A 55,838-nucleotide genomic window follows, 5' to 3' on the forward strand; every position below is an offset into this window, starting at 1 on the left:
TTCGTGATTCGAGAAGACCCTGCCGAGACGGTGGCAGCGCCGGCGCAGAGCAGCAAGGAGGGCGCACGATGAGCGACCCAGAGCAGGCACCTCAGGTCGAGGTCGGCGCCGAGTTCGGCCCACGCACCGTGCACCTCACGCGCGACAGCCTGGTGCGCTATGCCGGGGCGTCCGGCGACTTCAACCCGATTCACTACCGCGACGACGCGGCCGAGGCGGCTGGCATGCCCAGCGTGCTCGCGCACGGCATGCTCACCATGGGGCTTGCGATTCAGCCGGTCGTCGACTGGGTCGCCACGGGCGATCCCGGCCGCGTCTTCGACTACCAGGCGCGGTTCACCCGCCCGGTGCTCGTCGACGTCGAGACGGGCGCCGACGTGCAGGTGAGCGCCATGATCACGGCGATCGAGACGATCGACCAGGGCGTGCACGCCGGTGAGCGTGCCGCGAAGGTCACGATCACCGCGACCTTCGACGGCCGCACTGTGCTCGGCAAGGCGCTGGCTCAGGTGCTGCTGTGACGTTCCGCTTCGCCGACGAGACCACGATGGGCGTCGGCGGCGGGGCCGAGCGCGTCTTCGACATCACCACGCCGGCCGAGGCGCTTGAAGCACTCGGCGAGGTCGACGGCGTGCATGACGAATTCGTGGTGCTCGGCGGAGGGTCGAACCTGGTCGTCGCGGACGAGGGCTTCGAGGGAGCTGTGCTGCGCATGCGCAACGAGGGCACCGACGTTCGCGTGCACGCCGAGGGTGTGCTCGACCTGCACGTGGCCGCCGGCGAGGTCTGGGACGACCTCGTGGCCCGAACGGTCGAGTCTGGTCTGGGCGGCATCGAGGCGCTGAGCGGCGTGCCCGGCCGCGTCGGGGCGGCGGTGATCCAGAACATCGGCGCCTACGGGCATGAAGTGGGCGAGGCCCTGGTCTCCGTCGACTTCGCCGATGCCACCACCGGCGAGCTGCGCACGATCGACGCTGCCGACTTGGGGCTCGGCTACCGCACCAGCGCCTTCAAACGTGCCGAGCTCGAAGGCGTGGTGACCGCGATCACCCTGCGTCTGCACGGCGACGGCCTCTCGGCCCCGGTGCAGTACGCCCAGCTGGCAGCGGCGCTCGGCGTCGAGGTCGGGCATCGGGCACCGGTGCGCCAGGTGCGCGACACGGTGCTGAGCCTGCGTCGAGGCAAGGGCATGGTCTACGACCCGGCAGACGTCGACTCACACGGGTGCGGGTCGTTCTTCACGAACCCGATCGTGCACGCCTCGTTCGCGAACGGCCTGCCGGCGGATGCTCCGCGCTGGCCCGTCTCGGACGAGGCGCTGGGCGGGCAGTCGTCCGCCGCCCCGGCGAGTGCGTCTGTGCACGACGCCGCGGATGACGTGGTCGCAGCGGTGATCCCACTCGATCGCTTTCGCGGCGACGAGCTCTATGGCGCCGGTCAGCTGGCGCGATCGAGCAGCCGTCGGCTCGTCAAGCTGAGCGCCGGATGGCTGATCGAGCATGCCGGGGTGCACCGTGGTTTCGCACTGCCCGGATCGAACGCCGCCATCAGCACTCGACACACGCTGGCGATCACCAACCGTGGCGGAGCGACCGCCCGTCAGATCGTCGAGCTCGCCAGCTTCGTGCAGACGCGGGTGGCGAATGAGTACGGCATCGCGCTGCAGCCCGAGCCGATTCTGCTGGGATTCGGCGAGAACTGAACGGGAGCTGAGCGAGCGACGCGTGGGGCTCAGCGGCGGCGGAAGATCCGCGCGGCCAGCAGCACGCCCAATGCAGAGCTGGCGACGATCGCAGCGGTCGTGCCGAAGCGCTTCAGCCTGCGCGAGTAGTCAGACGGATTCACTCGAGCGGTGAGCTCGGTGATGTCTGCGGAGAGCAGACGCTGAGTGTGCTCGATCTTCGCCTGAATGCGCTCGACCTCAGAAAGGCCCTGGCCGAGGTCGGTGTTGCTCATCGCTCGCTCCTGTTCGGGGTGATGGCGCTGACGACGCCACGCACCGACTCGACGGTCTTGGGCGCACCCCTGACCTTCTTGAACCGTTTGACGCCGATGAGCACGGAGACGCCCGCGACGATCAGCCAGAACACGCCGAGGATCAGCCCGGACCAGCCGTTGCCGACCAGCAATCCGAGGCCCCACCAGGCGCCGAGCGACAGAAAGAGCAGCGCGAAGACGACGATAGCGCCCGCGCCGAGGAACAGCGCGCCGCCGATGCCGGCGTTGCGCCCCGAGTCGCGAAGCTCGGCTTTCGCCAGCTCGATCTCCTGGTGAACGAGATCCTGCATGCCGGTCGAGATGTCTCCCAACAGAGTGCTGATCGGGCGTCTCTCAGTCATGATCGTGTCGCCTTCCTCGAGTCCGGCCCTCAGTCTACGCTGAAGAATCGCTGCAGACGGTGCACGCCTTCGAGCAGTGACTCGTCGTCGAGCGCGTACGAGAGACGCAGGTAGCCGCTGCGTCCGAAGGCCTCGCCGGGCACGACCGCGACGTCGGTCTGGTCGAGCAGCAGGTCGGCCAGCTCGAGCGTCGTGGTGGGGGTCACGCCGTGCCACTCGCGCCCGAGCACTCCGGTCACATCGGGGTAGGCGTAGAACGCGCCCTCCGGCACGGGAACGACGAATCCGTCGATCTTCGACAGCTCGTCGACGATGAGACGGCGGCGGCGGTCGAACGCCGTACGCATCTCGGCCACGGCATCCTGCGGGCCGGTCAGCGCCTCGAGGGCCGCGCGCTGCGGCACGTTCGAGACATTCGACGTCAGGTGCGACTGCAGGTTCGAGACGGCCTTGGCCACGCGCTGCGGGCCCACCAGCCAGCCGACGCGCCAGCCGGTCATCGCGTAGGTCTTGGCGACGCCGTTGACCAGCACCGTGTTCTCGGCGGCCTCGGGGATGACCGACGCGATGCTGGTCGCGGTCACACCGTCGTAGGTCAGGTTCTGATAGATCTCGTCAGCGAGGATCCAGATGTCGTGCTCGACCGCCCAGCGGGCGATGGCCTCGGTCTGCTCACGCGTGTAGACGGCGCCCGTGGGGTTCGAGGGCGAGACGAAGAGCACGAGACGGGTGCGCTCGGTGCGCGCCGCTTCGAGCTGCTCGACCGTCACGCGATAGCCCTGGTCGGCGCCGGCGAAGACCTCGACCGGGGTGCCGCCGGCGAGGCGGATCGCCTCAGGGTAGGTCGTCCAGTACGGTGCGGGCAGGATGACCTCGTCGCCCTCTCCGACGAGAGCGGCGAACGCCTCGTAGACGGCCTGCTTGCCACCGTTGGTGATGACCACCTGCGAGGGGTCGACCGTCAGGCCGCTGTCACGCTGAGTCTTGGCCACGACGGCTTTGCGCAGGTCGGGCAGGCCAGATGCAGGCGTGTAGCGAAAGTTGCCGGGGTCGTCGAGCGCGCGACGAGCGGCGTCGACGATGTTGGCGGGCGTCGAGAAGTCTGGTTCGCCGGCGCCGTAGCTGATCACGGGCCGGCCGGCCGCCTTCAGCGCCTTGGCCTTCGCGTCGACCTTCAGAGTGGCCGATTCGTTGATGGCCAGGATGCGTGGGGAGAGGGGAAGTTCAGTGCTCACGGCCTCCAGTCTACGAGCACGGGCCCGGTCACGGCCAGAGCCGACGCGCGCAGAGGCTGCGCCGACCGGCGAGCAGGATCCTTGTGCGACCATATGGACATGACGCGCACAGCCCGCTATGCTGGCAGACGGTATTGACAGATACCAAGCTGAACTGCGCCTTCGACGTCAGCGCACCGCGCGTCGGTGAAGATCGAGGGCCTCACGTGTGAACCACGTGAAGGGCGGTGGCTCAATTGGTAGAGCAGCGGTCTCCAAAACCGCAGGTTGCAGGTTCGAGTCCTGTCCGCCCTGCACATCTCGTGTGAACGGGGTGCTGTGCACACCGGCACGGTTGATGAGAGGGATGGAACCACATGGCTGCAGCGTCGAGCGACGAGCTGAACGCGCACCTGGTCGATAACGCAGAGACCGACCGGGCCAAGGCTCGGGGCGTCTTCGGGCGTCTTTTCCTGTTCTTTCGCCAGGTCTTCGGCGAGCTGCGCAAGGTCACGACGCCGACCCGCAAAGAACTCACCAACCAGACGCTGGTCGTGCTCGCATTCGTGCTGATCATGATGGCCATCATCACTCTGCTGGACCTCGTCTTCGGCATGGGCGTGGGCTTCCTGTTCGAACGCAGCGCCTGAGCGCCTGTCGTCTGACAGCACCGGCACATCCATAGCAGCAAATCGAGGAAGACGAACGTGGCAGAAGAAGAGACTGAACAGGCCGTGACCGAGACTCCGCAGGTCGACGAGGCGACAGCCGAGACCGCAGCGCCCGCCGACGCCGCTGAGGCGACTTCTGCCGATGAGCCGGCGGTCGCCGAGAACGTCGACGCGGCCGAGACGCCTGCGGATGCCGACGAGGCCGCTGAGGTCAGCGATGAGGAACGCGTGCTCGCCGACTTTCGTCGTGAGCTGCGCCGCGCCGCGGGTGACTGGTACGTCATTCACTCCTATGCCGGCTACGAGAAGAGCGTCAAGAACTCGATTCTGAAACGTCGCGAGTCTCAGGCCGGCGGCGACGACGTGCTCGAGGTGCAGGTGCCGATCGAGACGGTGCGCGAGGTGCGCAACGGCCAGTACAAGCTGGTCAAGCGCGTGCGCATCCCCGGTTACGTGCTCGTTCGCATGTTCCTCAACGAAGACTCGTGGGAACTCGTCCGTCGCACCCCGGGTGTGACCGGCTTCGTGGGCAACGCGCACGATCCGCTGCCGCTTCGCCGCAAAGAGGTCTTCGATATGCTGAAGACCACCGTGCTGCAGGAGGCGCAGGCCGAGGCCGAGAAAGCCGCCGAGGCAGAACAGGGCGCCACGACCAAGTCGAAGAAGTCGAAGGCCCAGCCTGCTCGGGTCATCCCGGTCGACGTCGACTTCGAAATCGGCGAGACCATCACGATCAAGGAAGGCTCGTTCGCGGGTCTGCCCGGTACGATCAGCGAGATCAACACGACCAGCGGCAAGCTCACCGTGCTCGTCTCGCTCTTCGAGCGCGAGACCCCGGTCGAGCTCTCGTTCGACCAGGTCACCAAACAGCTCTGAGCCGGCGCGCTCGCGGCGCATCCTGATGCCCCGTCGCCGTCTCGTCACAGACTTTCCGTGCAGAACGCGGAGAGAACATAGGTAAGAAGGAAGAAAATGGCACCGAAGAAGAAAGCGGTGGGTTTCATCAAGCTTCAGATCGAAGCTGGTGCAGCGAACCCCGCACCGCCCATCGGCCCGGCACTGGGTCAGCATGGCGTGAACATCATGGAGTTCTGCAAGGCCTACAACGCCGCGACTGAGTCTCAGCGCGGCAATGTGGTTCCGGTCGAGATCACCGTGTACGAGGATCGCTCGTTCACGTTCGAGCTGAAGACCCCGCCTGCAGCGAAGCTCATCCTCAAGGCCGCCGGCGTGCCCAAGGGCTCCGGCGTTCCGCACACCGACAAGGTGGGCTCGATCACGCATGAGCAGGCGAAAGAGATCGCTCAGACCAAGTTCGACGATCTCAACGCCAACGACATCGAGAACGCGGCGAAGATCATCGAGGGCACTGCGCGCTCGATGGGCATCACCATCAAGAAGTAGTTCGCACCGCCGTCGAGCACTCGACGGCACCTCAGACAGGAGTGGGAGGGTCACGCCGACCCGATGAACCACGACTGCACCGAAGACTGCAACGGGGAGCCATCCCCGAGACATACAGGAGAAGCAGATGACCAGGCGTTCAAAAGCCTATGTGGCCGCGGCCGAGAAGATCGAGCCCGGCAAGTTCTACACTCCGGCGGAGGCCGTCGCCCTCGCACGTGAGACCGGATCGGCCAAGACCGATTCAACCGTCGAGGTCGCGCTGAAGCTCAGCGTCGACCCCCGCAAGGCCGACCAGCTGGTGCGCGGCACCGTCAGCCTGCCGAACGGCACCGGTAAGACGGCACGCGTGATCGTGTTCGCCAACGGCGACGCGGCCGACGCGGCTGCCGCAGCCGGAGCCGACGAGGTCGGCAGCGACGAGCTCATCGCCAAGGTCCAGGGAGGCTGGACCGACTTCGACGCGGCCGTCGCCACCCCTGACCTGATGGGCAAGGTCGGTCGCCTCGGCAAGGTGCTCGGTCCTCGCGGCCTGATGCCGAACCCCAAGACCGGTACGGTCACGACCGACCCGGCCAAGGCGGTCACCGACATCAAGGGCGGCAAGATCGAGTTCCGCACCGACAAGCACGCCAACGTGCACTTCATCGTCGGCAAGGCGTCGTTCACCCCCGAGGCGCTGGCGCAGAACATCCAGGCGGCGCTCGACGAGATCGTTCGTCTGAAGCCGTCGGCTGCCAAGGGCCGCTACGTGACCAAGGGCGTCGTCTCGACGACCTTCGGCCCCGGCATTCCGCTCGACGTCAACGCACTGGTCGTTCCGGCCAAGTAGCCGCACCGGTCGTTTCGGCCGCGCATTCGCAGAGAGCCCCGCACCTTTGATGAGGTTGCGGGGCTCTCTCGATGGTGCAGACTTGTCTGTGCAATGGCACACGCTGCATCTCGGTACACGCGTGATAGGCAGCGCCGGTCGCCTTCGTCATACTTGAGACGCAGGGAACGTTCCCGAGAGCGTTCCGCAGCATGAGTCAGAGCACGATCCATAGGAGGACCCAGTCATGAGTGACACCACCACACTTCCCGAGCCGAAGCTCGGCAATCAGCTCGGAGCAGAGTTTCTCGGCACATTCCTGCTGGTCTTCGGCGGCACCGGAGCGGCTGTGCTGGCGGCGACGGTCGACCATGGCATCGGCTACCTCGGCGTGGCACTCGCCTTCGGCCTGACCGTGGTCGTCGGCGCCTACGCTTTCGGCCCCGTCTCTGGAGGCCACTTCAACCCGGCGGTCACCATCGGTCTCGCCGCAGCCGGACGCTTCTCCTGGAAGCACGTGCTGCCCTACGTCGTCGCGCAGATCGTCGGCGGCATCGTCGGCTCCGCAGTGCTGCTCGTGATCGCCTCGGGGCGCGCCGGCTTCAGCCTGAGCGACGGCTTCGCCACCAACGGCTACGGCGCGCACTCGCCTGAGGGCTACGGTATGCTGCCGGCGTTCGTGATCGAGTTCGTGCTCACCGCGGTCTTCCTCTACGTCATCATCGGTGTGACCGGAAAGCGCGCTGCGGCAGGCTTCGCGCCGCTGGCCATCGGCCTGACGCTCGCCCTCATCCACCTGATCTCGATTCCGGTGACCAACACCTCGGTCAACCCCGCTCGTTCGATCGCTCCGGCGATCTTCGTGGGCGGTGATGCGCTGGTGCAGCTCTGGCTGTTCATCCTGGCACCGATTCTCGGTGCGATCTTCGCCGGTGTGACCTACGCGCTCGTCACCGGCGAACGCAAGTAACGGTCAGACGAAAGCAGGCTCTGGCACGGCGTCGAGTCGGGCCAGAGCCTCATCGGCCAGCCGCACGAGCTTCGCGACCTGCTGATCGTCGCGGTCGATCCATCTGGTGACCGGGGCGCCCAGAGGGCGGAAGTTCTCGTGCTGCTCCCAGACCAGCAGCGTGCGCTGAGCGCCCATGACGTACTGCTGCCACCAGATCTGGCGCAAGTAGGTGCGGGGCAGCTTCTCGATCGGCTTCGTGCTGGTCTTGATCTCGGCCAGCAGCAGGTCGCTGCACCCGCTGCACTCGTTGATGCCGTCCGGCGTCGCCAGATGGCGGGCGTTGCCGTCGGAGCGAAAGAGCACCGTACTGGTGTGCAGCCCGAAGTTCTGGCGCATCCACTCAGCGATCACCGGCTCGCGTTCGCGACCATAGTCGGTGTATGCGTTGCCCGAGAATCCGTGCGGGTCGCACTTCGACCGCACCACGCCCTCCACCGATCGCGGCGTCGCGAGGTGCGCGGCGTCGGTCGCGGTGATGCCGAAGCTGCGGGCCTTGAGCCAGCCGATGCGGTCGTGGCTGTCGGCGAGCACGCGGGAGCGCAGAAAATCGGGAACGTGAGTCACGCATCCCAGCCTAGCCACCGTATCCGCAGACCGGCGCAGAACCGGCGCACTCGCGCAGAACGGTCACAGCCCAGCCAGGTCAGCCCAGGCCGCGCAGGCTGAACACGGTGTACCACGAGGTGCCGGGTGTGGCCGGGGCCTCCTGCACCCCGTTGGCACGGCAGAGCACCATCGCTGCGGCCGAGATCGCCTGTGCGTCTCGGTGACTGCAGTGCACCGGCTGATGCAGCAGTCGAGCCCAGTCTTCGCAGTGCGCCCAACGGGCGATCTGCTCGCTGACCCGGGTCGCGGCACAGGAGAACCCCAGGTTCGACCCCCAGCAGAAGACGCCCTGAGCCGCGCGGTACAGCCCGATGACCTGTGCGGGCGCACGAAACCTTCGCGAGTCGTCGAACCACCAGGTGAGCTGCCCGGCTGCGATGTCGAACTCGACGTGACGTTCGCGCCCGATGCCCCAGCGGTTCAGATGAGCACGCGATGCGCGGTCAAGATGTCCGAGCCCGATATGTGCGAGCCGACTCAGCGGCAACGAGCTCGCCTCGGAGGCCGGACAGCCTCGTTCATGCGCACTCAGCGGCAGATGGCACCGTGGACAATAGGCGTTGATCATTGACAGCCTCCCCCCCCTGGGAGCCGCTGCGCGGCTCTGCTGGCAGCCGGTGTGGCTGGCCAGGACGGGCCGGGTGCTGCGACAGCCGCGTCAGTCCCATTTCACCGGAGTGCGTGCAGACTTCAAGAGGAATGAGGCAACTGTGGAGAACTTCTCTTGTGTACAAGGGGTCTGCCGCCGGCAGGGGGCCTGGGACTCCCCGATCGAAGACGCGCTTGCGTCGGCTCCTGGTAACCAGTATGCTGAACGATGGCCAAAGACCGCCGGTTCCTGTCTTGCAACAGGCGAAGGTCACGAGAGTGACGACCCGCGCAGGTGAACGAACAACATGCATGCCCGTGTGTAACGCGGTGTGCGTCGAGCTCCGACATCTGTGTCGGAGCTTTTCTCATTCTCGTGGGCATCGGGCCGCCGGCATGACATCACGAGGAGTGCAATGGCGAACAAGGAAGCTGCAGTCGCCGAGCTGACGGAGGAATTCCGTAGCTCAAGCGCAGTGCTGCTGACCGAGTATCGCGGCCTCACGGTTGCAGATCTTAAGAAGATCCGCGATTCAATCCGTGAGAATGCCACGTTCTCTGTGGTGAAGAACACGCTCGCGAAGATCGCCGCGAAGGAGGCGGGCATCGACGTCTTCGACGATGCTCTCGCCGGCCCGAGCGCGCTGGTGTTCGTGCACGGCGACGTGGTCCCTGTGGCCAAGGCGCTGCGTGACTTCAGCAAAGAGAATCCTCTTCTGGTGCTCAAGAACGGCTACTTCGATGGCGCCGCTCTGACTCCCGAAGACGTGCAGAAGCTTGCCGATCTCGAGACCCGCGAAGTGCTGCTGGCAAAGCTGGCCGGCGCGTTCAAGGCCTCGCTGTTCGGTGCCGCATACCTGTTCAACGCGCCGCTGTCGCAGGCCGCTCGCGCGGTCGACGCGCTGCGTCAGAAGAAAGAAGAGGCCGAGGCGTAAGACCTCTCGGGTCTTCACCACGGTTTCATCCGAAAACCACACATCAGACATCTGAGATAAAGGAACCATCATGGCAAAGCTGTCAACTGAAGAGCTCATCGCGGCCTTCAAGGAGCTCACCCTCATCGAGCTCAACGATTTCGTCAAGGCATTCGAGGAGACCTTCGAGGTCACCGCTGCCGCTCCCGTCGCCGTGGCTGCTGCCCCGGCCGCCGGCGAGGCCGAGGCTGCTGAAGAGAAGACTGAGTTCGACGTCGTTCTCGAGGCTGCTGGCGACAAGAAGATCCAGGTCATCAAGGCCGTTCGCGCCCTCACCAGCCTGGGCCTGGGCGAGGCCAAGGCTCTCGTCGACGGCGCTCCTGCGACCGTTCTCGAGGCTGCCAACAAAGAGACCGCCGAGAAGGCCAAGGCCGACATCGAGGCTGCAGGCGGCAAGGTCACCCTCAAGTGAGTCGACCGCTCGACTGAGTGAGCGCCCGTCTTCGACGGCTCTCGCGCATCGAGCATCGGTGACGAGTCGGGTCTGACCCTGCTTCGAGCCGAGCCCCTGAAAGACCGCCCGGACCTGTCATTCGTGACAGCGCTCCGGGCGGTCTTCTCTGTCTGCGGGCAGAATAGAGCGTCGAGCTGGTCCTCCGGCGGCGACAGACACCTGCCCGGCCTAGACTGGCAGGGCACGATCTTCCGAACACAGGAGCGCACATGGCACAGCACGCTGAGGGATTCTTCGACAACCGCGAACGATTCCGAGACGCCGACATGGCGACGCGCGCTGTGCACGTGGGGCTTGATCCCGACAGAGAGACCGGGTCGGTTGTGCCGCCGATCTACCAGACGTCGACATACATGCAGGACAGCATCGGTCACGGCCGCCACGGCTACGAGTACGGCCGAATGAGCAACCCGACTCGCGACGCTCTGCAGGTGAGCCTCGCCTCACTCGAGAACGGCGCGGCAGCGCTGAGCTTCGGCTCCGGCCTCGCCGCAGAAGACGCCTTGCTGCGCACACTGCTGAAGCCCGGCGACACCGTGGTCAGCGGCAACGACGTCTACGGCGGCACGCATCGCCTGATCGCGAAGATCTGGGGCGAATGGGGTGTGAACTCGGTCGAGACCGATCTCTCCGACGTCGACCTCGCCCGCGGCGTGATCGAAGAGGCTCAGCCGCGCCTGGTGTGGATCGAGACCCCGACGAACCCCATGATGCAGATCAGCGACGTCGCAGCACTCGCCGAGATCGCCCATCAGTCCGGCGCGCTCGTGGTCGTCGACAACACCTTCGCCTCGCCGGTGCTGCAGCAGCCGATCAGCCTGGGCGCCGACTTCGTCGTGCACTCCACGACGAAGTACCTGGGCGGGCACTCAGACGTCGTCGGCGGTGCGGTCGTCCTCGCCACCGACGAGTACGAAGACCAGCTCTGGTTCAGCCAGTACGCCATGGGTGCGATCTCGTCGCCGTTCGACTGCTGGCTCACGCTGCGCGGAATCAAGACGCTCGGCGTGCGTGTGCAGCGCCATTCCGAGAACGCGCAGCAGCTCGCAGAATGGCTCGCACAGCATCCCAGGATCGATCAGGTCTACTACCCGGGGCTGTCCAGCCATCCCGGCCACGAGGTCGCGGCCAAGCAGATGCACGGCGGCTTCGGCGGCATGGTCTCGGTGGCCGTCGCCGGCGGCGAACAGGCGGCCCGCACCTTCGCCGAGAGCACGAAGCTCTTCGTGCTCGGCGAGAGTCTCGGCGGCGTCGAGTCGCTGATCAACTATCCGTCGGAGATGACTCACGCGTCGGTCAAAGGCACGCCTCTTGCGGTGCCGCTGAACGTGGTGCGTCTCTCGGTCGGCATCGAGGGGGTCGCCGATCTGCAGGCCGATCTCGCGCAGGCGCTCGACCAGATCTGACCGTTCCGTCTCTGATCTCGCCTCGCCGCGACGACGGGTCGACGCACGCGCCCTACCGTCTCGCCTCGGCTCGCTGCCGAACCCGCACATCGGGCAGCGCAGACAGCGCGATCGCGCCGAAGGTCAGCACGGCGCCGCCGATCGCGGCGAACGAGACGCCGGCGGCCGAGGTGGGCCACAGCCAGTCGAGCAGCAGCGAGCCGACCAGTTGCCCGCCGATCGCCGCGATCGTGAACCGCAGCACGCCGATGCGGGGCACCATATGGGCCCCGGTGAAGATGAAGATGATGCCCATGGCGCCGCCGAGGTACATCCACCACACAGCCGGCAGCTGCGGCACGACAGCAAGCCCGCGCGAGGTGCGTTCGACGAGTGTGACGACCAGCAGCGCGATGCTGCCGGCGACAAAATTCATGTAGGTCGCGCTGAACGGAGCCTTCGTCGTCGAGGCGATGCGCCCGTTCATGGCCTGTTGGAACCCGCTCAGAATGCCGGCGCTCAGCGGCAGCAGCGCCGTCAGCACCATCGTGCCGACGGCCAGACCCGCGGGGATGCTGCCCGACACCGACCACACCACCGCGACGATGGTGATCACCGCTGCGATGACGCGCATCGGAGTCAGCGGCTGCTTCCGGTCGGCCAGAAAGCCGAACCGGTCGACGAGCAGTCCGCTGACGGTCTGCCCCGCGATCAGCGAGATCATGAACAGCGCCACGCCGAACACGCCCACACTGATGCTCTGCGCGATCACCAGCCACGCACCCAGCGCGCCGGCCACGATGAGCCAGGGCGGCATCCGCCGACTGCGGATCGCCACCCACAGCGCACCGAGCGCGCGCCGGTTGCCGGGCAGCACCAGCAGCGCCGTCAGCAGCACGAATCCCGATCCGAAGCTCACGAACGCCGCGAAGGCCGGGTCACTGATCTCAGTGGCCAGGGCGCCGTTCATGCGCGACTGCACCGGCATGGTCAGCCCTGCGGCGACGGTGATCAGCGCGTCGAAGACCAGCCGCGCACGCGACGGTGCGGGGGGCGGGGTGGCAGATGGCGTGTCGGGGGATGCCATGGGAGCTCCAGTTCACTGCGTCGGGGCGCCGCGAGAAACGCTCGCATTCACCTGCCCGGTGGCACGTGGCCGCGGAGACGTGCGTACGGTCGTGGTCAGCGTGCGACGCGCACCCTGGTGAAGAGCACAAGCCCGACCAGCAGCACTGCCGCGATGCCCAAGATACCCCAGATCTGCGCGCCGAGCAGCGCGACGGACACACTGAACGCCGCGGGTGCCAGAAAGCTCACCGCACGGCCCGTGGTGGCGTAGAGACCGAAGATCTCACCGTGGTGCCCGACGGGAGTGATCGAGGTGAGGAACGAGCGCGACGCCGACTGCACCGGCCCCACGAACACGCACATCAGCATGCCGAAGATCCAGAAGAACGCCTTGCCGCCGCCCGAGGTCAGCAGTGTCAGCAGCGCCGCGACGATCATGCCGATCAGCGAGATCGTGATCAGCACGCGGGGGCCGACGCGGTCCTCGATCATGCCGAGCAGCATCGTCGCGATGCCCGAGACCACGTTCGCGGCGATCGCGAAGACGATGACCTCGCTGCTCGAGAACCCGAAGGTGCCGGCCGCGAGCACGCCGCCGAAGGTGAAGACGCCGGCGAGGCCGTCACGGTATATCGCGCTGGCGATGAGAAAGACGAGGGTGCTGCGCGCACTGCGCCAGAGCCGAGCGATGGTGCGGCCGAGCTCGCGGTAGACCCCGAAGAACGACGTGCGCCGCGCTGCGGATGCACGGGCCGGCTCGGGCAGCCCGTCTCGCTGCAGCAGCGTGGGCAGTGCGAACACGGCGAACCACAGTGCGGCGAGCAGGGCGACGGCACGGTAGCGGGTGCCGTGCTCATCGCCGACGCCGAACCAGCCGACGGTCGGGTTGATGAACCCGACCAGCACGATGGCGAGCAGCACGATGCCGCCGATATAGCCCATGCCCCAGCCCATGCCCGACACGCGGCCGACGTCTTTGGGCGACGAGACGCCGGGCAGCAGCGCGTTGTACTCGGCGCTGGCCAGCTCGAAGAAGACGTTGCCGACGGCGATCAGCGCGATGCCGAAGAACAGCCAGTCGGGGTCGGGCTGCACGAACCACATGGCGATCATGCAGATCACGGTGCCGAAGGTCGTGATGCCGAGGTTTCTGCGCCGGTTGCCCGACTCGTCCGATCGGTGCCCGATCACCGGGGCGAGCAGGGCGACGACCATCCCGGCCAGCGACAGGCCCAGACCGAGCCAGGACGAGTGCTGCGCCAGGATGGCCTCGACCTCGTCGATGGCGGGGCTCGAGGCGAGACCGGCGGCTTTGTCGGCGTTGCGCTGGTCGACGAGCGTGTGATCGCCGATGAAGGCGGCGCTGGTCAGCCAGACGGTGTAGACGAAGGTCGTGGTCACCGCGTTGAATGCGGCAGAGCCCCAATCCCACGATGCCCAGCGCAGAATGCGGCCTCGCGTCGGCGGGATCGTTGCGGTTGCGATGACGGCCGTGCTGCTGTCGGCGCGGTGCAGGTCGTTCGACATCAGAGCAGACTATTCGGTGCAGATGAACGAGAGATGACCATGGTGACGATGTCGCCGGGATCGAGGGTGAGCTCGGCATGCCAGCCCTCGACGGCGATCGTGGTGGTGCGCCGTTCACGGGCGTCGCTGGCGACGATCAGCACGAGGGAGTCGTCCCGGTTCTGAAAGGCGGCGTTGAGCGTGTACCCGGTCTCATGCCCGGACGACGGCAGGTATCGGGCGCCCGGTCGCACAGCGCTGAGGTGGGCGAGGCTGTAGTAGCCCACGTTGCGCCGAACGGTCGTCGTGTCGGCGAACACATCGACCACGCCCTCCATCTGCGAGCCGCCTCGTCGGCCCGGAACCGAGCCCGGGCCCAGGAAGGGGCCGCCGTGGCCGTCGAGTGCGAGGTTCCAGTAGGTGATCGATTCGGCCCAGTTGCGGGTCGCGCCGAGCGCGATCATGCGCATGTGCCAGCGCAGGTCGTGCGCGATCGGCTGGGCGAGCAGCGTCTTGGGGTCGCGAAACGAGGTGATCTCGGTCAGGTGGGTGCTGCGCTGCGGGAACGCACGGTGCACGACGCTCTGCGCGTCGGGCTCACCCCTGTAGCCGTGCCAGGCCGTGCCGTCGAGATACTGCCCGGAGCCTGGGGCGCCGAGCAGTCGCAGCACCGCGGGCACGGCATTCCAATTGTGGTCGTGCGCGAGCAGCCGAGTGCGCACCGGCGAGGCGGCCAGGGCTGGCCCGAGGCGATCGGCGATGAGTCGGATCTGGTCGCGCACACTCATCGCCATGCCCGGATACCCCGGTGCGAGACCGGGCTCGTTCTGCAGGGTCAGCAGATCGATGGGATGCCCCAGCTCGGCCATGCGCTCGCAGTAGCGCACCAGATAGTTCGCATAGTCGCCGAAGTGGCGGCGAGCGAGCCGGCTGCGACGCCCGAGCCAGGTGAGCCAGGCACGCGGGGTGCGCCTGGTAGGCCCCGGGCCCAGACGGCCGAACATGGTGGGTCGTGTCTTCATCCATGGTGGCGCCGACCACGGTGAGGCGATCAGGTGCAGGTCGGGCTGGATGCAGCGGATCTCGTCGAGCAGCGGCACGATCCGACGTTCGTCGTGCCGCAGCGTGAAGGCGCCGGGGCGCGCCTCGTAGTTGTACGGACTGTTCGAGAAGTCACTCGCCCCGATGGTGAGCCGCAGCGTGGTGAGGCCCAGCGTGGCGAAGAGCTCGTGCAGCAGCGCGCTGCGCTCCGGTGCGGGCATGCCCGAGAGCACCTCGGCCGACGCGTCGGTCAGGGCGGCGCCGAATCCGAGGATGCGCTGGCGGGGTGAGCCGGTGTCGACGACGATCGCGTGGGCGGGATCGAACGCGCCACTCTGCCAGCGCAGGCCGGCGGCGAGACTGGCGGTGGCATCCGCATACAGGCGAGCGCTGTCACCGGAGGTCAGTCGCGCCGCGAGCAGCTCGGGCGGCTGGTCTGGGAGCATGCATCTCAGCGTAGTCTGGGGGAGTGCTGAACATCGATCTTCACCCGGATCTCACGCTGGTCGTCTCGGAGGTTCGTGACGGCACCATGAAGGCCGCTGCCCCCGGTGCGAACGGCGACGACGCCCAGACCTGGGCCGAGGCTCGCGGCAACCGGCGCACGCTGCTGCGTCAGGCCGGTCTCGACCCCGAGCGCACGGCCTGCGTGCGCATCTCTTACGATCGATCCGACTTCTGCGAGTACCGCGAGGTCGACGAACGAGACGCGACCCGCCGCGAGACGATCGCCGCTCGGTTCGCCGATGATGCGTCCACCCCCTGCGACGCGCTCGCCACCGGGCTGCCGGGTGCCGCGCTGCTGCTGCCGGTCGCCGATTGTATGCCGGTCGTGGCATATGACCCGGAGCATCGCGTGGTCGCGCTGACGCATCTCGGTCGTCACAGCGTCGAGCAGCTGGGCGGGCAGCGCACGGTCGAGTGGATGCAGCGGCGGTTCGGCAGCGACCCCGCTCAGCTGGTCGTGTGGCTGGGGCCGGCGCCGAACGGTCAGAGCTACCCGCTGCATGCGCTGGGCGATCGGTCGTTCGCCGAAGTGGTGCCGCAGCAGCTGCGCGATGCCGGCGTGAAGCGGCGCCACGTCGTCGAGAGCGGCATCGACACGGTGAGCGATGCACGGTTCTTCTCGCACAGCGAGTTTCTGGCCGGGCGACAGCCGGTCGACGGGCGCTACGCCGTGGCCGTCGCGATGCGCGGGCGGGGTGAGACCAGACACGATGCGTCTGGGGTCGCCGAGCCGGAGCGGGTCACCACGGTGATCGCCGACGGGCTCGTCGAGGCCGGTGCGATCGCGGCGGGGGAGTGCAAGGCCCTCAGCGGGCTCTCGGCCGACCCGGCGCATCCCGGGCTGCTCTATGCGGTGAACGACGACTCGGTCGGGCTCACCCGTGTGTTCACGCTTGACGCGACCAAGACACCGGTCGAGGCCGTTGCTGCGCTGACCGTGACGCAGCTCGACGGATCGCCGGCGCATCTCGACGTCGAGGGCGTCTTCGCGCGGCCGCAGGGCGGGTTCTGGCTGGCCGACGAGGGCTCGACCGGGCCGGGCAACGCCGTGCACCGGGTCGATGCCGAAGGGCGCATCCGCGCGACGGTGCGTCTGCCCGGGGCAATCTCGCGTCACCTGGGCAAATGGGGGTTCGAGGGGGTCACCGCGTTCACCGATCCGCGTGGTCAGGAGTGGCTGTTCGTCGTGATTCAGCGGCCGCTCTGGGCCGACCCGGCGGCGAGGCCCCGTGCGGCGGGCGTCGACGGCGCCGATGTGATTCGCATCGGCTGCCTGCGCGTGGATGCTGTGCTGGGTGGCGCGAGCGGCATGAGCGATGACGCTGGCACGAGTGATGAGAACGGCTCGGGCGGCGCTGCATGGAGCTGGCACGGCTACGGCCTCGACCCGGCGTCGTCTCGCAGGGACGACTGGGTCGGCATCTCAGAGATCTCGGTTGCCGCGGTCACCGGTGAGGGCGGGTTCGCCGACGACCCCGGCTGCCGCGTCACACTGGTGCTCGCTGAACGCGACAAACAGGAAGGCGACCGCGCACGCACCAAGCGCATCTATGCGGTCGATCTGGAGCATCCCGGGCAGGTGACGACCGACAGCGCCGGCAGCCTGCTGCCGATCACCGTGCCGGTGACGAAGAGACTCGTGGCCGACCTGCTGCCGTGGCTGCGCGAGCCGGGCGGGCAGGTGCAGGAGAAGCTTGAGGGTGTCACAGTCGATGCCCGCGGGCGGCTCTTCGCGCTGACCGACAACGCTGGTGACAGCCATGCACCCTGTGCGACGGTGTTCGTCGATCTGGGCGTGTGCTTTGCATTGGGGTGACAGGCCGGCCAGACTGGCAGACAGGACGTTGATGGGGCCTTTTGACCAGGCTCCAATAGGGTCATGCCCGCCTGGCCGACCCCTTCGAGGCACCATGTCCCGGATCGACGAATCACGTTCAGGGCATCACGCCAGTCGGTGGAAGACTCAGATCCGAAACACAGCACAACCAGTGTCAATGTCAGTGGGTGCTGTCAGACTCTGGCCATGCACACGAGAAGCCCGATTCCCAGCGCAGCGGCACTTGCCGGTCTGGTCGAGTCGGCGTGCTCGGGGCAGCGCGAGCTGGCTCGCCGCCCGCCCGCTGACGACCGGCGAACGTTCTCACAGCTGCACGCCGATGTGGTGCGAGACCTGCTGGTGCATGGCACCTGTGGCGCCTCGACAGCCGAAGGCGGTTCCGTCGCTCTGGGCACTACTGGCCGGGATGCCGGCGGCGCGGGCCGAGACTCCGACAGTTCGGGCCGAGACTCTGGCCGAGCCCACCTGCCGCGACTGGGCGAGGGCGTGCACGCACAGGTGCAGGCGGTCGTTCCGGTTGACCTGCTGATCGACGAGATCGCCGGCCACCCCGTCATCAGCTCGGGCGCGACGGCTGAGCTGCGCGGCTACGGTGCGATCGACCCGGTGACCGCACTCGAACTCGCCGCTTCCGCAGATGGTCTGGGCCGCATCCTCACCGACCCGGCCACCGGGCAGGTGCTCGAAGTCGGGCGCAGCGTCTATCGGCCGCCGGCAGCGCTCGCGAGGTTCGTGCGCGAGCGTGACCAGACCTGCCGATTCCCCGGGTGTGCGGTGCCGGCGCAGAACTGCGAGATCGATCACACGATCGACTGGCAGTGGGGCGGGCCCACCGGCGCGAGCAATCCGGCGTGCCTGTGTCGACGGCATCATGTCATGAAGCATCATTCCGGCTGGCACGTGATGCACGTCAACGACGATGCCGACCTCCTGTGGACGAGTCCGACCGGCGCAGTCCACCAGAACTTCGCGCCATGTACCGGGCCCATCCGCCACGGGCCGGGCTTCGAGACGCCTCCTGACGACATCGATGTCGAGAGTCTGGTCGATCCGGATCCGCCAGAACCACTGGAATCACCAGATCTGCTCGCCCTGCTCGATTCTCAGTGAGAGACGCGTGCAGCGAGGCCGCGACGTTTCAGCAGCGGCTCGATCGCGGCATCCGCACCACGGAACTCGACATAGGTCTTCTTGGTGTCCTGGCTGCCGCCGCGGGTGAGCAGCTCACGACGGTAGTGCTCGCCGGCCTCGCGGGACAGGCCGCCGTGCTCGGCGAACCACTGTTCGGTGTCGGCGTCGAGCACCTCGCTCCAGATGTATGAGTAGTACCCGGCCGAATAGCCGCCCGAGAAGATGTGCTGAAAGAAGCTCGTGCGGTAGCGCGGCAGCACGAGGTTCGAGGCCAGCCCCCGCTGCAGCAGGGCCTGCTGCTCGAAACGCGACACGACCTCGTCGTCGTCCGCCTCGGCTGCGGGCTCGACCAGCGCATCCGCCGCAGCCGCTGACAACGAGTGCCAGGCGAGATCGATGACTGAGGCCTGCAGGTACTCTGTGGTCTCGTAGCCCTGATTGAACGTGCCGGCCGCCTTCAGCCGATCGATGAGCTGCTGCGGAATCACCTCGCCGGTGCGCACGTGCTTCGCATAGTGCGGCAGCACCGCCGGATGCAGTGCCCACGTCTCGTTGAACTGGCTCGGCAGCTCGACGAAGTCGCGCGGCACGTTGGTGCCCGAGAACTGCGGGTAGCGCACGTCGCTGAGCAGTCCGTGCAGCCCGTGGCCGAACTCGTGGAAGAGCGTGTGCACCTCGTCGAGCGACAGCAGCGTCGGCTCCCCCTCCGGCGGCTTCACCAGGTTGAGCACGTTCACCACGATCGCGCGCTCGTTCAGCAGCCGGGACTGGTCGACGAACGAGCTCATCCACGCGCCGCCGCGCTTGGTCGGGCGGGCGTAGAGATCGAGCAGGAAGAGACCGACGGCCTCGCGGCTCGGGGCTGCGGCGTCGGCTTCTGCAACAGGCGTGCGCGAGACCTCGAACACCCGAACCGCAGGGTGATAGCCGTGCAGGTCGGGCCGCTCTTCGAGATGCACGCCGTACAGCTGCTCGGCAGCGTAGAACACGCCGTCGCGCAGGACGCGCTCCACCTCGAAGTACTCGCTCAGCGCCTCGGCGTCGATGTCGAACTCGCGCTTGCGGCGCAGCTCGGTGTAGTACGGCCAGTCGTATGGCTGGAGCGTGCAGCCTGTCGCCCCGTCGGCCTCGTCGGCGTCAGCTTCGTCGATCAGCTTCTGCAGCTCGCGCGCCTCGTCACGGGCGTTCGCCATCGCGGCCGGAGCCAGTCGCTGCAGCAGGGTGTCTGCCGCCTCGAGGCTGCCCGCGGTCTCGTCGGCGAGCACGTACTCGGCATGATTCGCGTAGCCGAGCAGCTCGGCACGGTGCGCCCGAAGCTGAGCGATGCGCACCGCGATCGCCCGTGTGTCGTTGGGGCCGCCATGCGCGCCGCGTTCGAGCGAGGCTCGCAGAATGCGCTCGCGGGTCGCCCTCACGGTGAGCTTCGACAGCCACGGGTGCCCGCTCGGCAGCACGAGGGCCACCATGTGCCTGCCGCGGTAGCCCGCCTCTTCGGCGGCGGCGGATGCTGCGGCCAACTCCGCCTCATTCAGCCCGTCGAGCTCGGCCGGGTCGTCGAACACCACCCCGAGCGCATTGGAGTCGTCCAGCAGCCTCGTGCCGAAACGGGTGCTCAGGGTCGAGAGCTCGGCGTTGATCTCGCGCAGGTGTTGCTGCGCCGCAGACTCCAGCCCCGCGCCCGCACGCACGAACCCGAGATGCGTCCGCTCGACCAGCCAGCGCGATTCGGCATCCAGCGTCAGCTCGTCGAGCTGCTCGTAGACCGCCTGCACCCGCTCGAAGAGCCGTGGGTTCAGCGAGATCGCATCGTAATGCTCACTGAGCACGCTCGACATGCGCTCCTCGAGATCGAGCAGCGCCGGGGTGCCGTCTGTGCTCGTCAGGTTGAAGAACACTGAGAGCACTCGATCGAGGGCGTGCCCGCTGCGCTCGAGCGCCACGATCGTGTTCTCGAACGTCGCGGCCTCGTCGCTGTCGATGATGTGCGCGATCTCTCGGTCGTGCTGCACGAGCGCATCGCTGATGGCCGGCTCGTAGTCGTCTTCGCCGATCGTGGCGAAGTCGGGCAGGCCGTAGGGCAGCCCGGTGTGCAGCAGTCGTTGTGAGAGCAGGTCAGACGAAGGATGCGATGCGCGCGAAGTCATGCGGCCAGCGTACCGCGCCGGGCGGGGGAGACCCCCCTGCCCGGCGTCTGTCAGCTGTCATGAGCTCTGGTCGGTCACCAGGTCTGGTTGCCGTCGCCCTTCGGCCCGCCCTTGTGACCGTCGCGGCGGTCGCTCTTGTAGGCCGGGCGGTAGCTCTTGCCCTTGCCGCCGTCGCGACCCTTGTCGCGAGCGGCGCGGTCGTCGGCCGTCCAGCGGCGCTTGGGGCCGCTGTGCCCGTCGCGCCGAGAGTCGCCCTCGCCACGGCTGTCGCGATGCTCGTGCTGACCGCCGCCGTCACGGTTGTCGCGCCGGTCGTCGCGGTTCCAGCCCCCACGGCCTCCGCGGTTGTCGCGGTCGCCCCGGTCGTCACGGTGACCCGAGCGCCGGTCGTCACCCTGCCATCCGCCGCGCCGTTCTCCGTCGTGGCGGTCGTCGCGTCGGTTGTCGAACCGATCGCCGTCGCGTCGGCTGCCCTTGTAGCCGCCACGGTCGTTGCGGTCGTTGCGCCATCCGCCGCGATCTCCACGGTCGTTCCGGTCACCACGCTCGTTGCGATCGCCACGGTACCCGCCGCGGTTGTCGCGCCCGCCCTGGTAGCCGCCGCGACCGTGGCCGCCCTTGTTGTAGCCGCCCTTGCTGTAGCCGCCCTGGCGATCGTCGCGGTTGCGCTGCGGCACCGCCTCGAGGTGATCACGCTTGGGATCGAGCAGCAGCGGACGGTCGCCCTGGGCCACCAGCGCCAGCGCCGCGGCGACATCGGCCTCGGGCACGTCGTTGTGGCGCACATAGTGGTCGATCACGTCGCGCAGCTCGCTGATCTCGGATTCGCGCTCGAGGGCCTCGGTGATGCCGTCGTCGAAACGGCTCAGGCGCGACTCGTTGACCTCGTCGACGCTCGGCAGCGACATGCGGTCCATCTTCTGGCGCGTGGTGCGCTCGATCTGCTCTTGCAGGCGGCGCTCGCGCGGAGTGATGAAGCTGATCGCGGCACCGGTGCGCCCGGCACGGCCGGTGCGGCCGATGCGGTGCACGTACGACTCGGGGTCACTCGGGATGTCGTAGTTGATCACGTGCGTGATGCGCTCGACGTCGAGGCCTCGAGCTGCGACGTCGGTGGCGACGAGCACGTCGATCTGGCCGTTTTTGAGCTGCTCGACGGTGCGCTCACGCTGTGCCTGCGGCACGTCGCCGTTGATCGCCGCAGCCGAGAAGCCACGGGCGCGCAGGCGCTCGCTGACCGTCTCGGTGTCGCCTCGCGTGCGCACGAACACGATCACGCCGTCACTGCCCTCGACCTCGAGCACGCGCGCGAGCACGTCGAGCTTCTGGCGACCGGCGACCACGAGAAATCGCTGGGACACATTGGTGTTGGTCTGCGTCTTGGTCTTGACGGTGATCTCTGCCGGGTCATGCAGATGCGTCTTGGCGAGGCGGCGGATCTGCTGCGGCATGGTCGCCGAGAACAGCGCGATCTGTCGGGTGTCGGGGGTGCTGGCGAGAATCGTCTCGACGTCGTCGACGAAGCCCATCTGCAGCATCTCGTCGGCCTCGTCGAGCACGAGCATGCGCAGCTGCGACAGATCGAGAGTGCCGCGCTTCATGTGGTCCATGATGCGCCCGGGGGTGCCGACGACGATGTGCACGCCCTTGCGCAGGGCTGAGAGCTGCATGCCGTAGGCCTGGCCGCCGTAGACCGGCAGAATGCGCACGCCGGGCATCTTCTGCGCGAACCGTTCGACGGCTTCGCAGACCTGGAGCGCGAGTTCGCGGGTGGGGGCGAGCACCAGCGCCTGCGGTGCGTTCACCTGCGGGTCGACGGATGCCAGCATCGGAAGTGCGTAGGCTGCGGTCTTGCCGGTACCGGTCTGGGCCTGGCCGACGACGTCGCGCCCGGCGAGCAGCGTCGGAATGGTGGCCGACTGGATCGGCGAGGGCGTCTCGTAGCCGATGGCGTCGAGCGAGTCGAGCAGCGGCTTGGGCAGCCCGAGATCGGCGAACGCGTTGCCCGTCGTCTCATGAGCGTCGGTCTTCGCCTCGGTCTCGGTCGCTGCGGCAGCCTCTGCGGCAGGTTCAGCAGGCTCGACGGGCTCGGCAGGGCGGTCGGAAGGGGTGTTCACTAGGTTGTGCTCCTCAGCTGCCGGAGCGTGCTCGGCAGCGGTGTCGTTGGCAGCTGACACGTCGATCGCATCAGCAGATGGTGCAGAAGAAGATGAAGAAGATGTGGGAGAAGACGAAGAGCCAGCGGCAGAATCAGAAGTCACCAACTGATCGTAGTCGCTGGCAGGGTATCGCGTCCACAGCGCAGGGTAGTCCTCTGCCTCGTCACATGCTAGCAGCATCCGCTCTCATTCACTCGCCCGGAGCGCGCATTCGCATCGACCAGGTGCTGAACCAGCTGCCGACAAAGGGGTGTCTGACCGTAGACTGGAAGCCGGACATCACGCGCCGCCGAGTGCACAGGAAACCTCCCGAGCCTCAGGCTGGTGCGACGTTGAGAGGAACCTCATGTCAGACAGCATCGATGCAGATCTCGTCAAGAAGGGCATCGGGTCGATTCGCACTGCGCTCGGCATCAGCGGCGTGCTGACGCTGCTTGCCGGTGTCGCCATCACGTTCTGGCCAGGGCGCAGCGCCGAGCTGGCCGTCGCCATCATCGCGATCTACACGATCGTCGGTGGCCTCGTCTACGGCGCGATTGCGGTCTTCGGCAGACAGCAGTCGGGCTGGGGGCGAGTCGGTGACCTTCTGCTGGCTGTGTTCATGATCATCGTCGGCGTCGTGGCGTTCGCCAACCTCGGCTCGGCTGCTGCCGCCTTCGGTATCGTCCTGGGCATCCTCGTGGGCATCGCCTGGTTCGTCGAGGGCGTCGTGGCGCTCGCCTTCGTCGGTGACTCTGACTCGAAGGCCTGGAGCATCATCTTCGCCGTGCTCAGCATCATCGCTGGGGTCACCCTGCTCTTCTCGCCGCTGTGGGGCGCTGCCGTGCTCTGGCTGCTGCTGGGCGTCTCGGCGATCGTGCTCGGCGTCGCGCAGATCATTCGCGCCCTCCAGTTCGGCAGGTCGCTGCGCTGAGGCACTGTGGCGCAGAAGACCGATGAAAGAAGCCCCCGAGAAGATCGTGAGATCTTCTCGGGGGCTTTCTGTCGGGGTAGCGGGATTTGAACCCACGACCTCCTCGTCCCGAACGAGGCGCGCTACCAAGCTGCGCTATACCCCGTCGCTGAGAATCAGCGGCAACTGCTACAGCTTAGTCCATCCTGGGGCGTAGTTTCAATGTGGCGTCACCGCCGCGTGAAACGGCGAGGTGTCACGCCCGCAGCTCAGACCGCCGCCTGAGCATCCGCATCTCGCGCGACCAGCGTGAGGAGCGTGGCCTCGGGGCGGCAGTTGAGGCGAACGGGCGCGTAGATCGACGTGCCCAGTCCCGCGCTGACATGCAGCCACGAACTGCGATCGCCGGTCGTCCACTCGTGCAGCCCCTTCACGAAGGGCCGGGGCAGATCGCAGTTGGTGGTCAGCGCGCCGAAGAGGGGCAGGCACACCTGACCGCCATGCGTATGGCCGGCGAGCATCAGCTCGGCGCCCATCGACGTGAAGCCGTCGAGCACGCGCTGATAGGGGGCATGCGTCACACCCAGGGTGAGATCGACGTCTGCGGGCAGACCGGTGATGCGTCGGCGCAGCCCTTCAGGATCGTCGCCTCCGAGGTGGGCGTCGCCGGTGCCGACCAGGCCGATCCGGCTGCCCTTCACCGTCAGCAGAGCGGTCTGATTGTTCAGATTGCGCCAGCCGGCCTCGACGAGCCGGTGCGTGAGAGCTGCGGTGTCGATGTCCGGCGTCACTCTCTCGACGTGGCTGGCGTGCAGCAGGTACGAGAGGGGATTCTTCGGAATCGGCGTGAAGGAGTCGTTCGACCCGTAGACGAAGGCTCCGGGCACGTCCAACAGCGGTTCCAGAGCGTCGAGAATCGCCGGCAGTGCGTCCGCATGGCCGTAGTTGTCGCCGGTGTTGATGACCAGATCAGGCTTCAGCGAGGCAAGATCACGAGTCCATGCGACGCGCGCACGCTGCCACGGTGCCAGATGCAGGTCAGCGACGTGCAGCATCCGCAGAGGCTGACTGCCCTCGGGCAGCACGGGCACCGTGAACTCGCGCAGCGCGAAGCTGTTGCGCTCGATGAGCGAGCTGTACGCGAGCACGCCCAGTCCGGCCAGCGATGCGATGCCGAGCGCGGATGCGAACGTGCGCAGGCCGGGCGCCTTCGCGTCGCTCTCGGCGCCGGGCTGGAGCGACCCAGACCTCGCCGTGGCCATCACTGCGCTGAGGCGCTCGGCGAGGCACTCGACCCGTCTGCGGGGGTGCTCGCCGCGCTTTCCTTGCCAGAACTCAGGTAGATGGTCACGAGGGCTCCAGCGTCGGCAGGGCCTCCGCCGGCTGGATCGGTGGCCACGACCTGGCCGGCAGGCACAGAATCGGAGGGGCGGCGTTCGGGCGAGATGGCCACCTGGAAGCCGGCGTCTTCGAGCTGCTGCTGCGCCTCTTCCGGTGTTTTCCCGGTCACGTCGGGCATGTCGGTGCTGCGGAAGGTCAGCGAGGTGTCATCAGGCGCCGGGAACGATGCCGCGCCCGGGTATCGGGAGTGCACGCCTCGCTGGATGTCCTTCCACATGGTGTAGCGCACGTTCCAGCCGGCCACGCCCTTGATGCGGTAGTACCGCAGATCGGCCTTGTTGCTGGTCGTGCCGGTGTTGCCGATCCAGGTTGCCTGGACTGTCGAGGTCGTGTAGCCGACCAGCCAGGTCTGGTGGTAGCTGTCAGTCGAACCGGTCTTGCCGGCGACGGCCGAGCCGTCACCGGGATTGGCCTGGCCGGCGGTGCCGTCTTTGTCGAAGACGCCTTGGAGCGCCGAGGTCGCGGTGCGCGCGACCGTCGGCGTCACGGCTTCGGAGCACTGGCTCGTCGGGGTCGGGCGTTCGCTGCCGTTGTTGCCGTCGACCACGCTGAGAATCGCCTTGGGCGTGCAGTACGTGCCGTCGTTCGAGATGCCGGCGTACGCTCCTGCGACCTGGATCGGGGCCAGCGTGTTGGCCGAGCCACCGATGATGCTGGTCGGCACGTGGTCGAGCTCTTCGCCATTGGCCGACTTGGTGATGCCGAATGAGACTGCCGTGTCCTTGATGTCGCAGAGGTCGAGCTGCTGTGCCATCGCGGCGAAGCCGGTGTTCACCGAGTTCTTCGTCGCGTAGCGCACGTCGAACGATGACGGCATGTTCGACACCGCGTTGTCGAGCTGCCAGGTGCCCACATACCCGCCCGGCTTGCAGCGGTCGGCGAAGTCCTTCTGACGCAGGGTGGTCGGTGCGGGGGCGTTGAGCCGCTCGTTGAGCGAGTGCCCCTGTTTCAGCCAGTCGAGCAGGGTGAACACCTTGTATGTCGAACCGGGCTGGAAGCCGGACGATCCGCCCTCGTCCTTCGTGGTGCTGTAGTTGATCGCGGTTCGGCTGTTGTCGCCCTGGGCGTCATCGGTCTGCGAGAAGGTGCGGTTCTGCGCCATGGCCAGCACATTGCTGGTGCCGATCTGCAGAACCGTGGTGGCCGCACCGATCTTGTCGTTGCGGTTGATGTTCTTGTCGATCGCCGCCTGGGTGTCGTCTTGCAGGCCGAGGTCGATGCTGGTGTGAATCTGCAGGCCGCCGCGGCGCAGCAGGGCCGTGCGCTCTTCAGGGGTGTCGCCGTAGGCGGAGTCGTTGCGAATCAGGTTCACGACGTAGTCGCAGAAGTAGCTCGCATTGTGCGTCGCCGCCTCGCAGCCACGGGGCTGCTGCGTGATGTGCGGCTCGATCGGAGTCGCAATGGCTGCATCCGCGGTCGCCTGGTCGATGTAGCCGTGCTCGACCATGCGGTTGAGCACGAGGTCTCGACGGGCCTTCGCGCGGTCGAGATTCTCTGGCGCGTCGACGCGGTAGGCGTTGGGCGAGGGAAAGACGCTGACCAGCTGTGCTGCCTCGGGCAGCGTCAGGTCTGCGGCGTTCTTGCCGTAGTAGTACTGGGCTGCGGCACCGATGCCGTAGACGTTGCCGCCGAACGAGGCGTAGTTCAGGTAGCTGGTGAGAATCTGCTCTTTCGAATAGTTCTGCTCGAGGCCGATCGCATAGCGCATCTCGAGCAGCTTTCGCGAGGCGCTCTCCTCACGGGCTTCGTTGATGGCCGACTCGTCGTTCTCCCACTCGGCCGCCTCGATGCGCAGGTTGCGCACGAGCTGCATGGTGATCGTCGACGCGCCCGACTGCGTCGAGCCGCTCGACTGATTCTGCAGCACGGCACGGGCGACGGCGGCGAAGTCGACGCCACCGTGGTCGTAGAAGCGCGGGTCTTCGATCGAGACCACCGCGTTCTTCGCGAGCTCGGGCATCTGATCTGCTGTCAGCGGGATGCGGTTCTTCTCATAGAACGTGGCGAAGGCGACATCCTGGCCGTTGAGCTTGCCATACAGCGTCGACGGGCTCTGCAGCTCGACGTTGGCGAGTGATGCGGGCAGGGTTTTCGCGATGTTGACCGCGTCTGCGCCGAACACGCTGGCGATGGCCAGAGCAGGTGTCGACATGCCGACTGCGACGAGGCCGAGCGCTGCTGATGCGGCGATGAACCGCACGATTGCGCGGCTGGAGCGTCGCCGGTTTGCGGGCAGGTGAGAAGACATAGGCTAGATGCTACGCGATTATCCTATGAATGGAGCAGTCATGGTCAAGTGGGAGTACTTCACCGCCCCTCTCATCATCCACAACACCCAGCAGATTCTCAACAACTTCGGATCCGAGGGATGGGAGCTGATCCAGATCGTCGCGGGGCCCACCGGCGGCCTCGTCGGCTATTTCAAACGACCCATCGAGGAGCAGGCATGACGTTCACCACCAGACTCGACGAGCTGGGCATCACCCTCCCTCCGGTCGCGGCCCCGGTCGCCGACTACGTGCCTGCGCTGCGCAGCGGCAACCTCGTGCACACGTCGGGGCAGCTGCCCTTCATCGACGGCGAGCTGCCGGCGACCGGCAAGGTCGGCATCGGCGAGGGGCTGGTGCCGCCTGACGCGGCGAAGACGCTGGCGCGAACGGCGGGGCTGAACGCGGTCGCGGCGGCGGCGGATGCCGCAGGCGGCCTCGACCGCATCGCGCGCGTCGTCAAGGTGGTCGGCTTCGTCTCGTCTGCGCCCGATTTCACCGGCCAGCCGGGCGTGATCAACGGCGTCAGCGAGCTGCTCGGCGAGGTCTTCGGCGAGGCCGGAGCGCACGCGCGCAGCGCCGTCGGCGTCGCCGTGCTGCCGCTTGACTCCCCGGTCGAGGTCGAGATCACGGTCGAACTCATCGCCGACTGATCGCTGCCGACTGATCGCTCTGGCCGAACGCTGGTGTCCGACCGGCACCAGCTGACGGCCGCAGCCCGACGCCGAAGGGGCGGCCTTCACCGCCCAGCGACCTGTGCACAGACTGGTTCACGCCATGAAGCTGTGCACAGGTCGCTTTCGTCTGTCGCCGACGCAGGCAGACCCCTGCAGGATGGGCGCATGCCGCACAGACACCGCCCCTCTCTCGATGCCGAGACGCTTGGTGCGTTCGGTCCGCTGCGCACGCTGATCGCCCGCGCCGGAGTGACCGATGTGCTCGTCACCGCTCCCGATGAGATCTGGATCGATCGGGGCGAAGGCGTCGAGCGCGTGCCGCTGCGCCTCAGCGGGCAGCGACAGCTGCGGGCGCTCGCGGTCTCGCTCATTTCCGCGGGAGGGCGCCATCTCGACGATGCAACGCCCTTCGTCGACGTGCGACTGGGCGAGTTGCGGGTGCATGCGGTGCTGCCACCGGTGGCGGTCGGCGGCGTCCAACTCTCGGTGCGCGTGCCTCAGCGTGGACTGCGCGACTTCGACTCACTGCTTGACACCGGCATGATCGTCGCCGGGCACGAAAGGCTGCTGCGCGACGCCATCTGCTCGGGCGCGAATCTGCTCATCACGGGCGCGACCGCCACCGGCAAGACGACGCTGCTCCGAGCGCTGTTGCAGCTGGTCGAGCATGATCAGCGCATCATCTGCGTCGAAGACGTCGCCGAGCTCGATGTGCGGCACCCGCACGTTGTGCAACTCGAGGCGCGGCAGCCCAATGCTGACGGTCTCGGAGCAGTCGGCCTCGACGTCCTGCTGCGCCAGGCCCTGCGCATGCGTCCCGATCGCATCGTCGTCGGCGAGTGTCGTGGGCCCGAGCTGATGCTGCTGATGACCGCACTGAACACGGGGCATCGGGGCGGGGCGGGCACCCTGCACGCCAACTCGGTCGCCGACGTGCCGGCTCGGCTCGAGGCGATGGCGCTGATGTCAGGCATCAGCGAAAGAGCCCTGGCTCGTCAGGCTGCCAGCGCCTTCGACCTCGTCTTGCACCTCGGGCGCAGCGCCGGTGCTCGCCGGCTCGAGCAGGTCGGGCGTCTCGAAGTCGACGCAGACGGACTGCTCGTCGCACGGGTCCTGACCGCCGATCCTGAACGTCCGAGCGCTCAGGGGCAGCCAGACCGGCCAACCGCACCATGCACGCGCCGGGCCGATGACTGACTCGCTCGGCAGCACGGCCGAGGCCCTCAGCGCACTCTCCGCTCTCGTCGCTGCGGGGGTCTCACCGCAGCGAGCACTCGAACTCGTGGCCGACGGCGTCGGCGGTCTCGACGGCGAAGTGCTCGCCGAGGCGCTGCCCAGAGTTCGGCAGCATGGCGCCTCGGCGTCGCTGCTCGATGCGACGGCGCGGCTGTCGCATGCACCACGCCGGTTCGCCGAGCAACGGGGGCGAGCGCTGCAGCAGTCGGTTCGCAGCTGGCGCCGCATCGCGGCGGTCTGGGGCATCGCCGAACGAGCCGGGGCCCCGCTGTCAGACGCGCTGCGGCGTATGTCCGGCATGCTCGAGCAACTCGAGCGCATCGAGATCGAGTCCCGCATCGCCGCATCCGGTCCGACGTCCACGGCTCGTCTGCTGCAGGCGATGCCGCTGGTCGGCGTGCTGTTGGGCGCGCTGCTCGGCGTCGACTCGCTCGGCGTGCTCTTCGGTACGCCGTTCGGGTGGGGCTGCCTCGTCGTGGCGCTGGTGCTGATGCTGGTGGGCGCTCGCTGGCAGAAGAGGCTGCTCGCTTCGCTGCAGCCGCCTGACGACTCTGACGGCATGCTGCTGCTCATGGTGTCGTTGGGCGTTCGGGCGGGGCACGCCGCCGACAGCTCGATCGAGTTGAGCGAGCGGATGCTGACCCGCGCCGGTCTCGACGCCCACCGAGACGACGAGCGCGCGCGGCTCGATCGCCTGGTCTCTCTCTGGCAGCGCTCCGGTGTGCCGCTGTTGGGGCTGCTCGACGGTCAGCTCGACGACGTGGCCCGCATGCGCGCGGCCGCACTGCGGGTGCGTGCCGCCCGGCTCGAGACACTGCTGCTGCTGCCTTTGGGCGTCTGCTCGCTGCCGGCCTTCATCGTGGTCACCGTGCTGCCGATGATCGCGTCGATTCTGTTCTCCACATTCGCCGATCTGCACTGATCTGTGCACAGCGGTCACGTATCCCGACTCTCTCCTCTCGGCTTCCGCGACGCTGGAAGTGCAGCCGGGTTCAGCCCCGACGCATCACAGAAATGCACATCGAAGAAAAGAGGACACCATGTCGACGATCACCACAGCGTCTGACCCGGCAGAGCCACATGGCCGCCGAGCTCTGCGCGCCATCGCCAGCGCTCTGTTGCTGCGCGTCTCGCTGGCAGTCACCGACGTCGCGGCGGCAGCGGCTGCGCTGGCGCTGCAGCGTTTGAACGAGCTCAGGTCGCGTCCGCAGCAGAATGGAGCCGCCACTGCGGAGTACGCCATCGCGATGCTCGCCGCAGTGGGCTTCGCGGGTGTGCTGGTGGTCATCCTTCGCGGCGACGAGGTGCGCGGAGTACTCACCAGCCTCGTTCGCAATGCGCTCAACGCGGCGCCGTAGAGCGGCGCCCGAGACAGATCGTGAGCAGCGTCATGACCGAGCGTGCCGAAGACACCTCTGGGGATGCCTGCGAGCGTGAGCGAGGATCCGCCACCGCAGAACTGGCCGTGGTGCTGCCCGTCGTCGTGCTGGTGCTGGGCCTCGTGCTCGGCACCGGCGCGGCGTCGGCACGCATCACCACGACCACTGAGGCCGCTGCGGCCGCCGCACGAAGTCTGGGGCGCGGCGAGACTCCGACTCAGGCGCGCAGCATCGCCGCACAGGTGCAGCCTGACGCGACGCTGCAGATCTCCGACCAAGGCGACCTGGTCTGCGTGCGCGCGAACTCGACGCAGCGTGTGCTCGGCGCGCTGCCGATCGACGTCGTACAACGGGTATGCGTGCCGCGCGAAGGCCGATGAGCAGAGATGAGGAGCGAACGATGAAGGCGAAGGCTGATGAGCAGAGATTGAGGCGCGAACGAACGATGAAGAACGACGCGGAACGAGGCAGCATGGCCGTTGGCATCGTCATGCTGGTCGTTGCGGTGACGCTGCTGGCAGCACTGGCGAGTGTCATGGCGGCGCAGAGCCAGCACGATCAAGTGCGCGCGGCTGCGGGCATCGCCGCCCTGCAGGCCGCTGATGCGCAGCGCGGGCTGATCGCAGACGTTCCGTGCGCGCGAGCAGAGCGCGTTGCCGCGGCTCATGCGGCGACAGCGGCGTCGTGCGGCGAGACCGAACGCGGCATGCTCGTCACACTGACTCGTGACTCGTTGCTCGGTCGGGTCACCGCCACGGCCCATGCGGGGCGCAGTGAGAAAGACCACGCCCGTGGCGGCTCTGGTGCGTGACGCTGTTCGCGGGGCGATTCTGCGTTCGCAGGGTGATTCCGTGGCCGGACTCCACCGAATCGTCTGGGTGTTGCAGAGCACGGGTCGAGAGCCGTCTTTGTGGAACCGAGAACGCTCCCCTATATTGTGGAACGACGAGTCGCAACTGACGGCAGGCTGAATCCCAAGGTCGCCGGGCGAGCTGCGACCGCAGGAACACCGCTAGTGCGCGGGGTGAGGAATCTCAAGTGGCACATACGAAGAGGCTGGTCATCGTCGAGTCTCCAGCCAAGGCGAAGACCATCGGCAAGTATCTCGGCGAAGACTACACAGTGCTCGCCTCGGTCGGTCACGTGCGTGACCTCATCGAGCCCAAGAACCTTCCGCCAGAGCTGAAGAAGGGGTCGCTCGGCAAGTTCTCGGTCGACGTCGACCACGGGTTCGAGCCGTACTACGAGATCAGCAGTTCGAAGAAGAAGACCGTTGCCGAGCTGCGCCGAGCGCTGAAGGGTGCCGACGAGCTCTACCTCGCAACTGATGAGGATCGCGAGGGAGAGGCCATCGCCTGGCACCTGCTGCAGGTGCTCAAGCCGAAGGTCCCCGTGCGGCGCATGGTCTTTCACGAGATCACCAAAGAGGCGATCACCAAGGCGAAAGAGGCTACCCGAGAGCTGAATACCGCGCTGGTCGATGCGCAGGAGACCCGACGCATCCTCGACCGTCTGTACGGCTATGAGATCTCGCCGGTGCTCTGGCGCAAGGTCGGCCCGGGTCTCTCTGCGGGCCGTGTGCAGTCTGCGGCGACGCGTCTGGTGGTCGACCGAGAGCGGGAGCGCATCGCCTTCCGCTCAGCCGAGTACTGGGACGTCGTCGTCGAGGCCAAGGCCGACGCAGACGAGACCGAGTTCGAGGCCCGGCTGGTCAGCTACAACGGTGTGAAGATCGCGACGGGGCGAGACTTCAGCGATCGAGGCGAACTGAAGACCGCTGCCCATGTGCTCACCGGTGACGAGGCCACGGCGCTCACGACCGCACTCGAATCAGCGCGGCTCGAGGTCGCATCCGTCGAATCGAAGCCGTATCGCCGCCGCCCGGCAGCGCCCTTCACCACCTCGACGCTGCAGCAGGAGGCCGCGCGCAAGCTGCGCTTCTCGGCACGGCAGACGATGAGCCTGGCGCAGGGGCTGTACGAGAACGGCTACATCACGTATATGCGAACCGACTCGCCGATTCTGTCGCATCAGGCGGTCACCGCCGCCCGTGCCCAGGCGAAGTCTCTCTACGGCGAGAACTCGGTGCCCGAGAAACCTCGCGTCTACACCGGCAAGTCGAAGAACGCGCAAGAGGCGCACGAGGCGATCCGTCCGTCTGGTGATCACTTCCGGCTGCCCAACGACCTGCGTTCGAGTCTGCGCGCTGATGAGCTGAAGCTCTACGACCTGATCTGGAAGCGCACCGTCGCGTCACAGATGGCGGATGCGACCGGTTCGACCGCCACGGCCACGCTGCGATACGAGGGCAAGGGCGTGAAGAGCGAGTTCACCGCCTCAGGCACCGTCATCACGTTCCGCGGGTTTCTCGACGCCTACGAAGAGGGCCGCGACGCCGACCGCCACGCCGCAGCTGAACGGGCCGCCAGAGAACGCCGACTGCCGGCGCTCGCGCAGGGCCAGTTCGTCTCGGTCATCGAACCCGAGTCGAAGCAGCACGAGACGCTGCCGCCGCCGCGTTACACCGAGGCGAGCCTGGTCAAGACCCTCGAAGAGCTGGGCATCGGGCGCCCGTCGACGTATGCGGCGATCATCTCGACCATCGTCGACCGCGGCTATGTGACGCCCAAGGGGCAGTCCCTGGTGCCGACGTGGGTCGCGTTCTCCGTGGTGCGTCTGCTCGAGCAGCACTTCGCCTCGCTGGTCGACTACGACTTCACCGCTGGCATGGAGGGCGACCTCGACCGCATCGCCGCCGGTCAGGAAGACCGCCGCCACTGGCTCAGCCAGTTCTACTTCGGTGAGGGCGATCACCCCGGCCTGCGCTCGGTCATCGACAACCTGGGCGAGATCGACGCCCGTGGCATCAACTCGACGCCCATCACCGACGCGATCACACTGCGCATGGGCAAGTTCGGCCCGTATCTCGAGCAGCAGATTGACGGGGAGGAGACCCCGAAGCGGGTGAGTCTGCCCGACGGCCTCGAGCCTGACGAGCTCACCGCTGAGAAGGCGGTCGAGATCATGGAGCGCCCGAGCGGCGACCGAGAACTCGGGGTGAACCCCGAGAGCGGGCACGCCGTGGTCGTGAAGGCCGGTCGTTTCGGGCCCTATGTCACCGAGACGCTGCCCGAGGGTGAGGAGTGGCCCAAGGGGGTCAAACCGCCGACGGCATCGCTGTTTCGCAGCATGGAGCCGGCGACGGTCGACTTGGCCGTCGCCCTGAAGCTGCTCTCGCTGCCGCGCGTGGTCGGCGAGGTCGACGACGTTCCGGTCGAGGCGCTCAACGGTCGTTACGGGCCGTACCTCAAACATGGCAAAGAAACGCGTTCGCTGCCTGACGAGGATTCGATCTTCTCGATCGACCTCGAGAAGGCGAAAGAGCTGCTCGCGCAGCCGAAGTACGGCGGTCGACGTGCGGCGGCTCCGCCGCTGCGCGAGTTCGACAAGCCCGACCCGGTCAGTGAGAAGCCGATCGTCGTGAAGAACGGCCGCTTCGGCCCCTACGTCACCGACGGCGAGATCAACGCGACCGTGCCCAAGGCCGAGAACGCCGAAGAGCTCACGTTCGAGCGCGCTGTCGAGCTGCTCGCCATCAAACGCGAGAAGGGGCCGGCGAAGAAGCGCACCCGGAAGGCACCGGCGAAGAAGACGCCGGCGAAGAAGACGACCGCACGAAAGACGGCGGCGAAGAAGACGACCGCGTCGAAGAGCGCTACCGCGAAGTCGAAGACCGCCACTGCCAAGAAGACGGCCACGACGAAGAGCGCTTCGGCGAAGCCGACGGCGGCCAAGAAGGCTGCCACCGCAGGCGACGGCGAGAGCGCCGGCCAGTGACCCAGACGGCTGAGCGACGCGGCCTCTTCGTCACCGTCGAGGGCATTGACGGGGCGGGCAAATCGACGCAGCTGGCCCTGCTGCGCGACTGGCTGACCGAAGCCGGCCATGAAGTGGTCTCGACCTTCGAGCCGGGCGCGACGCCGCTCGGCGGCAGCCTGCGCGATCTGCTGCTGCACACTGACGGCTCGGTCTCGGAGCGCGCCGAGGCATTGCTCTATGCCGCAGACCGCGCCCAGCACGTCGATCAGGTGGTGCGGCCCGGTCTCGAGCGCGGTGCTGTCGTGATCTCAGACCGGTATCTCGACTCGTCGATCGCCTATCAGGGGGCCGGACGGCGCCTGCTCGCGAATGAGATTCGTGATCTGTCGCTCTGGGCGACCGACGCACTGCTGCCCGATCTGACCGTCCTGCTCGACCTGCCGATCGCCCAGGCGGCATCGCGGGTGGATGCCGAACCCGGCGAACGGGATCGCCTGGAGCGCGAGCGTGCAGACTTTCACCAACGTGTGCGCGATGGTTTTCTCGCGTTGGCGACCGCCGAACCCCGGCGCTTCGAGATCGTCGACGCCCGACTGCCAGTCGACAGGATCGCCGACCGCATCCGCCGCACCGTGACACGACTGCTGATCGCACAGGTCGCTGCCGGTACCGACGTCAGTGGCGAACGCTAGGCTCCCCACATGAACGCACCCGCAGCATCCGCGTCACTGAGCCGGCGACTCGTCGGCCAGCCGCAGGTCGTCGCCCAGCTCGAGCACACCATCGCACATGCCGATGATCCCAAAGTGATGACGCACGCCTGGCTGTTCACCGGCCCGCCCGGGTCGGGGCGGTCGGTCGCCGCGCTCGCGTTCGCCGCCGAGCTGCAGGCAATCGGCGCCAGTGATCCAGACCACCAGCGGGTGATGGTCGAAGCAGGCACACACCCAGATGTGCAGGTGGTGCGCACTGACAAGGTCATCATCAGCATCGACGAGGTGCGCGACATCGTGCGCCAGTCGCAGCTGTCGCCGTCGGTGGGGCGATGGCGCATCCAGGTCATCGAAGACGCCGACCGCATGAGCGAGCACACCTCGAACGTGCTGCTGAAATCGCTCGAAGAGCCGCCTGATCGCACCGTGTGGATTCTCTGCGCACCGGGCGAGGCCGATCTGCTGCCGACGATTCGCTCGCGCGTGCGCATCGTGCGTCTGGGCACGCCCTCGCCAGACGCCATCGCCGACCTGCTCACCAGCGAGTCGAACGTGAGCCGCGACCTCGCCCTGCTGGCCGCCCGCGCCGCGCAGTCGCACATCGGCATGGCGCGGCGTCTCGCCACAGATTCGGCGGCGCGTGAGCGGCGACGCTCGTCGCTCACCGGCATTCTGAGCATCGATCGGCTGAGTCGAGCTATGGCCGTTTCTCGACAGCTGCTGCAGATCGCCAAAGACGACGCCACCGCGCTGGTCGGCGACGAAGAGCAGCAGGAGCGCGCCAGGCTCATGCGCCAGATGGGGCTCGGCCCCGACGACCGGGTGCCGCCGAAGCTGCGCTCACAGCTGCGCGAGGCCGAAGACAACTGGAAGCGTCGCTCGAAGCGCGCGCTGGCCGACGGCGTCGACCGTGTGCTCACCGACGCGCAGGCACTGCTGCGAGACGCGCTGCTGTCGAAGCTGGGCAGCGGGCAGCAGCTCATCAACGCCGACCTGGTCGACGAGCTGCAGACCTTCGCACGGCGCTACACCGAAGCCCAGCTGCTGGCCGGCATCGACGCCACCGAACAGGCGAGAGGCCAGCTGGCGCACAATGTGTCGCCGGCCTTGGTGCTCGACGCGTACCTGGTGAGCCTGGTGCCCGGAGTGCTGCAGTGACCAGAGCGAAGACAGCGTTTCGAACGAGACCGGCGCTGGCTGCGCTCGTCGGTCTCGTCGCCCTGGCGCTCGCGCTCGGCGGATGCGCTCTCGGCCCGGGCACCGGCGCGGCAGACGACTTCGACCCGACGCAGGGTGCGCCCGCCGAGCTGCAGGGGTTCTACGGTCAGCAGATCGACTGGTCAGACTGCGGCGACGGCGCTGACTGCGGGGCGCTCACGCTGCCACTCGACTGGTCGCAGCCGCAGGGCGACACCGTCTCGGTGGCCCTCGCCCGAAAAGCGGCCGACGGCGGCGGGCACCATCGAGCCCTGGTGATGAATCCCGGCGGCCCTGGAGCCCCTGCCCTGCAGTACGCCACAGACAAGTCGTACCGCGACTACTTCTTCGGGTCGGCGCTGCAGCGCGAGTTCGACATCGTGACCTTCGACCCGCGGGGCGTCGCAGGCAAGTCCACGCCGGTGCGCTGCGTCGACGCGACGCAGATGGACCACTACCTCTACGACCTGCCGGCCTCGCCGCGAGGCACCCCGGCATACATCGCCGAGTCCGAGGCGAACTCGAAAGCGTTCGGCGAGGCCTGTCAGGCCAACACCGGCACACTCCTCGGGCACGTCGACACGGCAAGCGTCGCCCGCGACCTCGACGTGCTCCGGGCGGTCCTGGGGCAGCCACAGCTCGACTACCTCGGTTACTCGTACGGCACGCGGATCGGCGCCACATACGCCGATCTCTTCCCCGAACGGGTCGGGGCGTTCGTGCTCGACGGCGCCGTCGACCCGTCGCTGTCGTCTGAAGACATGCTCGTCGAACAGGTCGGCGGGTTCGAATCGGCGGCGCGGTCATTTCTGCAGAACTGTGTATCGAATGCCTCCTGCCCGTTCACCGGCACGCCAGACGCCGCCGCCACCCAGCTGGCTGCCCTGATCGCCGGACTCGACCAGCATCCGCTCTCGGTGTCTGACGGCCGCCGACTGGGCAGCGACACCATGGTCACCGCGATCAGCTCGGCGTTGTACTCGCGCTCGCAGTGGGGCACGCTGGCTCGGGCGATCACCCGTGTCAGCCAGGGCGATGCTCAAAGCGCGATGGCGCTGGCAGACCAGTACAACTCGCGCTCGGCCGACGGCACATACGAAGACAACTCCACCGAGGTGCTCACCGCGGTCAACTGCATCGACATGCCTGCCGACCAGACTCCAGAAGGAGTGCAGCGACTGAACGAGCGCATTCGTGCGGCTGGGCCGGTCTTCGGTCAGTTTCAGGCGAACGGCACGGCGATGTGCAGTGGGTGGCCGGTGCCGCCCACGGGAACGCCGCACAGAGTCAGTGCGACCGGCTCAGCCCCCATCATGGTGATCGGCACGACCGGCGATCCGGCGACGCCGTATGCCTGGGCTCAGTCGCTGGCCGACCAGCTCGATCACGGCTTTCTCGTGACGAACGTGGGCGAAGGGCACACGGCATACAGCAGTACGGCCTCCACATGCATCACGCGTGCGGTCGAACGCTTTCTTGTCAGCGGCGAGCAGCCGGCCGACGGGCTGCGCTGCGAGTAGTGCGCGAGTCGTGCTGCGAATGGTGAATCCGGCTGAACTTCTGGTAGTCTGTTCGGCGGTGCCGCGAGGCATTGGCCACCTTAGCTCAGTCGGTAGAGCACTTCACTCGTAATGAAGGGGTCGCGAGTTCGATTCTCGCAGGTGGCTCTCATCCATATCGCCTCCACCATCATTGGTGGGGGCGATTCCTGTCTCCAGCCAAGTGCGATCGACGCCCGTGGCAAGTGCCCAGGCTGCGATCGTTGCTTTCCGTGGTGTCGATTTGCCCCGTTCCGCATCTGAAACCGCATTTCTGCTGAGTTCCATCCGAGCGGCGAGATCTCCCTGATCGAGTGCGGAGCTCTCACGTGCTTTTTTCAGACGATCTGCGAGAGTCCACTTGGGAACGAACCCGACGTGTGCAGTCGCGTTGCTATAGATGCTCATGCGGACATTCTTGCACAGAACTATGCACAAGAACGGGGATTGGCACACTTACGGAACTTTGAATGCGCATGGTCCGTGTTCTATAGTGTGCATGTGCATAGTTCTGTGCTTGTTCAGAGTCCAAGCAGTCTCGATCTGATCGGCGCTCGTGGCGCAGCTGAACTGCTGTGTGTCGACCGAGCGACGATCGTCCGTCATGTTGCCAGAGGAACGCTTCCGATAGTGACTCGGCTCGATGGGCCCCACGGAGCGCTGGTGTTCTGCCGCGATGATCTCCAGTTTCAGCTCGATGCTGGGTGGCCGCGTGTAACGCTGGCGCGGCTCGACTCCCTGGCGGTGTCTTTGTGAGCGATTTTGTTGATCCTGAGTTCATGGTGCGTGAGTGTGCTGCGCGTCTGAATGTGCTGGGTGTGTCTGTTTTAGATGCGCAGGAGGGTGTCTTTCTTGATGACGCTGGCCTGCGTGCTGTGCGGAATTTTCGTGTGTGGTTGCGGCGTGCGCGGCGCGCTCTTGGTAACACTGCGAATTCGGTGACCCCCCGTTGAGCGCGAAGCGGGATTGGCGGTCGTCGCAGCGTGAGATGCGCTTTCAGCGGCGTCAGGTGTCGGCGCAGCTGCTCGTGCAGCATGCGCGTGCTGGGGCCGGGCTGTCGCCGGATGGGCGAGAGGGCTTCGCGGCTCCGCTGCGCCCGGCGTCGTGCCGGCATGCGGCTGGTGCGTCGGTCGGTGTCGTGGCTGACAGCCTGGGGTCGCCTGCGACGTTCTCAGGTCTGATTCATTGCGGGTCGGTGTGGGCGTGCCCGGTGTGTTCGGCGTCGATTCGCCAGGGCAGGGCGGATGAGGTGACGACGGCCTCGAAGTGGTGGGAGCGCCGTGAGGGCGGCGCGTTCTTGTTCGCGACGTTCACGCTGCGGCATCGTCTCGATGATTCGCTTGAGCAGAATCTTGACGCGCTCACGCAGGCGTTTCGTTCGTTGATCATGGGTGCCCCGTGGAAGCGGTTTGCTGCTCGGCATGGCATCCGGCATCAGATCAAGGCTGTCGAGGTTACGCGCGGTGAGAATGGCTGGCATCCTCATCTGCATGTGCTGTGGTTTGTGGAGCGTGCGTTGTCTGATGTGCAGCGTCGAGAGGCGCGTGCCTGGTTGTCTGCGCGTTGGCGTAGGTTCGTTGTGAAGCACGGTGGCCGGTTGCCGTCTGATGAGCGTGGTGTCGATCTGCGTGACGTGCAGCACGGCAATGTCGTGTCGTTGTATTTGGCGAAGCTGCAGGAGCATGACCGGGCGCGTTCATTCAAGATCGGCAATGAGATGGCCAGGCTCGATCTGAAGAAAGGCCGGCTCGACTCTCTGACGCCGTTCGAGCTGCTCGACTTCGATGGGCTCGATGAGGATGAGCGAGAGGAGCGTGCTCGCTTGTGGGTCGAGTGGGTCGAGACGACCAGGGGCCGGCGTGCGCTGACGTGGTCGCGGGGGCTGAAAGCGGCGGCCGGCATCGAAGATGTCGATGACCAGGAGCTCGCGGACGACGAGCCGGGTGACGAGGTCGATGTGACGTCCGTCGCGATCCGCCGGCGTGATTGGAAGCGCGTTCAGAATGACCCGGCGAAGCTCTGCCGCATTCTGGAGCTGGCCGAGGCAGGCCGGTGGGAGCGAATATCGCAGGTGGTGCCGTGCTCGGCGACCAGGTGTGGCCCGGAATCTGCCCGTGCTGAGGCCGCATAGCCGCTGATATTGCATCAACATATGCAACTTCTGCATCAACTTATGCAGTCTGCTGGGAATCGCTGTTCTGTGGTGTTTGGTCGTGCTTGTCTGGTGTCAATCACCCGGTTCAGGGCTCGAAAGGAAAGCATCATGGCGGACGGTATTAAGGCGACGGTCGAGGGAATGGTCAAGCGCGTTTTCAAGCGCGGTTCGGTCGTCGAGATTCAGCGCGAGTCGCGCGACGGTCGTCAGAAGTGGCTCGACTACGTCACGATTTGGGACCTGTTCGGCATGCAGGCGGGCGATCAGGTGCGTGTCTCTGGTGAGCTGACTTCTTCGCTGCGGTACTACAACGGTCGTGCCCAGGTGCAGACCTCGCTGAACAATCTGACAGGCCAGGAAAAGATCGGGCACGTCGAGCTCGGCGGTGACTCGACCGAGTATCCGGGCGAGCATGACCTGGCCACTGCGTCAGCTGGTTCTGGGTCGGCTTGGGGCGAGTGACATGTTTCCAGTGTGGCTGATCGTCTGCGCGTTTCTAGCTCTCGCTTCGTTTGCGGTTCTGGCTGCGGCTGTGACGGTGCGGGAGGTTGAAGCCTTCCGGTTCGAGCGTGAGTATCGCGCTGAGCATGGCACGCCCACGAGTGAAGGCGTTCGCCCGAGGAGTCCGAGCCGTCATGGCGCTGCTGTATGACTCGGCGTCGCTTCAGTTCGCGCTCGGGCTGTTCTGCCTCTTGTGTGGCGTCATCCTCGTTCAACAGATCAAGTGAGGTTGCTCATGGAACCCGGGTATGCTGTCGCGGCTTCGACGTGGCTTCCGTTCGTGCCGATTCTCGCTCTGGTGTGGAGCCTTGTGAACGGACTTCGCATTGTGCGCCGGTTCGTGATGGTGTGACATGCCCTTCACTGATGATGGGTCGCTCTTCGGCTTCCTGGTCGGATCGTTCTCTGTCGGCATCTTGCTGTCAGCAGTGTTCGCTCTGCTCCAGGCATGGCGCTCGTGATGCGGGCGTAACTCGATTCCCGATTGGAGGTGAATAGAAATGGAAACAGCTCTTCTTGCAGCAGAGGGCAGTGCAGTGGACGTGCCTGGAATCTTCGGCGGCATCATCAGTTCGCTTGGCTCAGACGTTGGCGCTATTGCTCCGACCGCGATTACCGTTGGCGCGCTTGTGCTGGCGATCACCGTGGGCTGGCGTCTGGTGAAGAAATTCGCCCGAGGCTGATAGCCCGCACCATTGAGTGCCCCGATCATCGACAATCCCCCGGTGCTCGGGGCACTCGTGTCTTGAAAGGCAGTGATGAACATTCCGTGGTATCTCTGGCGAGATGAGCTCGCGGCGCTTCCGTCATGGGCTGTCGTCCTTGTTGTGCTCGCTGGCGGCGTGGCCGGCATGGTCGTGTGGCGGCTTGTGAGGCGGTGGCTGTGACTCAGGTAGGCGGTCGTAAACGTGCCCTGTTCCTCGTCATCCTGCTAGTGATGGCGACGCTTGCCGGCGTCCTGTCGTCTCAGACTGGGGCGCGTGCTGCGACTGCAGATTTGAGCATTGACAATCTGAAGGCTTTGTATCCGCGTTGGTGGGCGGAGGTGTCGAAGAATGAGAGTTTGTCTGGCATGATTCGCGATACTGTGGGCGCGTCGAAGGGGTATCCCGATGGTAAGCAGTTCGGCGATGATTTCGGTCTGCCCCGTAACCTGCTTGAGGCGAGGAAGGGCGGTTACAACGGCTATGTCGTGAGGGCTGCTGATGGCACGTTTGAGTGGTCGACTGCTGCTAAGCAATTCGGGGCTATTGGTGAGACTGCTGAGGCCCGATTGCATCCGGGCGTTCGGTCTGCATATCCGTCGTCTGCGTTGAAGGGTGGCAGCTCGAAGTCTGTTGTGCAGCGGCTGTTTGGGGCGAAGAGTGACAAGGCGGCTGTTGCGGTCGCGACTGAGAAGTATGGTGCTACAGCAGTTGCTGCGGCGAAATCGTCTGGTTTCTGGAGCGGCACGAAGTCCGTGCTCGCATCGGGCGGAAAGTTCCTCGTGAAGGCCGGCAATGTTTGGATGGCCCAGTCGATCGGCACATGGATTGGTCATGCCGGGGTGTCGTTTTTCATGCAGGATGCTGATTTTGTGGTCTGTGATTCTACGGGTGGCGACTTCCTCGGAATGACGGCACGCTACTTTTCTGGCGCGGACTGTTCCCAGTTCCAGGAGGCTGTTGCTCAGCCGAATGTCGATGTGCAGGAGCTTTTTCTGTCCACGCCGAGCGCTGTCCTGCCGAATGGCATGTCGTTCAGCACTCTTAGTACGCGGGTTGAGGACAGCCCTAATAATTCTGACTATTACTCGGCTCGAATGCTTGTGAGTGATCTCAGCCTTGGGGGAAATTTTCGGCAGTGCTATGGCTCAGGCAACGACTCGACGTTGGATTGTGCGGAGGTGCAGCTGGGTGGTGAGCTCGACGGCGATGGTAAGGTCCACCTCCAATACGTTATCCCAGATACGAGTGGCCATGCCATGATTCCTGGGGCTGCCTTTGTCAGACCATCGGACAAGAGTGCTCGGTGGGGGCAGGTGGAGACGGTGCACCGAGGTGAAGGGACAGGCCTTACTGAGGATGTTCTCTTGCGGGTGACTCCGTCTGCCAAGGTGCAGTATTACCGGTCCGGAGGAAAGACGTACTGCGGGTCTGATGCGAATAGGGCCACGCCTGTCGGCTCAAACGGCGCGTCATGCACTGATAAGACGGCAGTGATCACGGCCCAGTGGGCTGACAAGGATCCCGATCGCACTCTGGAATCGTGCACGGAGTACACCGACGGCTCGAAGGACTGTGCTGAGGGTGAGCCTTTCAAGGAGTCCGGGTCTGTGCCAATGCCTCCGACTGCTCCAGTGGACCCGTCGAAGCAGATTGCTGGTGTCTCGGTGGGTGAGAAGAACGCTCAGACTGGAGTGAAGACCGACCTCGGAAGAGTTGAGCCGGATGACCAGTACAAGTCGTTTGCTGAGACCTATCCGTCCTGCACGGATGGGTCGTGTGAGCTTGACCTTGTGACGAAGGCGACGGGGAAGAGTTGCTTCGATGACGGCACTGCGTGTTCCGCGTGGTTCTCTGACCCTGACAAGGCGACGAAGTATGGGTGCACGTACGGTGGCCAAGATGTTGCCCTGGAGGAATGCACGATGTACTCGAACGCGTTCAAAGCGTCGACGCAGCAGACGGGCAAGGATCTCTCTGACCCTGAGACTGGTGCAGATGTCGGGCAGACCTCTCAGTCTGGTTTGGAGAAGGCGCCGGCTGATCAGTGCTGGTCAGAGGAATGGGGCAACGCTACGAATCCCATCGACTGGGTCTTCACGCCTGTGAAATGCGCCCTGGTGTGGGCGTTCGTGCCGAATACGCTGGTGTTTCAGGATCAGATCAGTGAGGCGGCAGTGAAGACGAAGTTCGGCACTCAGCTTCTGGAGATGACGTCGGCGTTCAATGTGGGGTTCTCACCGTCGGGATGTGATGGTATCCCGCTCGACACGTCCGTTTTCGGCAGCACAGGAGGAGTCGTGCGGCTAGGGAATTCCTGCGAGGGCAGTCTGCTGTACCCGCTGAGGATCGTGACGAATCTTTTCCTGACGATCCTCATTCTCTGGGTGTTGCTCATGCGAATTCTGCGTTGGGTGTCGGGCAGCATCGGTCACACGCCGATGGCGAGTGCTGAAAGTGAGAGCAGAGACGCATGATCACGAGCTATTTCCTTGGATCGGTCATTTGGATCGTCACGGCACTGTTCGAGGACGGTGTTTTGCCAGACTTCGAGCTCCCAGGTGATCCGGGCTCCGCCGTGAGTCAGATGGGCGGTTTTGTCTCGCAGGCGTCTGGTCTTGGCGCCTGGGTTCCCTGGACCGTAGCTTGGTCGGCTCTCGCGATCGGGCTCGCAGTTTACGGGGCTACACTCCTGTTCAAACTTGTGCGCGTGATCTTGGGCCATGTTCCGCAGGTCGGGGGCAACGGCTGATGGGGGCCCATTCAGCTGATGCAGCGCAGCGGCTGCATGACAGGCTCACACAAATGGCTGCCAGGGCGGTTCTCCGGGGTGGAGCTCGGCGCGTTCAGCGGCGACGTAGCGTGCCGATTCACGCATATGTCGGTGCGAACGGGTCGGGCAAGAGCTTGTGCATGATCCGTGACACCCTTCCGAGCCTGGCCGCGGGCCGGCGCGTGCTCTCGACCGTGCGGCTGCTCGATGACCAGGGGAATGATCATCCCTCGTACGAGCGGTTCGAGGACTGGCCCCAGCTGTTGCAGGCCGAGCACTGCGATGTGCTGATGGATGAGGTGACCGGCATCGCGTCGTCACGCGAGGCGTCAGCTCTACCGACTGAGGTCGCGAACTTCCTTGTGCAGCTGCGCCGGCGAGACGTGCAGCTGCGATGGACTGCCCCGAACTGGGCCCGCGCTGACAAGATCATCCGTGAGGTCACGCAAGCGGTCACCGACTGTCGAGGTCTCTTCGGAGTCCGACAGACGGGCGGCAATGTCGGGCTTTGGTCTCAGAAGCGCCTGTTCTGGTTCCGCACATATGACGCCGCGCAGTTCGAGGAGTTCACGCTCTCTTCCAGGCAGTCTGTCAAGCCCCTGCAGCACGAGTTGTTCTGGGGCCCTGGAAGCCCGGCCTTTGCTGCCTACGACACGATGGACGCTGTCTCGATCGTCGGTCAGCAAGTGACGAAGGGCATATGCCTGGAGTGTGGCGGAGTGCGCCGGCCTAAGGTGTGCAAGTGCGAGCACTGACGGGCGCGGATTGATTCTCCTGCCTGCCGATCGCGTCGAGCGGACGACCGCCCGGGCCGCGCGCCGCCGCTTGCGGCGAGCACGGACCGGACGGACGACCGCACGACCCGGATGCCAGCCAGCTGTGCAACCGTGCCCGTCAGTGCGCAATGCCGGTATCGTTGATGTCCGAGGGGGAGCAATGCAATCTCTTCTGCCGGCTATCGTCGGTGTCGCTATCATGGCAGGCGCGGCCGCGGGCTTACTGGCGGCGCGTGATGCGTTGCGAAGGGCCGTCGAGAGACGACGTGCACGCAGGGCTGCGCAGGCTGAACATGATGCCCATGCTGACGAGTACCTTAAACGGCGTCGGTTTGACCCGTTCGAGTGATGAGCTGTGAAGCGACCACACCCGTGAAGACAAGTGTTTTCGCTTGCGAAAATGCGCGTCAGCCCCGTTCGGAGCGTTTGCCGCTGGTGACTTGTCGGCTATGCGGCCAGGGTGAGCAGTCTGATGCCGGCCCGCTGTTCGGTGAGCGTGATCTGAGTGTAGATCGCTGTGGTCGCGGGAGACTCGTGTCGCATGAGGGATTGCACGATGCGCAAGTGTACGCCGGCGCGCACGAGCTCTGTGCCGTAGAAGTGTCGGAGCTGGTGGGGTTTGCCGCCGACGATGCCGGCTTTGTGCATGACGCGGCTGATTGCCTGGCTGACGGATTGTGCGGTGATTGGCCCTTGGCGTGTGTATGACGGGAACCAGTACCCGTCGGCGGGCCAGAGTCGTGCTTCTGCGACGAGCAGGGGGTGCATGGGTATCATCGCAGTCTTGCCGCCTTTGCCGGTGACGGTGAGCACACCGGTGCAGGTGTCGATGTCGTGGCCGTGCAGTTTTGCGATTTCGTGTACGCGAAGGCCGGCGAGTGCGGCGAAGAGGATCATGCACCTGGTGCGTGACCGGGTGCAGGTGGTGAGCATGTCGTTGAGCTGTGCCTGGCTGATCGGTCTCGGCAGACATTTTGGCCGCTTCGGCGTCGGGGTGTCGAGGCTGGGGTCGTCGGGTCGACGTCGGGTGCGTTGCGCCCAGGCGCAGTAGGCGCGGATGCTTGCGTGATAGCTGGCTTTGGTGATCGGTGTGATGTCGCGTGCGAGCCAGCTGATGATGTGCGCGGGTGTGATGTCGAGTGGCCCGCAACCGGCGTGGTCTACCAGGGCGCGGATTGTGATCGCGCGTTCGCGGATCGTGCGGGTCGAGAGTGCTTGTGCGGTCTGCCATTGTGCCCAGGCTTCGAGCACTTCGTCTGTCGTGGGTGTCATTGCCCCCTCCTTCATGTCCAAGAAGGTTTTACGCCGCCGCGCCGTAGCGGGCAGTCGCAGCAATGTAATGAAGGGGTCGCGAGTTCGATTCTCGCAGGTGGCTCTCGAATCTTCTCTGTGTTTCCTTTCTACCTGCCACGTAGGCTGAATCCATGAACCCCCGCTTGGCACGCTGGCTGCCCGGCCTGCAGACGGCCGGGCGCTATCGATTGCCGTGGCTGCGTCATGATCTGCTGGCGGGTGCAACGCTCACTGCACTGCTCATTCCTGCTGGCATGGGGTACGCGCAGGTCGCCGGCCTGCCGCCGGTTACCGGACTCTATGCGAGCATCGTTCCCCTTCTGGTCTATGCGGTGGTGGGCCCGTCCAGAATCCTCGTGCTCGGTCCTGACTCATCGCTGGCGCCGATGATCGCTGCAGCGATCGTGCCGTTGTCGGCTGGCAGTCCACAGCGCGTCGTCGCATTGGCCGGGCTGCTTGCGATCATCATCGGTGCGCTCATGCTGCTGGGCGGTCTCATGCGTCTGGGGTTCCTCGCCGATTTTCTCTCGAAGCCCATTCGTATCGGCTATCTCAACGGCATCGTCATCGTGATCATGCTGAGCCAGCTGCCGAATCTGCTGGGCGTCGACGACCCTTCGGGCTCCCCGCTGAGTGCGCTGCCGGCGACTCTCGCCAATCTGAGAGCAGGCCATATCGCCTGGGCCGCGTTGACTATCGGGCTGGTCTCAACCGCAGCGATGATCTTGCTGCGTCTGATCGCGAAGACGATCCCCTCGGCGTTTCTTGTGATCGGGCTGGCAACGGCCGCAGTCGCTGCCCTCGGGCTGCAGCCCGCAGTCGACGTCGTCGGAGCGCTGCCATTTGGGCTGCCACATCCGACACTGATCGGGCTGCTTCCGAGCGACCTGGTCGAACTGGCCGTTCCGGCGATGGGCATCGCCCTGATCGCATTTGCCGACACAAGCATCCTCTCTCGCACGTTTGCGGCGCGAACCGGCAGTCACGTCAGCAGCAATCGTGAGATGATCGCCGTCGGCGTCGCAAACGTCTCGACTGGTCTGTGCGGAGGGTTTCCGGTCTCGGGCTCGTCGTCACGCACCCCAGTCGTGCAGTCGGTGGGCGGGCGGACGCAGCTCTCATCGGTCGCCGGGGCGCTGCTGCTCATCGTTTTCATCTTGCTTGCGCCCGGGGTGACCGCCTACCTGCCAGAAGCCGCCCTTGCGGCGGTGGTGATCGCCGCCACTGCGACGATGTTCTCGGCCCGTGATGTGCTCAGGCTCGTGCGGCGCAGCCCGATCGAGGCCCTTCTGAGCCTTGCGACGACGGCCAGCGTCATTGCATTCGGTGTGCTCGAAGGCGTCGCGATCGCGGTAGGGCTCTCACTCCTAGCGTTCATCAATCAGACGCGTCGTCCGTATCGCACCGAGCTGGGGCTGGTCCCAGGGATGCGCGGTTACCATGACCTCACCAGGCACCCCGAGGGCAGAAGACTGCCCGGCATCGCGATCGCACGCTTCGATGCGCCGCTCATGTTCGCAAACAGCGGATCGTTCACCGCATTCGTCCAGGAGCTGGCAGATCGGCCTCGCGACCCGCCGGTGCACACGCTGATTCTGGCGTCCGAGCCGGTGACCAGAGTCGACATCACCGCTGCGGATGCGATCGCGGCTCTTGACGATGAACTCACCCAACAGGGAGTTCGGCTGATTCTTGCCGAGGCTCGTGGGCCGATGAAGGATCAGCTCATCCGGTTCGGAGCCGGTGAGCGTTTCGAAGAGACCGGCCGGTTCGCTCCCACCGTGGGAGCGGCGGTGGATGCCATTACCGGAAGCCTGCGCACCGACATCGCTGAAGAGCCTGAGGCAGGGTCTGATCAAGAGACCGGCCCGACTCAACATCCCCCGAAGTGAGCCGGGCCGGCGTGGTTCGCGCTGAAGCCGGCCCTGCAGCGCACCGGTCACGGTGTGCAGCCGCTCTTGGGCGGTGCAGTGCCCGACGCCTGACCAGGGACGCCGGTGTGCGCCGACTTCAACGCAGTCATTGGGTGATCAGGCGGTCTCTTTCTCGCGCTCATAGTTGTGCACGGCGATCTGCACGAGCGTCAGGGCGGCCGTGTCTTCGATGGTCGGCGGAACGATCAGCTTCTCGCCGTTGACGATCTGCCGCAGGTTCTTGCGCAGGATCTTGCCGGAACGCGTCTTCGGCAGCCCCTCGACGACGACCACGTCTTTGAACGCCGCCACCGCACCGAGCTCCTTGCGCACCTTCTGCACCAGCTCTTTGCGCAGCACCTCTTCGGTGCTGTCGAAACCGTGCTTCAGAACGACGAACCCGAACGGCTTCTCGCCCTTGAGCGCGTCGGCGGCACCGATGACCGCAGCCTCTGCCACGGCTGGATGCGCACCCAGGATGCCCTCCATCTGCCCAGTGCTGAGACGATGCCCGGCGACGTTGATCACGTCGTCTGTGCGCCCCATCACGTAGATGTAGCCCTCGCGGTCGATGTACCCGGAGTCGCCCGTGAGGTAATAGCCCGGGAACGGTTTGAGGTAGCAGCGGTAGTAGCGCTTGTGACGACGCCAGAGCGTGGTCAGGGTGCCCGGCGGCATCGGCTGCTTGATGACGATGTTGCCTTCGCCCATGTTCGGCACCGGGTTGCCCTCGTCGTCGACGATCTGCACGTTGTAGCCGGGGGTGGGCAGACCAGACGAACCCGGCCGAGACTCGACCGGCTGCAGGCCGATGAAGTTGCCGGTGATCGCCCAGCCGGTCTCGGTCTGCCACCAGTGGTCGACCACTTTCGGGTGGATGTTGGCGACGGCCCAGTGATAGGTGTCGGGGTCGGTGCGCTCGCCGGCGAGGAAGAGCGCCTGCAGCGAGGAGATGTCGAACTGTTTGACCAGCTCGGCCTGCGGATCCTCTTTGCGCACCGCACGAATGGCTGTGGGTGCGGTGAAGAAGGAGCGCACCTTGTGACGTTCGATGATGCGCCAGAACTGACCGGCATCCGGCGTGCCGACAGGCTTGCCCTCGTAGACCACGGTCGTCGCGCCGACCAGCAGCGGGCCGTAGATGATGTAGCTGTGCCCGACGACCCAGCCCACATCAGAAGCCGTCCACATGACCTGGCCTGCCTCGATGTTGTAGAGGTTCTTCATCGTCCAGGCCAGCGAGACGGCATAGCCGCCGGTGTCGCGGACGACGCCCTTCGGCGCGCCTGTGGTGCCCGAAGTGTAGAGGATGTACAGCGGGTGCGTCGAGACCACCGGCACCGGCTTGTGCGGTGCGGCATGGGCCATCTCGTCGTCCCAGTCGAACCATTCCGTCTCGATCAGGTCGGCGACCCAGTCGGTGCCGTCCTTCGCGCCGCCCGGAATCTCGGGGCGGTCTTTGACGATGATCGAGTCGACGAAGTGGTCGCAGAGCGCGATGGCCTCGGCGACGATCGGCAGGTATTCGACGATGCGGTTGGGCTCGATGCCGCCGTCTGCGGTCACGAGCACCTTCGGCTTCGCATCGTTGATGCGAGTGGCGAGCTCTTTTGCGGCGAACCCGCCGAACACGACGGAGTGCACGGCTCCGAGTCGGGCGCAGGCCAGCGATGAGATCAGGGCCTCTGGGATCATCGGCATGTAAATGACGACGCGGTCGCCGAGGCCGACGCCGTGGGAGGCGAGCACCCCGGCGAAACGGGCGACTTCGTCGCGCAGCTCGTTGTAGGTGTACGTGCGCGACTTGTCGGTGACGGCGGATTCGTAGATCAGCGCCTTCTGATCGCCGCGGCCGGCCTCGATGTGCCGATCGAGCGCGTTGTAGGCGACGTTGAGCGTGCCGTTCGGAAACCACTGGTATTCCGGGTCGTTCGATGAGTCGAGGGCCTGTGTGGGCTCTGAATGCCAGTCGATCTCTTTGGCCGCGTCGAGCCAGAATGCCTCTGGGTCTGTGATGCTCTGCTGGTACGCCCGCCCGTAGGCTCCCTCACGCACCTGGTCACGCGTGATGTTCATCGTGTCCTCCTCATTGAGTACCTCCCGAGGATGCCGACACGACGACTCTGTGATGCCTCATCCTCGAAGCATGGGATCAATATACCGGCGTTGTATACACAGATGCAAATATCCTCGTTGAGCTGCGCGTGAACCGCCTGATCAGAAGTGCTGATTGGCAGAAATAACGGGCTTCTTCGAATCTGTGTATACATTGACGTGTGATTTGTGTATACACTGATGGCGATCGATCGACGATGACCGAAGGAGGGGATCATGCGCGCAGGTGACCGGGCGTATCAGACCCTTCGTGAAGAGATCACCAACGGCGACCTGCCAGCGGGCACGGTGCTCGGCGAGGTCGAGCAGGCGATGCGTCTCGGCATCTCCCGCACCCCGGTCCGCGAGGCCCTGCGACAGCTGATCAGCGAGGGCCTGGCCGTGCAGCGCCCCCGTGGCGTCGAGGTCTCAGAGGTCTCGTTCGAGAACATCGGGGAGCTCTACGACGTGCGGCTGGCCCTGGAATGCCAGGCCGCCCGACTTGCTGCGCAGAATCGCGATCCCGACGTCTTCCGTGCGCTGCTCGTCGACTTCCAGCACGTCAGCGACCTGCTCAACACCCGTGACCGCAACCGGCACGACTACTACGAACTCGTCAACCGCCTCGACGAAGCCCTCGACCAGGCCGTGCACAACCCCTACCTGGTCTCGGCGATGGCGACGGTGCGCACGCATCTCGCCCGCATCCGCCATATGGCTCGCAGCGATCGCGCCCGACTCATGGACGCCGCACGCGAACACGCGCTGATCGTCCAGGCGATCATCGACGGCAACGGCGACCTCGCCGCGCACGCCACGCACGTGCACCTCTACAACAGTCTTTCCCACCGACTGGCGAAGGCCGCCAGCCTCGAGACCCGCACAGCTGACGCCGTCAGCCCAGATGAAGGAGATGCTCGTGAAACAGCATGACGTCCGTGTGTACAAGAGCGAAGAGAACCTGGCTCGCAAAGATCAGCTCGCCTGGAAGATCGCCGAGGTCGCCGCTGACCCCGTCGAGGTCAGCCAGGCGGTGACCGACGAGGTCATCAACCGCGTGATCGACAACGCCTCGGTGGCTGCAGCCTCGCTGCTGCGCGGCCCGATCGTCTCCGCTCGCGCACAGGCCAAGGCCCACCCGTTCACGCGGGGCGGCTCGACCGTCTTCGGTCTGCCCATTCCCAAGCGCTACTCGCCCGAGTGGGCGACTTGGGCCAACGGCGTCGCCGTGCGCGAGCTCGACTACCACGACACCTTCCTCGCCGCCGAGTACTCGCACCCCGGCGACAACATCCCCGCGATGATCGCAGTGGCGCAGCACGTCACCGGCACCGGGAGTGCGAAGGTCAGCGGGCACGACGTCGTGCGCGGCATCGCGACCGGCTATGAGATCCAGGTCGACCTGGTGCGCGCGATCAGCCTGCACAAGCACAAGATCGACCACGTGGCCCACCTCGGCCCGTCGATCGCCGCAGGTCTCGGCACGCTGCTGCATCTCGACCCCGAGGTGATCTTCCAGGCGATTGGCCAGGCGCTGCACACCACGACGGCGACGCGTCAGTCGCGCAAGGGCCAGATCTCGACCTGGAAAGCGCATGCTCCGGCGTTCGCCGCGAAGATGGCCGTCGAAGCTGTCGACCGCGCCATGCGCGGCCAGACCAGCCCCGAGCCCATCTACGAAGGCGAGGATGGCGTGATCGCGTGGATGCTGGACGGCCCTGACGCGCATTACTCGGTTCCGCTGCCCGAGCGCGGCGAGGTCAAGCGCGGCATTCTCGACACGTACACCAAGGAGCACTCTGCCGAGTACCAGGCTCAGGCCTGGATCGACCTCGCCCGCAAGCTGCACAACGAGCACCCTGAGCTGGCGAACCCCGCGAACGTCACCTCGATCGTGCTGCACACCTCGCACCACACGCACTACGTGATCGGCTCGGGCGCGAACGACCCGCAGAAGTACGATCCCACCGCGAGCCGTGAGACACTCGACCACTCGATTCCCTACATCTTCGCTGTGGCGCTGCAGGACGGCCGCTGGCATCACGTCGACTCATACGCTCCCGAGCGCGCCGGTCGCCCTGACACCGTGCAGCTGTGGCACAAGATCACCACTGAAGAGGACGCCGAGTGGACCCGTCGCTACCATTCGATCGATCCTGACGAGAAGGCCTTCGGCGGTCGCGCCGAGATCGAGCTCGCCGACGGCTCGCACATCACGGCAGAGATCGCCGTCGCCGACGCGCACCCGCTGGGCGCACGTCCGTTCCAGCGTGAGAACTACATCCAGAAGTTCCGGACCCTCGCCGAGCCTGTGCTCGTGCCCAGCGAGATCGAGCGCTTCCTCGATGTGGCTCAGCGCCTCGACACCCTGACCGCCGACGAGCTGGGCGAACTGACCATCGTGGCCAGGCCGGGCCTGCTCGAGAGCGTCAACGACCCGAAGGGAATCTTCTGATGCTGTACTCGAAAGTCACCCCCGAGGCGAAGCGCCGCGCCTTTCGCGACGGGCTGGCCAGTGGCCGGCTGCAGCGGCTGCCGGGCGCGTTCAACGCGCTCTCGGCGCGGCTGATCGAGCGCAAGGGCTTCGAAGGGGTCTATGCATCGGGCGGCGTGCTCGCCAATGATCTCGGCTTTCCCGACATCGGCCTGACGACGCTCACCGAGGTTGCCGGCCGCGTGCACACCTATGCTCGGTCGACCGACCTGCCGGTGCTCGTCGACGCCGACACCGGCTTCGGCGAGCCCATGAACGTGGCCCGCACGGTTCAGGAGCTCGAAGATGCGGGCGTCGCCGGCATCCACATCGAAGACCAGATCAACCCGAAGCGCTGCGGCCACCTCGACGGCAAGGCGGTCGTCGACCAGGCGACAGCGGTCAATCGCATCCATGCCGCCGTCGAGGCGCGCCGTGACGAGAACCTCGTCATTCTGGCTCGCACCGACATCCGCGGGTCAGAGGGGCTCGAGGCGGCCATCGACCGGGCGAAGGCGCTGGTCGACGCGGGCGCCGACGGCATCTTTCCCGAGGCGCTGCGCGACCTGGGCGAGTTCGAGGCATTCCGCGAGGCGGTCGACGTGCCGCTGCTGGCGAACATGACCGAGTTCGGCAAGAGCGAGCTGTTCACGAACCGGCAGCTCCAGGATCTCGGGTTCAACCTCGTGATCTACCCGGTCTCGCTGCAGCGACTGGCGCTGGGCGCCGCCGAGCGCGGGCTCGACGCGATCCTCAGCGAGGGCAGCCTGCGCTCGCAGGTCGAACACATGCAGACCCGAGCCGACCTCTACGAGCTGGTCGACTACCCGGCATACAGCGAGTTCGACACCTCGGTGTTCAACTTCGACGTCGAGCGCGACAACTACCACTGACACGCATCTTCAAGCGATCCGCATTTTCAGAAGAGGAAATCATGACTGAGATCTACAAGGGCCTGGCCGGTGTGCCCGTCGACTACACCGCCATCTCGAAGGTGAACCCCGAGACGAACTCGCTGCTCTACCGCGGCTACCCGGTTCAGGAGCTCGCTGCGACGCAGTCGTTCGAGGCCGTCGCCTATCTGCTCTGGCACGGGGAGCTGCCCAATGACGAGCAGCTTGCCGAGTTCGTCTCGACCGAGCGCTCGCTGCGCGGGCTCGACGAGAACGTCAAGGCCGTCATCGACTCGCTGCCGACCGACTCGCATCCGATGGATGTCGTGCGCACGGCCGTCAGCGTCATCGGTGCGAACGACCCCAAGACGGCCGACGAGTCGCCCGAGGCCGAGCTTGAGAAGGCGGTGAACCTCTTCGCGAAGCTGCCGTCGATCGTCTCGTACGACCAGCGTCGCCGGCGCGGCGAGGCATACGTCGAGCCGAACGCCGACCTCGACTACTCGGCGAACTTTCTGTGGCAGACCTTCGGCAAGGAGCCTGACGACTTCGAGGTCGACGCGTTCCGAGTGTCGCTGATCCTGTACGCAGAGCACTCGTTCAACGCGTCGACCTTCACCGCCCGGGTCATCACCTCGACGCTGAGCGACCTCTACTCAGCGGTCACCGGCGCGATCGGCGCGTTGAAAGGGCCGCTGCACGGCGGAGCGAACGAGGCGGTGCTGCACATCTTCAACGAGATCAACGCGCAGGCCGACCAGCAGGGCGTCGAGATCGAGCAGGCCGCGCACGACTGGCTGACCCAGGCGTTCGCCGAGAAGCGCAAGGTCATGGGCTTCGGGCACCGCGTCTACAAGAAGGGCGACTCACGTGTGCCGACCATGCAGCAGTCGACGCTCGAGCTGATCGACCGCTATGACCGCGACGATCTGAAGCGCCTCTACGACGCGCTGGCCAAAGAGGTCGACGAGGCCAAGGGCATCAAGCCGAACCTCGACTACCCGGCCGGCCCGGCGTACTTCCTGCTCGGGTTCGACATCCCGACGTTCACGCCGATCTTCGTGGCGGCTCGGGTTACTGGGTGGACGGCGCACATCATCGAGCAGCGCGCGAGCAACGCGCTGATTCGCCCGCTCTCGCTGTACAACGGCGTCGACGAGCGGCACGTGCCAGGCTTCGAAGACTAGGCGCGGTGCAGCGGCCCTGAACAGTGCCGTTCGGGGGCGCGACTCACAGACCGGCGTCGCTCCAGCGTGAGCACAGACGGCGCCCACAGACGGGGCGGGATGCGGAATCGGGGGATGCCGCATCCCGCCCTTTGTGCGTCGCCGGGCCGCCCGGCCTGGTCGCTCGGAGACGGGATTTGCGGGGCGTCGGCAGGGCACATGGGGATTCCTCCCCCTCGCGCTCAGTCGAGAGGCGATCATAACGTTGCTCTCAGCAAGCGACGGAACAGATCTGGCGCTGACGAGGACATGAGGAGTACACAATGAGCACGAAGATCATCTTTGCGCCTGGTGAGCAGCAGTCGGCCGAGACAGCAGTGCGGCCTTCAGTGATCGCCTTCTGGCTGAAGACCACGCTGGCGGTCACCAACCGCCGTTTCGTCGGTTCGGTGCCGAACACCATCTTCGGAGTGATCCCGTTGGGGTCCGAGACCCTGTCGATGCCGCTCGGCAACGTCGCCGGGGTCACCGTGAACACGCAGTTCAGCGTCGGACGCGCATTCCTGGGCCTGCTGCTGGCCGTGCTCGGCTGCATCTGCTTCGGATTCGGCGGCGGCATCGTCGTGCTCGGCATCGTCCTGGTGATCTTCGGGCTTGCCGGTCTGCTGAACGCGCTGAGCGCTCGGCTCGTGGTGCAGAACAACGCCGGCGGCAGCCGTGACGTCATCGTCTCGATCGTCGACAAGGGGCGCATCGAGGCGTTCGCCGAAGAGGTGAATCAGCGGCTCTTCGCCGACAATGACGCTCTGCGCCATGAACAGAGCATGAACGTGCAGAACGCGCAGCTCTACACACAGCAGGCGCAGCTCAATGCGCAGATCCTGCAGCAGCAGCAGAACGCCCAGCAGATGCCTCCGCAGCTCGGCTGGGGCGGCCAGTACGGTGCGCCGCAGCTTCCGTCGGGTCCGCAGGGGCAGCTCAACACCGCTCCCGCCGCCCCGGTCATGCCTGTCGGCTTCGGTGGCGATCCGGCCAGGCAGGCGACGGGCGCGACCCCGGTGCTGCCAGCGATGGGCTCAGCATCCGCAGACACGCTGCCGCCGCTGCCGCCTCTGCCCCCGGTGCCG

At 66.1% G+C, this 55,838-nt stretch carries 52 protein-coding genes and 3 tRNA genes (2 of these 55 cut by a window edge); 39 read left to right on the top strand and 16 right to left on the bottom strand.

Annotated features, from left to right (window positions below; translation table 11 throughout):
* The 3 genes in view from LRX77_RS06550 to LRX77_RS06560 are tightly spaced (each overlapping or abutting the next) and all read left to right on the top strand, a layout consistent with a single transcriptional unit that may run on beyond the window.
* Positions 1-72: the 3' portion of an FAS1-like dehydratase domain-containing protein gene (locus tag LRX77_RS06550; protein WP_231832111.1), read on the top strand. 420 nt of this gene lie to the left of the window's left edge; the window shows 72 of its 492 coding nt (coding positions 421-492); its start codon lies beyond the left edge, outside the window; the stop codon is at positions 70-72.
* Entirely contained in the window at positions 69-521 is a 453-nt protein-coding gene (locus LRX77_RS06555) for a MaoC/PaaZ C-terminal domain-containing protein (RefSeq protein ID WP_231832112.1), read from the top strand. Before LRX77_RS06550 ends, LRX77_RS06555 begins: the two co-directional genes overlap by 4 nt.
* Positions 518-1,702 carry a UDP-N-acetylmuramate dehydrogenase gene (locus LRX77_RS06560; RefSeq protein ID WP_231832113.1) on the top strand — a complete coding sequence of 395 codons (1,185 nt, stop codon included), beginning with the start codon at positions 518-520 and terminating at the stop codon, positions 1,700-1,702. Before LRX77_RS06555 ends, LRX77_RS06560 begins: the two co-directional genes overlap by 4 nt.
* A 29-nt stretch (positions 1,703-1,731) precedes the next feature.
* Here LRX77_RS06560 and LRX77_RS06565 read toward each other — a convergent pair whose 3' ends face one another.
* The 3 genes from LRX77_RS06565 to LRX77_RS06575 are packed head-to-tail and all read right to left on the bottom strand — an operon-like array spanning position 1,732 to position 3,574.
* A complete protein-coding gene (locus tag LRX77_RS06565) occupies positions 1,732-1,956 on the bottom strand; it encodes a DUF3618 domain-containing protein (RefSeq protein ID WP_231832114.1) in 225 nt (74 codons plus the stop codon).
* Positions 1,953-2,339, bottom strand: a complete 387-nt coding sequence (locus LRX77_RS06570) for a phage holin family protein (protein ID WP_231832115.1) — start codon at positions 2,337-2,339, stop codon at positions 1,953-1,955. The genes LRX77_RS06565 and LRX77_RS06570 overlap by 4 nt, the downstream gene beginning before the upstream one ends.
* Before the next feature lie 29 nt (positions 2,340-2,368).
* Complete coding sequence (locus LRX77_RS06575) at positions 2,369-3,574, bottom strand: pyridoxal phosphate-dependent aminotransferase (RefSeq protein WP_231832116.1); 1,206 nt, start codon at positions 3,572-3,574, stop codon at positions 2,369-2,371.
* 221 nt (positions 3,575-3,795) lie between these two features.
* On the opposite strand from LRX77_RS06575, the gene LRX77_RS06580 reads away from it, so the two are divergent.
* From LRX77_RS06580 to aqpZ, 6 genes are all read left to right on the top strand, one after another.
* Positions 3,796-3,868, top strand: a tRNA-Trp gene (locus tag LRX77_RS06580).
* A 62-nt stretch (positions 3,869-3,930) separates the two neighbouring features.
* On the top strand, positions 3,931-4,203 hold the full coding sequence (gene secE, locus LRX77_RS06585) for a preprotein translocase subunit SecE (RefSeq protein WP_231832117.1): 273 nt from the start codon (positions 3,931-3,933) through the stop codon (positions 4,201-4,203).
* A 57-nt stretch (positions 4,204-4,260) separates the two neighbouring features.
* Entirely contained in the window at positions 4,261-5,100 is an 840-nt protein-coding gene (gene nusG, locus LRX77_RS06590; protein ID WP_231832118.1) for a transcription termination/antitermination protein NusG, read from the top strand.
* 96 nt (positions 5,101-5,196) lie between these two features.
* The gene (rplK, locus tag LRX77_RS06595; RefSeq protein ID WP_231832119.1) at positions 5,197-5,628 is read left to right on the top strand and encodes a 50S ribosomal protein L11; all 432 of its coding nucleotides are present in this window, start codon (positions 5,197-5,199) and stop codon (positions 5,626-5,628) included.
* A gap of 127 nt (positions 5,629-5,755) precedes the next feature.
* Positions 5,756-6,460, top strand: a complete 705-nt coding sequence (rplA, locus tag LRX77_RS06600; RefSeq protein ID WP_231832120.1) for a 50S ribosomal protein L1 — start codon at positions 5,756-5,758, stop codon at positions 6,458-6,460.
* A 226-nt stretch (positions 6,461-6,686) separates the two neighbouring features.
* Entirely contained in the window at positions 6,687-7,409 is a 723-nt protein-coding gene (gene aqpZ / locus LRX77_RS06605; protein WP_231832121.1) for an aquaporin Z, read from the top strand.
* A gap of 3 nt (positions 7,410-7,412) precedes the next feature.
* On the opposite strand, the gene LRX77_RS06610 is transcribed toward aqpZ, so the two are convergent.
* Both LRX77_RS06610 and LRX77_RS06615 read right to left on the bottom strand, forming a co-directional pair.
* On the bottom strand, positions 7,413-8,015 hold the full coding sequence (locus LRX77_RS06610) for a YqaJ viral recombinase family protein (RefSeq protein WP_231832122.1): 603 nt from the start codon (positions 8,013-8,015) through the stop codon (positions 7,413-7,415).
* Positions 8,016-8,094: 79 nt separating this feature from the next.
* On the bottom strand, positions 8,095-8,625 hold the full coding sequence (locus tag LRX77_RS06615; RefSeq protein WP_231832123.1) for a DUF6882 domain-containing protein: 531 nt from the start codon (positions 8,623-8,625) through the stop codon (positions 8,095-8,097).
* A gap of 436 nt (positions 8,626-9,061) precedes the next feature.
* Between LRX77_RS06615 and rplJ the strand changes: the two genes are divergently transcribed.
* The 3 genes from rplJ to LRX77_RS06630 all read left to right on the top strand — a co-directional run bounded on the left by rplJ (position 9,062) and on the right by LRX77_RS06630 (position 11,479).
* Positions 9,062-9,580, top strand: a complete 519-nt coding sequence (gene rplJ / locus LRX77_RS06620; protein WP_231832124.1) for a 50S ribosomal protein L10 — start codon at positions 9,062-9,064, stop codon at positions 9,578-9,580.
* A 70-nt stretch (positions 9,581-9,650) separates the two neighbouring features.
* Positions 9,651-10,031 carry a 50S ribosomal protein L7/L12 gene (gene rplL / locus LRX77_RS06625; protein WP_231832125.1) on the top strand — a complete coding sequence of 127 codons (381 nt, stop codon included), beginning with the start codon at positions 9,651-9,653 and terminating at the stop codon, positions 10,029-10,031.
* A 251-nt stretch (positions 10,032-10,282) separates the two neighbouring features.
* Positions 10,283-11,479, top strand: coding sequence for a cystathionine gamma-synthase (locus LRX77_RS06630; RefSeq protein WP_269453744.1), 1,197 nt, complete (start codon positions 10,283-10,285; stop codon positions 11,477-11,479).
* Positions 11,480-11,531: 52 nt separating this feature from the next.
* Here LRX77_RS06630 and LRX77_RS06635 read toward each other — a convergent pair whose 3' ends face one another.
* From LRX77_RS06635 to LRX77_RS06645, 3 genes are all read right to left on the bottom strand, one after another.
* Positions 11,532-12,545 (bottom strand): DMT family transporter, encoded by a 1,014-nt coding sequence (locus tag LRX77_RS06635; protein ID WP_231832126.1) that lies wholly within the window; start codon positions 12,543-12,545, stop codon positions 11,532-11,534.
* A 95-nt stretch (positions 12,546-12,640) separates the two neighbouring features.
* Entirely contained in the window at positions 12,641-14,053 is a 1,413-nt protein-coding gene (locus tag LRX77_RS06640; RefSeq protein ID WP_231832127.1) for an MFS transporter, read from the bottom strand.
* Positions 14,053-15,519 carry a glycoside hydrolase family 30 protein gene (locus LRX77_RS06645; protein ID WP_231832128.1) on the bottom strand — a complete coding sequence of 489 codons (1,467 nt, stop codon included), beginning with the start codon at positions 15,517-15,519 and terminating at the stop codon, positions 14,053-14,055. The genes LRX77_RS06640 and LRX77_RS06645 overlap by 1 nt, the downstream gene beginning before the upstream one ends.
* Before the next feature lie 23 nt (positions 15,520-15,542).
* On the opposite strand from LRX77_RS06645, the gene LRX77_RS06650 reads away from it, so the two are divergent.
* A complete protein-coding gene (locus LRX77_RS06650) occupies positions 15,543-17,396 on the top strand; it encodes an esterase-like activity of phytase family protein (RefSeq protein WP_231832129.1) in 1,854 nt (617 codons plus the stop codon).
* Between the two features lie 207 nt (positions 17,397-17,603).
* Positions 17,604-18,527 carry an HNH endonuclease signature motif containing protein gene (locus LRX77_RS06655; RefSeq protein ID WP_231832130.1) on the top strand — a complete coding sequence of 308 codons (924 nt, stop codon included), beginning with the start codon at positions 17,604-17,606 and terminating at the stop codon, positions 18,525-18,527.
* Here the strand turns inward: LRX77_RS06655 and LRX77_RS06660 are convergent.
* Together LRX77_RS06660 and LRX77_RS06665 are read right to left on the bottom strand one after the other, a co-directional pair.
* Positions 18,521-20,692, bottom strand: coding sequence for a M3 family metallopeptidase (locus tag LRX77_RS06660; protein ID WP_231832131.1), 2,172 nt, complete (start codon positions 20,690-20,692; stop codon positions 18,521-18,523). The two genes, LRX77_RS06655 and LRX77_RS06660, sit on opposite strands and share 7 nt — an antisense overlap.
* Positions 20,693-20,766: 74 nt before the next feature.
* Positions 20,767-23,031 carry a DEAD/DEAH box helicase gene (locus tag LRX77_RS06665; RefSeq protein ID WP_442961615.1) on the bottom strand — a complete coding sequence of 755 codons (2,265 nt, stop codon included), beginning with the start codon at positions 23,029-23,031 and terminating at the stop codon, positions 20,767-20,769.
* Positions 23,032-23,197: 166 nt separating this feature from the next.
* On the opposite strand from LRX77_RS06665, the gene LRX77_RS06670 reads away from it, so the two are divergent.
* The gene (locus LRX77_RS06670) at positions 23,198-23,764 is read left to right on the top strand and encodes an HdeD family acid-resistance protein (protein WP_231832132.1); all 567 of its coding nucleotides are present in this window, start codon (positions 23,198-23,200) and stop codon (positions 23,762-23,764) included.
* 71 nt (positions 23,765-23,835) lie between these two features.
* Here the strand turns inward: LRX77_RS06670 and LRX77_RS06675 are convergent.
* From LRX77_RS06675 to LRX77_RS06685, 3 genes are all read right to left on the bottom strand, one after another.
* Positions 23,836-23,909 (bottom strand) — tRNA-Pro (locus tag LRX77_RS06675).
* Between the two features lie 103 nt (positions 23,910-24,012).
* Positions 24,013-25,005: a metallophosphoesterase gene (locus LRX77_RS06680; protein ID WP_231832133.1), complete on the bottom strand. Its 993-nt coding sequence runs from the start codon at positions 25,003-25,005 to the stop codon at positions 24,013-24,015.
* Entirely contained in the window at positions 25,005-27,392 is a 2,388-nt protein-coding gene (locus LRX77_RS06685) for a transglycosylase domain-containing protein (protein WP_231832134.1), read from the bottom strand. Before LRX77_RS06685 ends, LRX77_RS06680 begins: the two co-directional genes overlap by 1 nt.
* Positions 27,393-27,432: 40 nt before the next feature.
* Between LRX77_RS06685 and LRX77_RS06690 the strand changes: the two genes are divergently transcribed.
* From LRX77_RS06690 to LRX77_RS06745, 12 genes are all read left to right on the top strand, one after another.
* Positions 27,433-27,594: a DUF4177 domain-containing protein gene (locus LRX77_RS06690; protein ID WP_231832135.1), complete on the top strand. Its 162-nt coding sequence runs from the start codon at positions 27,433-27,435 to the stop codon at positions 27,592-27,594.
* A complete protein-coding gene (locus tag LRX77_RS06695) occupies positions 27,591-28,064 on the top strand; it encodes a RidA family protein (RefSeq protein WP_231832136.1) in 474 nt (157 codons plus the stop codon). Before LRX77_RS06690 ends, LRX77_RS06695 begins: the two co-directional genes overlap by 4 nt.
* Before the next feature lie 132 nt (positions 28,065-28,196).
* Positions 28,197-29,285 (top strand): TadA family conjugal transfer-associated ATPase, encoded by a 1,089-nt coding sequence (locus tag LRX77_RS06700; RefSeq protein WP_331716144.1) that lies wholly within the window; start codon positions 28,197-28,199, stop codon positions 29,283-29,285.
* Positions 29,278-30,246, top strand: a complete 969-nt coding sequence (locus LRX77_RS06705; protein ID WP_231832138.1) for a type II secretion system F family protein — start codon at positions 29,278-29,280, stop codon at positions 30,244-30,246. Before LRX77_RS06700 ends, LRX77_RS06705 begins: the two co-directional genes overlap by 8 nt.
* Before the next feature lie 118 nt (positions 30,247-30,364).
* On the top strand, positions 30,365-30,682 hold the full coding sequence (locus LRX77_RS10520) for a DUF4244 domain-containing protein (protein ID WP_331716145.1): 318 nt from the start codon (positions 30,365-30,367) through the stop codon (positions 30,680-30,682).
* A 32-nt stretch (positions 30,683-30,714) separates the two neighbouring features.
* Positions 30,715-31,083 (top strand): TadE family type IV pilus minor pilin, encoded by a 369-nt coding sequence (locus LRX77_RS06715; RefSeq protein ID WP_231832139.1) that lies wholly within the window; start codon positions 30,715-30,717, stop codon positions 31,081-31,083.
* Between the two features lie 65 nt (positions 31,084-31,148).
* On the top strand, positions 31,149-31,514 hold the full coding sequence (locus tag LRX77_RS06720) for a hypothetical protein (RefSeq protein WP_231832140.1): 366 nt from the start codon (positions 31,149-31,151) through the stop codon (positions 31,512-31,514).
* Between the two features lie 227 nt (positions 31,515-31,741).
* A complete protein-coding gene (gene topA, locus LRX77_RS06725; RefSeq protein WP_231832141.1) occupies positions 31,742-34,540 on the top strand; it encodes a type I DNA topoisomerase in 2,799 nt (932 codons plus the stop codon).
* Positions 34,537-35,214 carry a dTMP kinase gene (gene tmk, locus LRX77_RS06730; protein ID WP_231832142.1) on the top strand — a complete coding sequence of 226 codons (678 nt, stop codon included), beginning with the start codon at positions 34,537-34,539 and terminating at the stop codon, positions 35,212-35,214. The genes topA and tmk overlap by 4 nt, the downstream gene beginning before the upstream one ends.
* A 9-nt stretch (positions 35,215-35,223) precedes the next feature.
* Complete coding sequence (locus LRX77_RS06735) at positions 35,224-36,393, top strand: DNA polymerase III subunit delta' (protein WP_231832143.1); 1,170 nt, start codon at positions 35,224-35,226, stop codon at positions 36,391-36,393.
* Positions 36,390-37,952: an alpha/beta hydrolase gene (locus LRX77_RS06740; protein ID WP_231832144.1), complete on the top strand. Its 1,563-nt coding sequence runs from the start codon at positions 36,390-36,392 to the stop codon at positions 37,950-37,952. Before LRX77_RS06735 ends, LRX77_RS06740 begins: the two co-directional genes overlap by 4 nt.
* A gap of 74 nt (positions 37,953-38,026) precedes the next feature.
* Positions 38,027-38,099: transfer RNA gene (locus LRX77_RS06745), tRNA-Thr, on the top strand.
* Here the strand turns inward: LRX77_RS06745 and LRX77_RS10595 are convergent.
* Complete coding sequence (locus tag LRX77_RS10595) at positions 38,055-38,378, bottom strand: helix-turn-helix domain-containing protein (protein WP_442961620.1); 324 nt, start codon at positions 38,376-38,378, stop codon at positions 38,055-38,057. The genes LRX77_RS06745 and LRX77_RS10595 overlap by 45 nt on opposite strands.
* A gap of 541 nt (positions 38,379-38,919) precedes the next feature.
* On the opposite strand from LRX77_RS10595, the gene LRX77_RS06750 reads away from it, so the two are divergent.
* From LRX77_RS06750 to LRX77_RS06775, 6 genes are all read left to right on the top strand, one after another.
* Positions 38,920-40,101 carry a protein rep gene (locus LRX77_RS06750; protein WP_231832145.1) on the top strand — a complete coding sequence of 394 codons (1,182 nt, stop codon included), beginning with the start codon at positions 38,920-38,922 and terminating at the stop codon, positions 40,099-40,101.
* A gap of 132 nt (positions 40,102-40,233) precedes the next feature.
* Positions 40,234-40,587, top strand: coding sequence for a hypothetical protein (locus LRX77_RS06755; protein WP_231832146.1), 354 nt, complete (start codon positions 40,234-40,236; stop codon positions 40,585-40,587).
* Between the two features lie 539 nt (positions 40,588-41,126).
* The gene (locus LRX77_RS06760) at positions 41,127-41,309 is read left to right on the top strand and encodes a hypothetical protein (protein WP_231832147.1); all 183 of its coding nucleotides are present in this window, start codon (positions 41,127-41,129) and stop codon (positions 41,307-41,309) included.
* 200 nt (positions 41,310-41,509) lie between these two features.
* Positions 41,510-43,807: a hypothetical protein gene (locus LRX77_RS06765; protein ID WP_231832148.1), complete on the top strand. Its 2,298-nt coding sequence runs from the start codon at positions 41,510-41,512 to the stop codon at positions 43,805-43,807.
* Positions 43,804-44,082: a hypothetical protein gene (locus LRX77_RS06770; RefSeq protein WP_231832149.1), complete on the top strand. Its 279-nt coding sequence runs from the start codon at positions 43,804-43,806 to the stop codon at positions 44,080-44,082. The genes LRX77_RS06765 and LRX77_RS06770 overlap by 4 nt, the downstream gene beginning before the upstream one ends.
* Before the next feature lie 161 nt (positions 44,083-44,243).
* Positions 44,244-44,858 carry a hypothetical protein gene (locus LRX77_RS06775; protein ID WP_231832150.1) on the top strand — a complete coding sequence of 205 codons (615 nt, stop codon included), beginning with the start codon at positions 44,244-44,246 and terminating at the stop codon, positions 44,856-44,858.
* Positions 44,859-45,326: 468 nt separating this feature from the next.
* Here LRX77_RS06775 and LRX77_RS06780 read toward each other — a convergent pair whose 3' ends face one another.
* Positions 45,327-46,151 carry a tyrosine-type recombinase/integrase gene (locus LRX77_RS06780; protein ID WP_231832151.1) on the bottom strand — a complete coding sequence of 275 codons (825 nt, stop codon included), beginning with the start codon at positions 46,149-46,151 and terminating at the stop codon, positions 45,327-45,329.
* 152 nt (positions 46,152-46,303) lie between these two features.
* On the opposite strand from LRX77_RS06780, the gene LRX77_RS06785 reads away from it, so the two are divergent.
* Positions 46,304-48,064, top strand: a complete 1,761-nt coding sequence (locus LRX77_RS06785; RefSeq protein ID WP_231832152.1) for a SulP family inorganic anion transporter — start codon at positions 46,304-46,306, stop codon at positions 48,062-48,064.
* 138 nt (positions 48,065-48,202) lie between these two features.
* On the opposite strand, the gene LRX77_RS06790 is transcribed toward LRX77_RS06785, so the two are convergent.
* The gene (locus LRX77_RS06790; RefSeq protein ID WP_231832153.1) at positions 48,203-50,161 is read right to left on the bottom strand and encodes an acetate--CoA ligase; all 1,959 of its coding nucleotides are present in this window, start codon (positions 50,159-50,161) and stop codon (positions 48,203-48,205) included.
* Between the two features lie 255 nt (positions 50,162-50,416).
* Between LRX77_RS06790 and LRX77_RS06795 the strand changes: the two genes are divergently transcribed.
* The 5 genes from LRX77_RS06795 to LRX77_RS06815 form a co-directional block, all read left to right on the top strand.
* Entirely contained in the window at positions 50,417-51,112 is a 696-nt protein-coding gene (locus LRX77_RS06795; protein WP_231832154.1) for a GntR family transcriptional regulator, read from the top strand.
* Entirely contained in the window at positions 51,093-52,634 is a 1,542-nt protein-coding gene (locus LRX77_RS06800) for an MmgE/PrpD family protein (protein ID WP_231832155.1), read from the top strand. Before LRX77_RS06795 ends, LRX77_RS06800 begins: the two co-directional genes overlap by 20 nt.
* Entirely contained in the window at positions 52,634-53,545 is a 912-nt protein-coding gene (gene prpB / locus LRX77_RS06805) for a methylisocitrate lyase (protein WP_231832156.1), read from the top strand. Before LRX77_RS06800 ends, prpB begins: the two co-directional genes overlap by 1 nt.
* A 41-nt stretch (positions 53,546-53,586) precedes the next feature.
* Positions 53,587-54,732 carry a bifunctional 2-methylcitrate synthase/citrate synthase gene (locus LRX77_RS06810; protein WP_231832157.1) on the top strand — a complete coding sequence of 382 codons (1,146 nt, stop codon included), beginning with the start codon at positions 53,587-53,589 and terminating at the stop codon, positions 54,730-54,732.
* A 302-nt stretch (positions 54,733-55,034) separates the two neighbouring features.
* Positions 55,035-55,838: the 5' portion of a hypothetical protein gene (locus LRX77_RS06815; protein WP_231832158.1), read on the top strand. 12 nt of this gene lie beyond the right edge of the window; 804 of the gene's 816 nt are visible here — the first part of the coding sequence; its start codon is at positions 55,035-55,037; the stop codon falls past the right edge of the window.

It is taken from the genome of Pseudoclavibacter sp. 13-3 (assembly GCF_021168475.1).
Taxonomy (GTDB): domain Bacteria; phylum Actinomycetota; class Actinomycetes; order Actinomycetales; family Microbacteriaceae; genus Pseudoclavibacter_A.

Bases quoted from the DNA above. Each gene is read 5' to 3' on its own strand.
- LRX77_RS06655 (WP_231832130.1), top strand. From the start codon at position 17,604: ATGCACACGAGAAGCCCGATTCCCAGCGCAGCGGCACTTGCCGGTCTG.
- LRX77_RS06775 (WP_231832150.1), top strand. From the start codon at position 44,244: ATGATCCGTGACACCCTTCCGAGCCTGGCCGCGGGCCGGCGCGTGCTC.
- LRX77_RS06790 (WP_231832153.1), bottom strand. From the start codon at position 50,161: ATGAACATCACGCGTGACCAGGTGCGTGAGGGAGCCTACGGGCGGGCG.
- LRX77_RS06630 (WP_269453744.1), top strand. From the start codon at position 10,283: ATGGCACAGCACGCTGAGGGATTCTTCGACAACCGCGAACGATTCCGA.
- LRX77_RS06680 (WP_231832133.1), bottom strand. From the start codon at position 25,005: ATGGCCACGGCGAGGTCTGGGTCGCTCCAGCCCGGCGCCGAGAGCGAC.
- LRX77_RS06565 (WP_231832114.1), bottom strand. From the start codon at position 1,956: ATGAGCAACACCGACCTCGGCCAGGGCCTTTCTGAGGTCGAGCGCATT.
- LRX77_RS06695 (WP_231832136.1), top strand. From the start codon at position 27,591: ATGACGTTCACCACCAGACTCGACGAGCTGGGCATCACCCTCCCTCCG.
- rplA (WP_231832120.1), top strand. From the start codon at position 5,756: ATGACCAGGCGTTCAAAAGCCTATGTGGCCGCGGCCGAGAAGATCGAG.
- LRX77_RS06645 (WP_231832128.1), bottom strand. From the start codon at position 15,519: ATGCTCCCAGACCAGCCGCCCGAGCTGCTCGCGGCGCGACTGACCTCC.
- LRX77_RS06785 (WP_231832152.1), top strand. From the start codon at position 46,304: ATGAACCCCCGCTTGGCACGCTGGCTGCCCGGCCTGCAGACGGCCGGG.
- LRX77_RS06705 (WP_231832138.1), top strand. From the start codon at position 29,278: ATGACTGACTCGCTCGGCAGCACGGCCGAGGCCCTCAGCGCACTCTCC.
- LRX77_RS06780 (WP_231832151.1), bottom strand. From the start codon at position 46,151: ATGACACCCACGACAGACGAAGTGCTCGAAGCCTGGGCACAATGGCAG.
- LRX77_RS06635 (WP_231832126.1), bottom strand. From the start codon at position 12,545: ATGGCATCCCCCGACACGCCATCTGCCACCCCGCCCCCCGCACCGTCG.
- LRX77_RS06570 (WP_231832115.1), bottom strand. From the start codon at position 2,339: ATGACTGAGAGACGCCCGATCAGCACTCTGTTGGGAGACATCTCGACC.
- LRX77_RS06810 (WP_231832157.1), top strand. From the start codon at position 53,587: ATGACTGAGATCTACAAGGGCCTGGCCGGTGTGCCCGTCGACTACACC.
- LRX77_RS06690 (WP_231832135.1), top strand. From the start codon at position 27,433: ATGGTCAAGTGGGAGTACTTCACCGCCCCTCTCATCATCCACAACACC.
- LRX77_RS06770 (WP_231832149.1), top strand. From the start codon at position 43,804: ATGATCACGAGCTATTTCCTTGGATCGGTCATTTGGATCGTCACGGCA.
- LRX77_RS06715 (WP_231832139.1), top strand. From the start codon at position 30,715: ATGACCGAGCGTGCCGAAGACACCTCTGGGGATGCCTGCGAGCGTGAG.
- secE (WP_231832117.1), top strand. From the start codon at position 3,931: ATGGCTGCAGCGTCGAGCGACGAGCTGAACGCGCACCTGGTCGATAAC.
- LRX77_RS06615 (WP_231832123.1), bottom strand. From the start codon at position 8,625: ATGATCAACGCCTATTGTCCACGGTGCCATCTGCCGCTGAGTGCGCAT.
- LRX77_RS06795 (WP_231832154.1), top strand. From the start codon at position 50,417: ATGCGCGCAGGTGACCGGGCGTATCAGACCCTTCGTGAAGAGATCACC.
- rplK (WP_231832119.1), top strand. From the start codon at position 5,197: ATGGCACCGAAGAAGAAAGCGGTGGGTTTCATCAAGCTTCAGATCGAA.
- aqpZ (WP_231832121.1), top strand. From the start codon at position 6,687: ATGAGTGACACCACCACACTTCCCGAGCCGAAGCTCGGCAATCAGCTC.
- LRX77_RS06555 (WP_231832112.1), top strand. From the start codon at position 69: ATGAGCGACCCAGAGCAGGCACCTCAGGTCGAGGTCGGCGCCGAGTTC.
- LRX77_RS06685 (WP_231832134.1), bottom strand. From the start codon at position 27,392: ATGTCTTCTCACCTGCCCGCAAACCGGCGACGCTCCAGCCGCGCAATC.
- LRX77_RS06755 (WP_231832146.1), top strand. From the start codon at position 40,234: ATGGCGGACGGTATTAAGGCGACGGTCGAGGGAATGGTCAAGCGCGTT.
- LRX77_RS06735 (WP_231832143.1), top strand. From the start codon at position 35,224: ATGAACGCACCCGCAGCATCCGCGTCACTGAGCCGGCGACTCGTCGGC.
- LRX77_RS10520 (WP_331716145.1), top strand. From the start codon at position 30,365: ATGTCGACGATCACCACAGCGTCTGACCCGGCAGAGCCACATGGCCGC.
- LRX77_RS06720 (WP_231832140.1), top strand. From the start codon at position 31,149: ATGAAGAACGACGCGGAACGAGGCAGCATGGCCGTTGGCATCGTCATG.
- prpB (WP_231832156.1), top strand. From the start codon at position 52,634: ATGCTGTACTCGAAAGTCACCCCCGAGGCGAAGCGCCGCGCCTTTCGC.
- rplJ (WP_231832124.1), top strand. From the start codon at position 9,062: ATGGCGAACAAGGAAGCTGCAGTCGCCGAGCTGACGGAGGAATTCCGT.
- LRX77_RS10595 (WP_442961620.1), bottom strand. From the start codon at position 38,378: ATGAGCATCTATAGCAACGCGACTGCACACGTCGGGTTCGTTCCCAAG.
- LRX77_RS06670 (WP_231832132.1), top strand. From the start codon at position 23,198: ATGTCAGACAGCATCGATGCAGATCTCGTCAAGAAGGGCATCGGGTCG.
- LRX77_RS06660 (WP_231832131.1), bottom strand. From the start codon at position 20,692: ATGACTTCGCGCGCATCGCATCCTTCGTCTGACCTGCTCTCACAACGA.
- LRX77_RS06760 (WP_231832147.1), top strand. From the start codon at position 41,127: ATGGAAACAGCTCTTCTTGCAGCAGAGGGCAGTGCAGTGGACGTGCCT.
- LRX77_RS06800 (WP_231832155.1), top strand. From the start codon at position 51,093: ATGCTCGTGAAACAGCATGACGTCCGTGTGTACAAGAGCGAAGAGAAC.
- rplL (WP_231832125.1), top strand. From the start codon at position 9,651: ATGGCAAAGCTGTCAACTGAAGAGCTCATCGCGGCCTTCAAGGAGCTC.
- LRX77_RS06665 (WP_442961615.1), bottom strand. From the start codon at position 23,031: ATGCTGCTAGCATGTGACGAGGCAGAGGACTACCCTGCGCTGTGGACG.
- LRX77_RS06640 (WP_231832127.1), bottom strand. From the start codon at position 14,053: ATGTCGAACGACCTGCACCGCGCCGACAGCAGCACGGCCGTCATCGCA.